The organism is Pseudoduganella sp. GW821-FHT11H04, from assembly GCF_058807935.1.
This window is the reverse complement of record NZ_JBXARE010000016.1, coordinates 1-53,677: the sequence shown is the minus strand read 5'-3', so window position 1 is coordinate 53,677 and position 53,677 is coordinate 1. Positions and strand designations below refer to the sequence as shown.

The following is a 53,677-nucleotide window of genomic DNA, read 5'->3' as shown; positions in this document are numbered from 1 at the left end:
GCTTTATGGGGCCGGTGGAAGCGCTGGAGGACGCCTTTGACGACCTGGCCGCGCACCAGCAGTGCGTGATGGCCGGCATGGAAGGCGCCGTGGCCGAAGCCCTGAAACGCATTTCGCCGGAAGCGATCGAAGCCCGCCATCGCAGCAGCCCGCTGGCCGCGGTGCTGCCGATGATGCGCAAAGCTGCGCTGTGGGACCGCTACTGCGACAAGCACGCGGCCCTGGCCAAGGCATCCGCTACCGACTTCCACGCCAACCTTGGCGACGCCTTCCTGGCTGCGTACGAGCGCAAACTGGATCAAATGGAGTAAGGAGTAGCCATGGCCGATATGCCCCAGCGCATTGCGCTCAATGTCGCGGAGGTTTCCTCCGTCGGCGGACGTGCATCGAACCAGGATGCCATTGGCCGCGCCGAGCGCGGCGAACTGGCATGCTTCGTCATCTCTGACGGCGCAGGCGGCCATGAAGGCGGCGAAGTCGCGGCGCAAACGGTGGTGCAATCGGTATTAAGCAATTTCGGCGAGCGTCCGGCCTTCAGCGCCGACGCCACGCCCGCCATGGTGGCTGAAGCGGCCATCGCCGTGGCACGCAGCAAGAAGCAGCGCCCATCGCTGCAAGGCATGAGCGCCACGGTGGCGCTGGCGCTGGTGGACCGCGCAGGCGCGCAAGCCACCTGGGCGCATATGGGCGACACCCGCATCTACCTGTTCCGCGCGGGACGCCTGCTGCAGGCCACGCGCGACCACAGCATGGTGCAGCAGATGATCGATGCCGGCCTGGCTGCCGGCGCCGATCCGCGCAGCCATCCAAAACGGAATGTGCTGTATGCTGCCATTGGAACTGAAAACGAAGTGCCTCCTTCAGTGCAACCTCCGCTGGCCCTGCGCGCCGGCGATGCAATCCTGATCTGCACCGACGGCCTGTGGGAATGGGTCGCCGAGCCGCAGATGGAATTGCTGCTGGCGAAAGCAGGCAGCGCTCAAGAATGGCTGGCGGCGATTTGCGCCCTGGCCGACGAGCGCGCGGGCCTGGTGCACAAGGCCCGTGACAACTACAGCGCGCAGGCTATCTTTATTGGTGACGCTTCATGAACAAAGCAGCTGAGTTGATCAACCTGCCTAATTGCCTGCCGGTCGGTACCCGCATCGCAGAATTCGAAATCCGCCAGGTGATCGGGGAGGGCGGCTTTGGCATCGTCTACCTCGCTTTCGACCACTCCTTGCAGCGCACCGTCGCGATCAAGGAGTACATGCCGTCGGCGCTGGCTGCGCGTTCGACCGACCATACCGTTTGCGTGCGCTCCAAGCGCCACTCGGAGGCGTTCGAGGCGGGGCTGCGCAGCTTCATCAACGAAGCGCGCTTGCTGGCGCAGTTCGACCATCCGGCGCTGGTGAAGGTCTACCGCTTCTGGGAGCAGCACGGTACCGCATACATGGTGATGCGCTATTACGAAGGCCGCACCTTGAAGTCGGTGTTGCGCGATAACCCGGAGCTGGTGAACGAGGCCTGGCTTAAGCGCTTGCTGAAACCTATCCTGAGTGCGCTCGATAAGCTGTACGCGGCGAGCATCCTGCACCGCGACGTTTCGCCCGAAAACATCATGATTCAGCCGGACGGCAAGCCGGTGCTGCTCGACTTTGGCGCCGCGCGCCAGATCGTGCAGGACATGGCGCAGTCTTTGACCGTGATCCTGAAGCCGGGTTTTGCGCCGGTCGAACAGTATGCGGATGACGAGTCCATGCGCCAGGGGCCTTGGACGGATATCTATTCGCTGTCGGCGGTAATGTACGCCGCTATTACCGGCAAGGCGCCACCCGCTGCCGTGGCGCGCATGCTGAATGATCCGATTGAGCCCTTGGCTATCACGGGACGCGAAGGCTACAGCACGCAATTCCTGGAAGCGATTGATCGCGGCATGGCTGTGCGTCCGGAGATTCGTCCGCAGACCATCGCCGAATTTGCGATCTTGCTGGGGCTGGAAGGCGTGCGCCAGTCGCGCAGTTCTTCCAAGTCAGCAGCGGCCGCAACGCCGTCCGCCGGCATTGCAGGTGTGGCTGCTCCCGCCGCTCCTGCTGCCGCTGCTGCGGTCGCGACCCCGGCTCCTGCTGCCGATAAAGCCGACACGCCTGCACCTGCCTCGGCATCCGCAGCGGCTGCCGAGGTGCGCGAAGCGCCGGCTGCATCCCAAACTCCAGCCGCTAGCGCAGGCAGGGCCGCACCGGCAGCCGCTGATCCTGCCAAGCGCTCGAGCCGCAACAAGAAAACTGCGCCTGATTCCGCTAAGCCTGCCATGCCAGCGGCAAGCGGCAAGCGCCCCTCGAATACCGTGATTGGCGCAGGCGTTGCAGTGCTGGCGCTGATGGTTGCCGGCATTGCCTGGTTCGCCGACGGCAGCCCGGTCGCACCGGCAGCAAGCCATGCGCAGAGCGCCGATGCCCAATTGGCGAGTAATGCTGCCAGCGCGGCCTCCGCTGACGCCAGCGCAGCCAGCAACGCAAGCGCTGCTGGCTCCACTGCTGTACAGCCACAAACCGTAACCTCGGCCAGCGCCGCCGCGGCCAGCACAGGCGCTGCATCGCAAGCCACAGCATCGTCCGCGCTCGCAATCGCATCCGCCTCTGCCAGCGCCGCAGCAAATGGCAAGGCGAGCACCGCCACCGGCGCGCCAGCGCAGGCCGCAGCTGCGGAACCGAGCGCACCCACTAGCGGAACCGTCTCCATCGCCGTGCAGCCGTGGGCTACAATCTACGTCGACGGCGTACAGAAGGGCATCACACCGCCCCTGAAGAAACTGACGCTGCCTTTGGGCGAACACGAAATTCGCCTGGAGAACCCCAACTTCCCAGCCTACGTCCACAAGGTTAATGTCGACGCCAGGAAGCCCGTGACCATCAAACACGACTTTGGAGCATGAAGAGAACGCTCGCCCTGATCGCAGCCACGCTAGTACTGGCCGGCTGCGAAACCTTCGACCTGCAGCAGCAAGAGCCGGCGCAAGCTCCGGCTGCGGCGTCGAAGCCAGCCGCCCCGGCACAAGCGAAGGCCGCGACGCCTGTAGCTCAGCCGGCTCCGCCCGAACTGCCGCCATCCCGCAAAGCGCTGAACGCCGGCATCGACATGTATAAAGCAGGTAATTTCAACGGCGCGATCAAACAGCTCACCACCGCACCGGAACTGTCCAAGGCCGAAACGCCGCTGCAACTGGAAGCGATCAAATACACCGCCTTCAGCTACTGCGTCACCAACCGCATCACGCTGTGCCGCCAGCAATTCGTGAAAGCATTCCAACTGGATAAGACTTTCGACCTGAGCCCAGGCGAAAAGGGGCACCCGCTCTGGACGCCGTCCTTCGAGCGAGCGCGCAAGGAAGCTGCTGCCAAGAAGAAGTAAGGATCAGTGAACGACCTGCAGCGCCGGAGTATGGCGCAGCAGGTTCATGATTTCCTCATCACGGAAGCCATTTTGTTTGAGGAAAATCCATGCGTGGATGCTGCCCGCTTCCACATTGATGCGCATGGCAATCTGGACGATGTCCTGTGAGCCGAAGTCCGTAGCCGACAGCTCTGTTCTGATTTTCATAATTTTGCCCCCGCGACAAGCTCGTTATCCCCGACGAACTCTCAAGAACATAGTCACACTTTCTCACCAAAATTACCAACGGAAAGCGAGCTGATGCGGCAAGCGCACCACGTTGTAATACACTTGTCACAATCTTTTCATAGGCTGGCATCATGATTTGGACAATGATGAATACCTGGTACGCGCAACGCATCATGCAGCGTTCGCGGCACGGCAAGGCGCTCAAGGAATTGCCGCCTACCCTGTACGATTACTGGAAAAGCAGCGCCCGCAACGAATATCACGGCATCCCGGTGGATGCCGTTTTTTTTGCGCGCGCCACGATAGGCCTGCTCGACTTCTTCGAATGCGCCGCGCAGGATAAGGCGCCATGCGCCTTGCCATCCAAGGCCGCCGACTCGGTCTGGCACGCCTGGCTGCGACTATCGCCGCTAAAACTGGAAGCCTTCTGCCGCAAGCACTTTGGCCGCGTGGTGCCGCATGTGGAAGGCGCCGCGATGGGCGGCAACCTGGATGAAGCCTTGGCGGTATGCCTGGTTCGCGCGCGAGAAGCGGAGGGCCTGAACCGAGAAGGCCCGCGCCTGCCCTCGCTCTTCTTGTTGGACAAGAAGTTAAAAATGCCGTTTGGCTTTGGGTATTCGGTGCAGCGCGGACAGCCCGGCTACAGCCAGCTCGACGCCTTCGGCCGCTTCGACCCGATGATCAGCTGCCCGCCGCAAATGGCCGCAGCAGGCCTGCTTGGTGCCGGCTTGATCACCTCCGCCCAATTCAACGAATTCGAAGAACGCGCCCGCCGGCAAGCAGCAAGCAATAGCGACGGCAGCAGCGGAAGCGGCTGCGGTTCCGGTTGCGGCAGCTCAGTAGACTGCAGCGACTCGTCGAGCTCAAGCTGCGACAGCGGAGGAAGCAGTTGCGGCAGCAGCTGTGGCAGCAGTTGCGGCGGAGGCGGCGACTAACCACAGCCGAGCCCGTGTCCCACCATGGGGTCACACCCCGACTGTGACACGGGCTCGGCTGTTACGTTGGTAGAGCTCGTGTCACACTTCGGGTGTGACCCCAAGGTGTGACACGAACTGGAGCGTGGGGATCAGGCTGGGCCGGTGGCGACGGGGCGGGTGGTGTCGGCGCACCATTCGGACCAGGAACCGGGGTAGAGGGCGGCGCCTGACATGCCGGCTACTTCGAGTGCCAGCAGGTTGTGGCAGGCGGTGACGCCGGAGCCGCATTGCATCACGGCTTTTTCGGGCGTGCCGACGATGGCGCTCAGCTCTTGCTTCAGCGTGGCGGCGTCTTTCATCCGGCCATCTGCTTGCAGGTTGTCTTTGAAGAAGCGGTTGCGTGCGCCGGGGATGTGGCCGCCCACCGGGTCGATCGTTTCATTCTCGCCGCGGAAGCGGTCGTTGGCGCGGGCGTCGATCACTTGCAGGCGCTTGCTGTCCAGGTTCTCCACCAGCTCGCCCACCGATACCGTGCGCACCAGCGATGGCTTGTCGGCGAGATTGCCGCGTGCGCGTGCAACGGTCGGCGTCACCAGCGGCAGGCTGGCGGCGCTCCATGCAGCGAGGCCGCCATCCAGTACGGCGACTGCGCCATGCCCGACCCAGCGCAGCAGCCACCACAGGCGTGCTGCGAACATGCCGCCGTGCGCGTCGTAAGCAACAACTTGCGAGTCTTCGTTGATGCCCCAGGCGCGCAGGGTTTCGATCAGCGCGGCGCGGTCCGGCAGCGGGTGGCGGCCGCGGAATACACCGTCGGCGCCTTTTTTCGGGCCTGAGAGGTCGGTGTCGATATTGGCGAATTGCGCGTTCGGGATGTGGCCTTCGGCAAAGGAGTTGCGGCCGAAGTCCGGATTCATCAGGTCGTGGCGGCAATCGAGGATGACCCATTTCGGGTCGTTCAGGCGCTGCGAAAGGGTGTTGGCGTCGATCAGGGTATTGAACATGCGTGGTCCTTATACTTCGCTGGCAATCGGGTCGGTTTCGGAAATGGCTTTGCCACGTTCCGTGCTGCGCGTATTGTAGAACGTTGCCGCTACACCGGACAGCAGGATGATCGCCATGCCCACCCAGCTTAACCAGCCGAAGCTATCGCTGAATAAAAGTACGCCCCAGAAGCTGGAGAACACAATGCCGGTGTACTGCAGGTTGGCGACCACCAGCGTTTTGCCGAGGCGGTAGGCGCGCGTCATCGCGACTTGCGCTGCGGTGGCGCACAGGCCGAGACCCAGGATCAGCAGCAAGCTGCGTGTGTTGTCCAGTGCATGCCAGTGCCAGCCGCTTTCCAGCACATGCCCGGTGGTGCCGGCCAAGAAATTGGTTACGCTGAAGAAGAACACCACGCGCGATTCCGGTTCGCCCGCCAGTCCCAGCTTGCGCACCTGCATATACGCCATGGCCGACAGCACGGAAGAACCGAGCGCCATCAGGGCAGGACCCAGCTGGTTGGAATCGAACGCCGGCTGCAGCAGGCAGGTGACGCCGACAAAGCTCATGCCGACCGCCACGATCAGCGGCCATTCGACGCGGTTTTTCTGGTGCCACCAGCCATGGCCGAACAGCCAGACAGCGATCCAGATCGGCGCCATGTAATTGAGCGTCATGGCCGTGGCCAGGGGAAGCTTGGCGATGGTGTAGTACCACATCCAAAGGGAAATCACGCCGACCGCGCCGCGCCACAAGTGGGCCAGCGGCATGGTGGTCTTGAGGGTGCCGCCTTGCAGGCGCAGCATGGTGAACAGGATCACCATGCCGATGATCCCGCGGTACATCACCATTTCGGAAACGCTGAATTCATCGGACGCCAGTTTTACGCACACCCCCATGGCGGCGAACAGGAAACTGGCAACTAGCATCCAGAGTGATTGCATCAGACTTCCAGTTTGCTCCGGTACCACTCATGGAAGTGCTGCATGCCGTCTTCCATCGGTGACTGGTAAGGGCCGGCATCGTTTTCGCCGCGTTCCATCAGGATCTTGCGGCCGGCATCCATGCGGGCGCCGATTTCATCGTCCTCGACGCAGGTTTCCATGTAGGCCGCGCGCTCTGCTTCGATGAATTCGCGCTCGAACAGCACGATTTCTTCGGGATAGTAGAACTCCACCACATTGCGGGTGCGGTTCGGCCCTTCCGGCCACAGGGTCGAAACCACCAGCACGTGCGGGTACCACTCGACCATGATGTTCGGGTAGAGGGTGAGCCAGATTGCGCCGTGCTTGGGCGGTTCGCCGTTGCGGAACTTGAGCAGCTGCTCGTGCCACTTCTGGTAGGTGTCGGAGCCGGACTTTTTCAGGCCGCGGTTCACGCCCACGGTCTGCACGCTGTAGTCCTGGCCGAATTCCCACTGCAGGTCGTCGCATGTGACAAAGCTGCCCAGGCCCGGGTGGAAGGGCTCGACGTGGTAATCCTCCAGGTAGACCTCAATAAAGGTCTTCCAGTTGTAGTCGCAGTGGTGCACTTCCACGTGGTCCAGCATATAGCCGCTGAAATCCAGGTCCTTGGTGACGGACATGGACTTGAGCTTGTCCATCACGTTGTAACCATTTTGCTCGAACAGCAGTCCATTCCAGTTTTGTAGCTGGACTTTTGGCAGGTTCAGGCATGGGGTATCCGGGAAGTGCGGTGCGCCAATCAGCTCGCCCTTCAGGTCATAGGTCCAGCGGTGCAGCGGACAGACGATGGTCTCCGCATTGCCGCGGCCATTGAACATCAGCGCCTGGCGGTGACGGCAGACGTTGGACAGCAGTTCGATACCCTGGGCGTTACGCACCAGCATGCGGCCTTCATTTTCAGCCGCCAGCGTGGCAAAGTCGCCGACGTTCGGCACCATCAGCTCGTGGCCGACGTACCTTGGGCCTTTCTTGAACAGTTCCTGCATTTCACGCTGCAGAAGCGTTTCGTCAAAATAGACGTTGACCGGAAGTTGCGCGTTCGAACGCGCCAGCTTGGCGTGGCTACCCAGATCGGACATCCAAACCCCCCTTAATTAAAACCAAACCAAGAAGAGAAAGATCCGTAAAGACCTGAATTCAGATAATAAAAACGGTATTTCGGACAGAACCGGAGATTATAGCGCGAAATAGGCTATCTTCGCTGAACTTTCTCGGGCAGGGCGCCAGGCAGCCAATGTGAAAGTAATTGCAACGATTTCGCCGTATTAGAGCCCGCTTTTTAGACCGAATACAGGAGTTTGTTCTAAAATAGCGGGCTACACTAAAGTTATACGACATGTCCAAGAAAATGAATGCGCCTGCCACCTTCGAGGAAGCGATGGCCGAACTGGCCCAATTGGTCAGCCAGATGGAAGCCGGCCAGTTGCCGCTGGAAGCTTCGGTGGCCGCCTATGCCCGCGGTTCTGAACTGGTGAAATTCTGCGCGGGCCAGCTCGACAAGGTCGAAGCCCAGGTGAAAGTGCTGGAAGGCGATATGCTCAAGCCCTTCGCTGAAGGCGAGGAGGCTGCCCAATGAGCGCATCATTCCAGGATTGGATGAAGACCATCCAGGCCGGCATGGAGCAGGACCTGTCCTCCTACCTGCCTGCCGAAGACGTTGTTCCGGCCAAGCTGCACGCCGCCATGCGCTACGCCGTGCTCGATGGCGGCAAGCGCGTGCGCCCGTTGCTGGTGCATGCCGCCGGTGCGCTGTCCGGCGCCGATGCGCAGGCCCTGAGCCGCGCCGCCGCCGCACTGGAAATGATCCACGCTTATTCGCTGGTGCATGACGACATGCCCTGCATGGACGACGACGCGCTGCGCCGTGGTAAGCCGACCGTGCACGTGGCCTATGACGAAGCAACAGCGCTGCTGGTCGGCGATGCGCTGCAGGCGCAAGCCTTCGGCGTGCTGGCCGGCGTCGATTCGGTGCCGCCGCAACGCCTGGTCGGAATGCTGCGCCTGTTGGCTGATGCCGCCGGTTCCGCCGGCATGTGCGGCGGCCAGGCGATCGATTTGGACAGCGTTGGCATCAGCCTGACGCTGGAACAGCTGGAGCGCATGCACCAGCTGAAAACCGGTGCGTTGCTGCGCGCCTCCGTCGTGCTGGGCGCGATGGCGGGTAAAGATTTGACGGAAGCCGAGCTGGCGGCGCTGCACGATTATTCGCGCGCCATCGGCCTGGCTTTCCAGGTGGTCGACGATGTGCTCGACGCCACGGCCGATTCGGCCACGCTGGGCAAGACGGCAGGCAAGGATGCGGCGGACAACAAACCGACCTACGTATCCATCCTGGGCCTGCAACCGTCGATCGCCCTGGCGGAAAAATTGCGGCAGGATGCGCACGCCGCGCTGGCGCCCTTCGGAGAACAAGCTCTGCGCCTGCGTGAACTCGCGGACCTGATCGTGCAGAGGAAAGCTTAAAAATGAAACTGCTTGACACCATTAATAACCCTGCGGATCTGCGCAAGCTGGGCCGCCACCAGCTGACGCCACTGGCCGAGGAACTGCGTACATTCCTGCTCGATTCCGTATCGAAGACCGGCGGCCACCTGTCGTCCAACCTCGGCACGGTGGAACTGACCGTCGCGCTGCACTATGTGTTCAACACGCCGCAAGACCGCATCGTGTGGGACGTGGGCCACCAGACCTACTCGCACAAGATCCTGACCGGCCGCCGCGACCAGTTCCACACGCTGCGCCAGCTGAACGGCATTTCCGGCTTCCCGCGCCGCGTCGAATCGGAGTACGACACCTTTGGCACCGCCCACTCTTCGACCTCGATTTCTGCTGCGCTGGGCATGGCCATGGGCGCCAAGATCAAGGGCGAGCACCGCCACGCGATCGCCGTGATCGGCGACGGTTCCATGACCGCCGGCATGGCGTTCGAGGCGCTGAATAATGCCGGCGTGGAGAAGGACTGCAACCTGCTGGTGATCCTGAACGACAACGATATGTCGATCTCGCCGCCGGTCGGTGCTTTGAACCGCTACCTGGCGCGCCTGATGTCGGGCCAGTTCTACGCTGCCTCCAAGGATATCGCCAAGTCCGTGCTGCCAGGCCCGCTGCTGGAAGTTGCCCGCCGCCTGGAAGAACACGCCAAAGGCATGGTGGTTCCTGCGACGATGTTTGAAGAACTGGGCTTTAACTACATCGGCCCGATTGATGGCCACGACCTTGATTCGCTGATCCCGACGCTGGAGAACATCAAGCAGCTGAAAGGCCCGCAGTTCCTGCACGTGGTGACCAAGAAGGGCCAGGGCTACAAGCTGGCCGAGGCCGAGCCTATCCTGTACCACGGCACCGGCAAGTTCAATCCGGCCGAAGGCATCAAGCCGGCACTGGCGCCGGCCAAGAAAACCTACACCGAGGTGTTCGGCGACTGGCTGTGCGACATGGCCAAGGCCGACAAGCGCCTGGTCGGCGTGACGCCAGCCATGCGCGAAGGCTCGGGCATGGTGCGCTTCGATAAAGAATACCCGGACCGCTACTTCGACGTCGGCATCGCCGAGCAGCACGCGGTGACGTTCGGCGCTGGCCTGGCCTGCGAAGGACTGAAGCCTGTGGTGGCTATCTATTCGACCTTCCTGCAGCGTGGCTACGATCAACTGATTCACGACGTGGCGCTGCAAGACCTGGACGTGACCTTTGCGCTGGACCGCGCAGGCCTGGTGGGCGCCGACGGCGCAACCCACGCCGGCAACTACGACCTGGCTTACCTGCGCTGCATCCCGAACATGGTGGTGATGGCGCCGTCCGACGAAAACGAATGCCGCCAGATGCTGACCACGGCCTATCACTACCCAGGCCCGGCAGCGGTGCGCTATCCGCGCGGCGCCGGCATTGGTGCGGCGCTCGAGCAGGAACTGACTTCGCTGCCGCTCGGTAAAGGTGAAATCCGCCGCAAAGGCCAGAAGATCGCCATCCTGGCCTTCGGCTCGATGGTGGCGCCTTCGCTGGCCGCTGCCGAACTGCTGAACGCCACCGTGGCCAATATGCGCTACGTGAAGCCGCTGGACGTGGAACTGGTCAAGCAGCTGGCTGCTGACCACGACTACCTGGTGACGGTGGAAGAGGGCTGCATCATGGGCGGCGCCGGCGCAGCCGTGGCGGAAGCCCTGGCTGCCGAGGGCATCACCAAGCCAATCCAGATGCTTGGCCTGCCGGATAAATTCGTCGACCACGGCGACCCGGCCAAGCTGCTGGCGCTGGTGGGCCTGGATGCTACCGGCATCGCCGCCTCGATCAAGGCTCGCTTCGGCGACGAACCACGCCTGGTGGTCAATAACGGCTGATTCGGGGCCACTTAGGAAAGACGGCGCATTCGGCGCCGTTTTTTTTGCTTGCGTGTTGCAAGTGTTGCAAAATTTCTTCGTTACCAACAATTAGCTTGATGCAAAGAAACTACTTCGTTATTGTAGCTCCGGCAAATGATTGTCATTTGTTTAATGTTGCTATCAATTAAGGAGGAAGTGAATGTTCAAGAAAATCGGTCTGTTCATCTTCGCAGTAGGCCTGTCCGCTGGTGCCTTTGCTACGACCCGTGATTATGCATCGTGCATGGAAGCTTGCGATATCGCCATGGACAACTGCCTGGACAACGGCGGCTACTGGGCAAGCTGCCGCGCCGACCTGTTCGCCTGCCGTAAACGCTGCTCCTAAGCGTTGCCCCGTAACCGTCACCCAACTCGCTGGAAGGCACGATGATCAAGCATTTGAAAACCTTGGGCGGCTATGCCCTGATCCTGGCTGCCGGACTGGCCGTCGGCGTGGCGGTTGCAAAAGCGCCTGCCTTGTTCAAGAAAGAGTATGTGCAGGGCGATTACACCGCCTATCTCACGGAGCATAAGGCCAAGGTGGTGTTGTACGGCACCGAGACTTGTCCTTACTGCGCCAAAGCGCGCGCCTACTTCAAGGAGAATGGCATTGCCTATGCCGACCTCGATGTCGGCAAGCCTGGCCAGGTGCGCGACGAATTCGTGAAGCTGGGCGGCGGCGGCGTGCCCATGCTTCTGATCGGCGACCGCCGCATCGAGGGCTTCAAGCCGTCCTCGATTAACGACGCGTTGAAAGCGGACGCCGAAAAGGTAGCGGCCCGCAACTGATCCAGGGGCGGTGCATGGTGGTATGCTGGATGCCTTATCTTCCCGGGGAGGTAGCCGTGAAAGCTGCAGCATTTGCCGCAATCCTGCTCACCGTGAGCGGCGCCTGTTTTGGCCAGGTGCCGCCGGCTTCGATCAAGCTGCCGACAATGGAGGATGCTCCGGCGCCTGCTCCTGCGCAGGCGAAGGCCAAGGCCCGCACTTCGGCGGGGCGCCAGAAACATGCCGCCGGCGCGCTGCCGGCCAATATGCCGTATATCGTGATGTACGCTACCGCCACCTGCCCATATTGCGCCCAAGCGCGCACCTACATGGCGGGGCGCGGCATTCCCTACGAAGAACGTAACGCCGACGGCTCGCGTGAGTTCCGCCAGCACGGCGGTCGCGGCGTCCCCCTGTTCGTCGTCGGCTCCGAAGTGGTGCAGGGCTTCAGCCCCGCGGCCCTGGATGCAGCGATCTGGCGCGCCGCGCCTTAACCTTAGCCTTAAGGCAGGCGCGCCAGGCGCAGCGTCGGCGCTTCCTTGTCGGTTGCGTCCAACGTAATCGCGTAGCGGCCTGCGGTTTCCACTTTCAGGTGCAGGCGCTTGCCTCGCTTTGCCAATGGCGTGGCGCCGCCTTCGGTCAGTTGCTGGCCGGCCTGTGCAGCGCCAAGGCTGATCGCGGCCAGGCCGCGCGTGCCGGCATTAAGGAAGTGCAAGCCTTTGCCCAATTCCAGTTCGGTCGTATAAATGCCTTCCCCGGCCTTTTGCAAAGGGACGCGCGCTGTCTTGTTGTTCAAGGTGCCGATCAGGAACAAGTTTTGCAGCCACGGATCTGCCTTCTCTTCGGGCGTTAGTTCCGGTGCGTAGTGCAGCACAATGCGCGCATCGTTCGACCATTCTGGTTCTGCAATTGGCGTTTCGAAGCTGAAGTCGCGCACTTCGATTGGGCCGCGCCGTTCGCCATCGATGATTTCCGCGCCGTCGAGCGCACGCAGGCTGGCGAAGGGGAACTTCATCTTTTCTTTGTGTACGGTGACGTTGCACCAATTCGGCGTCAAAGTCAGGGTATTGATGAAGAGGTTCATCATCAGGCCCATTTCTTTCTTGGCGATAGCGACCATCACCTGGCACTCCAGGCGCAAGTCTCCAAGGCGACGCACGTTATCCGGCAGGCCCGGCGTGCGGATTTCGGGACGGCCATTCAGTACGCCTTTCCTGCGGTTCAGGATCAAGTCTGCATCGTCATCGATTGCGGATTGCACGCGCGGCATGGTGAAGGTGCCATCCGTCGCCACCGGCACGGGAATCGGGTCGCCGTTGCTGACAATGCGCAGGTAGAGCGCATCGCCCGCCGGCAGTTCCGCACCGCCGCGCGCCGCCAGGCGGAAACGCAATTCCGGCACCGCTGGCGCCAGCGCATGATGCTCCTGGAACGCATCAAGCCCCGCCACCACGGCGCGATAAGAGCGCATATCGGGATTCTTCACGCCCTGTACTTCGACGCTCGGCGTCGCGTCCTGGGCTACCGCACCACCGGCCGCAAACGCCAGCGCGATGGCAAAAACACATTGTTGAATTTTTCGCATCTGCCAAGTCTAGCAGAGCGGCGATTCAGAGTGGACCGCGGAATAAGGCGAGGCGCAGTTTGCGTTTGACCTGTTTAAGCACCAATCGCGTTTGGAGGAAATCCACGCCGTCGCCTGCGACTTCGCTTTCTTCCTCGAGAGGCGCGCCCCTGGCGGCCATTGCCCTCAGCGTGCGGGCGGCCAGCGCCAGGTCGAAGGCAATTTCCGGCTGTTGCGTGCGCAGGCTATCGAGCACCTTTGCGGCGGCGGTGTAGGCGTTCTGTTGCGCAGTGGCGGAAAATTCCAGCGTAAGCGAATAGTATTCGCATCCACCATGCTCCAGGCGCAGCACCTCGCCCGAGGGCAGGCGCAGGGTTTCGAGCGCCGTGGTCGGCGCTTGAGCGGTGAAGGTATGGATGCCGGGAGCGGCTTTCGGGAACATCGGCGTTGGTTCGCTGCGCACGCAGCCATCCTGCGCCGCAGCATGAGCCGCAATCATGATGCTCGCTGCGAAGACAATCATTTTCCTCATATCTTGTAGATGCTCCTGGCGTCGCCTAGATTGGTATAAATAGTTTATGTTAAACGGAGCCGGGAAATGCGCTGCTTATCGCTCCTTCTGCTGCTTGCGGCGCAAGCGGCCGCGCAAGTGCCGGATTCCGGTCGCTGGCAGGAGCTTCGCTTTCCGGTCGAGGAAGTAGGGCAGCTCTCCGAAGATCATTATATCGAGCAGACCGTGACGTTGGCTGCTGCCGGTCAACTTGACCGCGATCGCGCGCTGCTCGGCCGCGCACAACGGATTGCCGATGGCTTGATCAGTGTCGCCACCGCGCTCAAGCCTGAGGCGGCGGATTGGAAATGGGAAGTCCATGTCACCGGCGACGCTTCAGTGGAGGCGGAAAGCCAGGCTGGCGGCAAGCTGTTGGTCGGCAGCCTGTTTGTCGACCGTCTTGGCCTGGATGATGGCGAACTGGCTGTTTTGCTGGCCCATGAAATAGCCCACATCGTCGCCGAACATGAACGCGAGACCTTGTCGGAGGCGCTGCTGGACAGCCGCCGTGACTTGCCGCTGGATGTGGTCAGCGAACGGCTAGCCTCCGACATCCCGTTGCAATTGCGGCTGTCGAAATTATCGGCAATCCAGGAGCGCGAGGCCGACCAATTGGGAATGCTCATCGCCTTCCGCGCAGGCTGGCCGTGTTCCGCCATGCTGCGCTTCTACAGCAAACTCGCCGCCGACTCCACCGCCCCCGCCATCCTCACCAGCCACCCCAGTGGCATGACCCGCCTCAGCCTGGCCAAGGGCATGTCCCGGCTACTTGGCGATTAGGGCAGCTGCCCTTGCCATCTCTGCGTACCCAGCATCGCCTGGATGCAGGTGGTCGCCAGAGTCGAAGTCCGGGTTCAGGCGTGACGGATGCTCGGGGTCGCGCAACTGGCGGTCGAAATCGATGACCGTATCGAATTCTCCGCTATTCCGAATCCATTCGTTCAACTCGCGGCGTACTTCGTCCTTAAGCCGCGAGAAATGGCCGGAATAAGGTGTGCCCTGCAATGCACCTTCGAATGGAAGCAGGGTGCCGCCCACGATCCGGACCTGTCGTGCATGAGCGGCAGCAATCAGCTTGCGGAAGCCAGCGATCATCGCTTGGGTGCTTGCCGGCTGCTCGTTCGGAGCAAATGCGCTGCCGGGCCAACCAATATCGTTAATGCCAAGCAGGACGATGACGGTGTCCACGCCGGGCTGAGACAGGACATCCCGCTCGAAGCGCGCCACGGCGTTTTCGCCCATGCCATCGCTCAATAAGCGCGCACCGGAGATGCCGGCATTGACGATGGCGACGTCCTTCAGTTGTTCGGCGAGTTGGTCCGGCCAGCGGCGATTGCGATCCGGCGTGGAACCGTTGCCATCGCTGATCGAATCGCCAAGGACGACAACGGTGCGGCGATCCTGGCTGTCCACCTGTACCGCGGTCAGGAATGCTCGCCCAGTCAGTTCCTGTGCGCCCGGCAGGCTGGAAGCTGCCACGTGGTTACCAGATAAAACGAAGGTGGTTTGCTGCGCGCCCCAGTGAAAGGTCGTCACCGGAGTGCGCCCTGGAAGCCAAGTCGATATGGACAGCCGCTGGCGCGCCGCCACTGGTATCACGGCTGCATCGCTGGTGACCGATTCCCCTGGCGCCATCGTGACGCCGCGCTGACCGGAAAATGTCAGGGACACGCTGCTGCCATCTTGAAGCGAAGTTGCGACGCGCAAGGGCTCGTCCAGCGTCATGGCGACGCGCGCTTCGCCAATCACTAACGGTGTGCTGCCATAGCGGTTCGAATAACTCACGCGAATCCGCTGGCCTCCGACGCTGGTGCGAACGACTTCCCGGACGGTCTGGCTGTCGAATGCGGCCGGCATCATGGTCGGCAGGACAAATTCGGCGCCCCAGCTGGGCATTGGTGCTGCATACCATGTCGTGCGCCATTGTGTAGCCTGTGCGGCGCCTGCAGCCAGAGCGGCCACGAACAACAAGAACATACGTTTCATGAGGATTCTCCAAATTGGTTCCGGTTTGGAGATCGTGATTCATTCTTAAGTGGACTGGAAGATTGGAAAATGGAATATAGTTAAGTCCAAAATGGAATAAATATGGACACTTTACGTTCCCTCCAATGCTTCGTGCGTGCTGTCGAACTGGGTACCTTTTCGGCTGTCGCCCGAGAGCAAAGCACCACCCAATCCAATATCAGCAAGATTGTCGCCGCGCTGGAAGATGAACTTGGCGTGCGACTGCTCGAACGAAGCACATCGAGCTTGTCTCCTACCATGCCGGGCCGTCGTTTTTACGAGCGCGCCCGCGGCGTGCTGGAGGAATACGCCGACGCCGTGGCAGATGCGCGAGGAAAGACCGCTGCAGCAACCGGCCTGCTTCGCATCAACGCTCCAGTCGCCTTGGGCCAGTTTTGCCTGAATGGATTTGTGCAGGACTTCCTGCGGCAATACGCCGGCATCGAAGTGGAGCTTATTCTCAACGACCGCATCGTCGATTTGGTGGAAGAGGGAGTAGACATTGCGGTGCGGCTGGGACCTGAGCTGCCGCCGAATGTCATTGCGCGGCGCGCCGGTGCTTCGCCGCGCTTGCTGGTTGCAGCGCCCAGCTACCTGAAGTCTCGCGGCACACCGCAGACGCCCGAGGACTTGGCATCCCACGAGTACATCCGGTTTGCCTGGGCGAATGCCGGCAACGAAATTGAACTGTCGGATGGTGAAAAAGGCGTGACGATTGCCACGAATGGCCGCTACCGCATCAACAACGCGTTGGCCATCCGCGATGCGCTGGTCGCGGGTGGCGGCATTGGATTATGTCCGGAATGGCTCGTACAGGACCTGCTGGCCCAGCGCAAGCTACGCCGGGTTTTGCGCCATTGGCAAGGACAGGAGCAGGAACTGAACCTGATCTATCCCAGCCGCCGCTATCTGCCGCACCGGGTGCGGCTCATGCTGGATTACCTGCAGCAGCGGTTCGCCGCGCAGGGCGGGTTTTAGCCGCGCTTGCGGTCGTGGTGCCAGAGTACGTCGCTGCCGCCGGCGAAGCGGTTCAGGACGCGGGCCAGGACGAACAGCAGGTCGGACAAGCGGTTCACGTACTGGCGCGGGAAGTCGTGGATGGTTTCCACTTTGCCCAGGGTGACGATGGCGCGCTCGGCACGGCGGCACACGGTGCGGCATACGTGGGAGACCGAAGCGGCGCGGGAGCCGGCCGGCAGGATGAATTCCGTCAGCGCAGGCAGGGTGGCGTTGTACTTGGCCAGCAGCGCGTCCAGGCGCTCGACGTGTTCTTCCTTGATCATCTGATAACCGGGAATGCACAGCTCTCCGCCCAGGTCGAACAGGTCGTGCTGGATCGAGACCAGCTCTTCGCGCAGGTCGTCCGGCAGAGGTTCGGCCAGCAGTACGCCCAGGTTGGAGTTGAGCTCATCGACTTCGCCGATGGCCTGGATGCGCACATTGTCCTTGTCCACGCGCGAGCCGTCGCCCAGGCCGGTGGTGCCTTTGTCGCCCGTGCGGGTGGCGATTTTCGAGAGTCGATTACCCATTGCAGCCTCTATTTGTCAATAACGGTGGCAGGATACGACAAATTACCATTGGTTGGGAGGGGAATTCGCTGCCATATCTGTATTTAAACTTACAATGGTTTAATGAATAACAGCGAAGCCTTCGTGGCCGCCCTGCGCGCGGCCTTGCCGCTTTCCAGCGTGCTGTCCGAAACGGAAGATACCCGTCCCTATGAGTGCGACGGCTTGTCGGCCTATCGCCAGCTTCCGATGGCCGTGGCCTTGCCGGCCGACGAGGCGCAGGTGCTGGCGGTTCTGAAGGTTTGCAGGGAGTTCAACGTGCCTGTCGTGCCGCGCGGCGCAGGCACCGGCCTGTCCGGCGGCGCCATGCCGATCGAGAACGGGGTGGTCCTCTCCACCGCGCGCATGAACCAGGTGGTGCGCATGGATGCCTATTCGCGCACCGCCGTCGTGCAGCCGGGCGTGCGCAACCTGGCGATTTCCGAAGAGGCCGAGCAGCATGGCCTGTACTACGCGCCCGACCCCTCATCGCAGATCGCCTGCACCATCGGCGGCAACGTGGCGGAAAACTCGGGCGGCGTGCATTGCCTGAAATACGGACTGACGGTGCACAACGTGCTGCGCGTGCGCATGGCGACCATCGAGGGCGACGTGGTGGAGCTGGGAAGCGAGGCGCTTGATGCGCCGGGGCTGGATTTGCTGGCAGCCTTCATCGGTTCCGAGGGCATGCTGGGCATCGTCACCGAGGTGACCGTGAAGCTGGTGCCCAAGCCTGCAACGGCGCGCGTGATCATGGCGTCTTTCAATGAGATCGGCGCCGCTTGCAGCGCAGTGGCTGCCGTGATCGCGGCCGGTATCATCCCGGCCGGAATGGAAATGATGGACCGCACCTCCTCGCGCATGGTGGAGCCCTTCGTGCACGCCGGCTACGATACCGACGCGGCAGCCATCCTGCTATGCGAAGCCGATGGAACGGCCGACGAGGTGGAGGAGGAAATCGCTCGCATGACGGCGGTGTTGCAGGCGGCCGGCGCCAGTGCCGTGCAGGTATCGGGCAGTGAAGCGGAGCGGCTGAAGTTCTGGTCGGGCCGCAAGAATGCCTTCCCGGCGGCGGGCCGCATTTCTCCGGACTACTACTGCATGGATGGCACCATCCCGCGCAAGCAGCTGGCGCGCGTGCTGCTCGGCATCGAGCAGATGGAAGCCAGGTATGGCCTGCGTTGCGCCAATGTCTTCCACGCCGGCGACGGCAACCTGCATCCGCTGATCCTGTTCGACGCCAACCAGCCGGACGAGCTGCATCGCGCGGAAGCCTTCGGCGCCGAGATCCTGGCACTGTGCGTGGAAGTGGGCGGCACCATCACCGGCGAGCATGGCGTGGGCATCGAGAAAATCGATTCAATGTGCGCGCAGTTCAGCGATGCTGAGCTGGCTGCCTTCTTTGCGGTGAAGCATGCATTCGATCCCTTAGCGCTGCTGAATCCGAACAAGGCCATTCCAACCTTGAACCGCTGTGCGGAATTCGGCAAGATGCATGTGCGTGCGGGCCGTCTGCCGTTCGCCGGATTGCCGAGGTTCTGAGATGAATGCGATCCTCGAACAATTCCGCGCCCGCATCCAGGCTGCCGGCGCCGACGGCACGCGCTTGCTGCTGCGCGGCGGCGGCACCAAGGATTGGTACGGCCAGAACGTCGTCGGCGACGTCTTTGACACGCGCGCTTATGCGGGCGTGGTTGAATACGAGACGAGCGAGCTGGTGGTGACGGCGCGTTGCGGCACGCCGCTGGCGGAGATCGAGGCCTTACTGGCGCAGAACGGGCAGATGCTGGCGTTCGAGCCGCCGCGCTTCGGCGCCGGGTCGACGATTGGCGGCGTAGTGGCCAGCGGGCTGTCCGGGCCGCGCCGTGCTTCGTCGGGAGGCTTGCGTGATTTCGTGCTGGGCGCGCAGCTGATGGATGGCCGCGGCGAGCTGCTTTCCTTCGGCGGTCAGGTGATGAAGAATGTGGCCGGTTACGACGTATCGCGGTTGCTGGCTGGCTCCCTTGGGACCTTGGGGCTGATCACGCAGGTGTCGCTGAAGGTGCTGCCGGTTCCATTTTGTGAGGCAAGCACTTGCTTCGAACTGGACGAGATTTCTGCGTTGCGGCGCATGAACGAATGGGCGGGCCAGCCGTTGCCGGTGTCGGCGACATGCTGGCATAAGGGCTTGCTGACGGTGCGGCTGTCGGGAGCGCAGGCCGCGGTCAAGGCGGCCTTGTCGCGCATGGGCGGCGAGTCGGTGTCTGATGGCGATGCTTTCTGGATCGCCTTGCGCGACCAGCAGGCTGACTTCTTCTCCGGTGCAGAGGCTGGCGCGGCCGAACTGTGGCGGCTTTCTGTGCCAAGCGCCGCCAGCGCGCTGGTGATGCGCGGCGAGCAGTTGATCGAGTGGGGCGGGGCGCAGCGCTGGTTGCGCGTGGATAGCGGCGTGGCGGAAGATATCCGGCGTGTAGCGGCGGCGGCCGGCGGCCACGCCACGCGCTACCGGGTGGAGAGCGAGGACCTTGGCGCAGGCGTCGGCGCCTTCCATCCATTGGCGCCGGCCATCGCGCGTATCCATGAACGGCTCAAGGCCGCCTTCGACCCGGAAGGCATTTTCAACTGCGGCCGCATGTACTGATATGCAAACGAACTTGGCAGATTTCATCAAGGGCACGCCTGAGGGCGACGAGGCGGAAGCGATCCTGCGCGCTTGCGTGCATTGTGGTTTTTGCACGGCGACGTGTCCGACCTACCAGTTGCTGGGCGATGAGCTGGATGGGCCGCGCGGGCGTATCTACCTGATCAAGCAGGTGCTGGAAGGCGCGCCGGTGACGGCCAGCACGCAGTTGCACCTGGACCGCTGCCTGACTTGCCGTAATTGCGAAAGCACTTGTCCGTCGGGCGTCAAATATGGCCGCCTGGCCGATATCGGCCGCAAGGTGGTGGAGCAGCGCGTGCCGCGCAAGCTTCCCGATCGCATCAAGCGCTATGTGCTGAAGGAGGCATTACCGCGCCGATGGCTGTTCGAGTCGGCGCTGCGTGCGGGCCAGTTGCTCAAGCCCCTTCTTAGCAAGCCTTTGCAGGACAAGCTGCCGCCACGCCCGGCACCGGCCATGTGGCCGACGCGCGAGCATGCGCGCAAGATGCTGGTGCTGGATGGCTGCGTGCAACCTGGCCTCGCGCCCAATATCAATTCAGCCACCGCGCGCGTGCTCGATGCACTTGGCGTGCAGCTCGTTGCCGCGCCGGGTGCTGGCTGCTGCGGCGCGCTGCGCTTCCACTTGAACGCCCAGGATGCTGCCCTGGATGACATGCGTCGCAATATCGATGCATGGTGGCCGTATGTGGAAACGGCGGAAGCCATCGTGATGACCGCTTCCGGCTGCGGCGTTACGGTCAAGGAGTACGGCCATCTGCTGGCGCACGACAGCGCCTATGCAGCCAAGGCGGCGCGCATATCGGACATGACGCGCGACTTGAGCGAAATACTGCCGGCGTTCGAGGCCGAGCTGGCGCCGCTCGTGCGCGCACGCGAGGGCGCACCGGTGGCATGGCATCCGCCTTGCACCCTGCAGCATGGTCAGCAAATCCGTGGCAAAGTCGAAGGACTGCTGCGCGCGCTGGGCGTGGAAGTAAAGATGTGCCGCGATGCGCACTTGTGCTGCGGTTCGGCGGGCACTTATTCGTTGCTGCAGCCGGAACTATCGCAGCAACTGCGCGACCGCAAGCTCGCCAACCTGGCCGATACCGGCGCCGGGCGCATCGTATCGGCCAATATCGGCTGCATCGGCCACCTGCAATCGGGTACGGCAACACCGGTCGAACACTGGATCGAGCTGGTCGACCGCGCCCTAAGAGACTAAGGGCTCAGCGCTCCGCCCACTTGTCCATAATCTGCGTCACCTCGGGCAGCATGTCGAGGAACAGGTCCACCAGCCGCGCCTCGAAATGGAGGCCGCGCTGGTCGCGCATCCACGCACACGCATCCTCCAGCTTCCAGGCCGCTTTGTAGGGCCGGACAGAAGTCAGCGCATCGAATACATCGGCCACTGCGACAATGCGCCCCGCAAGCGGGATGTCCTCGCCGGCCAGGCGGTTGGGATAGCCGCTGCCGTCCCACTTTTCATGGTGCGACAGAGCCACGTCGTGCGCCATCGCCAGCATGCCGCCTTCGTGCTGGCCGATGATATGCGCCCCGATGCCGGGATGGTTTTGCATGATCAGGTATTCCTCCGGAGTCAGGCGCCCCGGCTTTTGCAGGATATTGTCGGGGATGCCGATCTTGCCGATATCATGCATCGGCGCCGCAATGAACAAATCCTCCGCTTCCTGCTCGTCGAAACCGGCCGCAATGCCAAGCAGGCGCGCGTAATGGCTCATGCGGATCACGTGCAGGCCGGTCTCGTTGTCCTTGTACTCGGCTGCCAGGCCAAGCCGCTGTACGATGGCCAGCCGGCTCGCGCGCAACTCCTCCATGCGGACCATCGACAGGTGCAGCTTGACGCGCGCCTTCACCACGGCCGGGCTTAAAGGCTTGCTGATGAAGTCCACCGCGCCAGCCTCGAAGCCATCCACCTCGTCCGCCGCATCGGTCAGCGCCGTCACGAAAATGACGGGGATGCCGGCGGTGGCGGGATTGGCTTTCAGCACCCGGCAGACGTCGTAGCCTGTCATCTCGGGCATCATCACGTCAAGCAGGATTAGGTCGGGCTTCTCATTGACCGCCAGCTCGATCGCGCGCGCTCCGTCCTTGGCGAACAGCAGCCGGTACTGGTCCTGCAGGACCTGGCGCAGCAACTGGAGGTTGGTCGATTCGTCATCGACGGCCAGCACCGTGGCTTGTCGGGTCATGGTTTATCCTTTTGCGAGTCCATGCATTCATCGAGTAGCGCTTGCAGGGCGGTGCTCGCAGCGGTGAAATCGAAGTCGTCCAGCGCACGCTGCAAAGTCTGCAGGCGTTCGCCGGCGACGCAGCCGTGCAAGGCTTCAGCCAGGGCAGCCATTTCCTTCTGGTCGAAGCTGCCGCGCTCCAGCGATTGCAGCATTTCGTCGCCCAGTGCGCGCACGTACTCCAGGTCCATCTCGGCAAGGTTCGCGGCCGGCGCTGCCGTGCCGGCGTCGGCGCCGGCGGCGACGGAGCGCTGGCGCGTCGCCGCGTCGTTCGCCCACACGGCAGCCAGCGCGTCCGACAGCCGCTGCACGGCCAGGTCCAGCAGCGCGGGCAATTCCGCTCGTCCGTCCGGGGCCTGCAAACTGCGTTCAAGCCGCCAAAGCGCGTCCGCCAATTGTTCCATGCCGAGGTTGGCGGCGGCGCCACGCATGCGGTGCGCCATTGTGGCGCAAGCTGCGTGCTGGCCTGCCGCCAAACAGGCCTTGAGCTCCTGCGCCGCCCCTTCGTGATCGTGGGCGTAGCGCCGCAAGGCGCGCTGATAGGCGTCTTGCTGTCCGGCCCAGCGCGCCAAACCTTGTTCGAGGTCCAGCACCATGCCGCGTACCGGCATCGGAGCCGGGGCCAGTTGCGGCGCGCCGGCCGGCATGCCCAGCACGCGCGCCAGTTCCTGTGTCAGCACCGCCACGTCCACCGGCTTGGTGGTAAAGCCGTCCATGCCCGCATCGCGCGTGGCTTCGCGGTCGCGTTCCAGCACGCTGGCGGTCATGGCGATGACGGGCGTACGTTCGCGTCCCTGCGCGGCTTCGTCGGCACGGATGCGGCGCGTGGCTTCCAGGCCATCCATACCCGGCATCTGCACATCCATCAGGATGGCGTCGAACTTCGCTTCGGAGGCCAGTTGCGCCGCAATGGCGCCGTCGCTGGCGCCGGTGACGGTGTGGCCTAGCTTGGCCAGCAGCAGCAACAGGACTTCCAGGTTTTGCGGCACGTCGTCGGCCGCGAGAATATGCATTGGCGGCAGCGGGGTAGGCGCTGCGGCGCTGCGCACCGCCTCGTCGCGCGCCGCCAGCAGCGGCAAGCGGACGTGGAAGGTACTGCCTTTACCTGGCATGCTCTCGGCCCGCAGCGTACCGCCCATCAGCTCGACGAGCTGCTTGCAGATGGTGGTTCCTAATCCCGTTCCGCCGAAGCGCCGGTTCATCGAAGCATCCGCCTGGACGAAGGGTTCGAAGATTGCCTGCATGCGGTCCGGCGCAATGCCGATGCCGGTGTCTGTGATGGCGAAATGCACCATGCGGCGTTCGCCTTCGCGCTCAAGGCTGGCCGACAGCGACACCTCGCCCTGGCTGGTGAATTTGATGGCGTTGTCCATCAGGTTGGTCAGCACCTGCCGCACGCGCAACTCGTCGCCGTGGATCCAGTTCGGCAGGGCAGGATCGTAGTGCAGGGACATCGTCAAGCCTTTGGCCTTGGCTGCGTTGCCCATGGTGGACGACAATTCGTCCGACAGCGCAAGCAGGCTGAAATCGTGCAGCTCCAGCTCCACCGCCCCCTTATCCAGCTTGGCCGTGTCGAGGATGGCGTTCAGGAGGCGCAGCAGGGCGCGGCCGGCATTGCGCACCGTATCGAGGTGGCGCCGCTGCACCGCCGTCAGCTCGCCGTGCAGCAGCACGTCGGTGAAGCCGAGAATGGAATTCATCGGCGTACGGATTTCGTGGCTCATATTTGCCAGGAAGGCGGCGCGTGCAGCCGCGGCCTGCTCTGCGCGCTCCTTGGCGATGCGCAGGTCCTGCTCCATCAGGCGCCGGTTGCTGATATCCAGTACCACGCCGTCCAGCAGTTCCACTTCGCCGCTCGGGCCCAGCACCACGTTGCCATTGCCCCAGAACCAATGGATGCTGCCGTCGCGGTGGATGATGCGGTATTCGAGCGTGAAGGGGCGGCGCTGTTCGACTGCCGCCAGCGCACCTTGCCGTACCGACGGCCAATCTTCCGGATGTACCAGTTCCCCGAACAGGCGTTGGGGCGGATCGCCCAGGAATTCGGCGGCCGGATAGCCGGTCATGGTCTCAATGGCGTCGCTCACGAACACCAGCGGCCAGCCGGGGGCATTGCGGCAGCGGAAGGTGATGCCGGGGATATTCGCGATCAGTGTGCGCAGCTGTTCTTCGCTGGCGCGCAGCGCCTGTTCCAGGTCGCTCACATGGTGGAACAGGATGCGGTAGCGCAGCATGCCGTTGGCCGATACCACCAAAGCCGTCAGCAGGGCCGTCGTCATCGTCACTGCCAGCGCCAGGAAGCCTGCATTGGCAATCCCGCTGGCGGGATCGAGGGGAACGCGGCCGACAAAGCGCGCCGCAGCCATGCCGGTGTAATGCATGCCCGCGATGGCGCAGCCCATGATCACGCCCGCTATCAGCACGCTGCCGCCGTCGCTCAGTCGGCCGCGCAGGCCCTGCAGGCCAAAGCGCACCCAGAGCGCCAGGGTTGCCAGCGCCACCGCCACCACGATGGAGAGCGCAAACATCCACGGGTCGTAGCGCAGTTGCAGCGCCGAACGCAGGGCGGCCATGCCGGTGTAGTGCATGGCGCCGATGCCGGCGCCGACCAGTACGCCGCCCACCAGCAGGTTGCGCAAGTCGATCCGCTTGCGGCTAAGCAGGGAGAGGGCGACAGTGGAAGCGCCGATACTGGGCAGCATCGACAAGAGTGTGATGACGGGATCATAGGAAACCGGCGTGCACAGGTTAAACGCCAGCATGCCGATGAAGTGCATGGCCCATACGCCGCTGCCCAGGGCCAGGCTGCCGGTCACCAGGGTGGCGAAGCGCAGCGCGGGCCTGCCGGCGCGCGCGGCCTGGCCGGCCATTTGCAGGCCCATGGCGGAGGAAAAGCTGGCTACCAGCACGGACAGCATCACCAGCCAGGGATCATAAATCCCGTAGGTGAGTAGCGCCGGGTCCGCGGGCGGTGAAAATAGCTGGATCAAATACAGCTTGACCTCGCCCATGGCGGCGCTCTCCTTATTGCGCTATCAGTTTCCTGATGTCGTCCACCAGCTCGGCCGGCTTGGTGGTCGTGGCGTAGCGGTCGTGGATGGTGCCGTCCTTACGCACCAGGAATTTGGTGAAGTTCCACTTGATGCTTTCCGTGCCCAGGATGCCCGGCGCATTCTTTTTCAGGTGCTGGTACAGCGGGTGGGCGTTGTCGCCATTGACGTCGATCTTGGCGAAGACCGGAAAGGTCACACCATAGTTCTTTTCGCAGAATGCCCCGATCTCCTCCGCATTGCCGGGCTCCTGCTGGCCGAACTGGTTGCAGGGGAAGCCCAGTACCTCGAACGGCTGGCCGGCGAACTCCTTGTGCAATTCCTCCAGCCCCTGGTACTGCGGCGTGAAGCCGCACTTGCTGGCGGTGTTCACGATCAGCAGCACCTTGCCCTTGTATTGCGACAGGTCGACCGGCTGGCCGGACAGGCTGTCGGCGCTGAAATCGTAAACAGTCGTCATCAGATGATCCCCAGGTGCTCGGTACCGGCGGCCAGGTCGCGGTTCTTCGCTTCCTTCGATTCCAGCTTGATGGCCAGGCGCAGGTCGTTGACCGAGTCCGCATTGCGCAGCGCATCTTCATACGTGATGGCGCCCGCTTCGTACAGGTCGAACAGCGCCTGGTCGAAGGTCTGCATGCCCAGTTCGCGCGAGCGCTTCATCAGCTCCTTGATCTCGTGCACATGACCCTTGAAGATCAGGTCCGCGATCAGCGGGGAGTTGAGCATGATTTCCACCGCCACGGCGCGGCCCTTGGCATCTTTTTTCGGGATCAGGCGCTGCGAGATCATGCCCTTCAGGTTCAGCGACAAGTCCATCAGCAGCTGCTGGCGGCGCTCTTCCGGGAAGAAGTTGATGATACGGTCCAGCGCCTGGTTGGAGCTGTTGGCGTGCAGGGTGGCCAGGCACAGGTGGCCGGTTTCGGCGAAGGCGATCGCGTGGTCCATGGTCTGACGGTCGCGGATCTCACCGATCTGGATCACGTCCGGCGCCTGGCGCAGGGTGTTCTTCAGCGCGATTTCCCAGTCCTCGGTATCGACGCCCACTTCGCGCTGCGTGATGATGCAGTTGCGGTGCGGGTGCACGAATTCGACCGGGTCTTCAATGGTGATGATGTGGCCGTGGCTGTTTTCGTTGCGGTGGCCGACCATGGCCGCCAGCGTGGTCGACTTACCGGAACCGGTCGCGCCGACCATGATCACCAGGCCGCGCTTGGACATCACCACGTCCTTCAGGATCGGAGGCAGGCCCATTTCGTCGAACTCGGGGATCGAGCTGTTGATGGTACGCAGCACCATGCCCACGCAGCTCATTTGCACGAAGGCCGAGACGCGGAAACGTCCCAGGTCCCCCGGACTGATCGCGAAGTTGGCTTCCTTGGTCTGCTCGAAGGAAGCGGTCTGCTTGTCGTTCATGATCGAGCGGGCCAGGTCGGACGTGTGGGCCGGCGTCAGCGCCTGGGCCGAGACGGGCGTCATCTTGCCGTCGATCTTGATGGCCGGCGGGAAGCCGGCGGTGATGAACAAGTCCGAACCTTTTTTGCTGACCATCAGGCGCAGCAGGTCGAACATGAATTTTGATGCCTGGTCGCGTTCCATGTTTTATCAGCCTGGGAAGTTGTCTGGGATCTTGGCGGCGGCGCGTGCTGCGGCCGACGAGATCATGTTGCGGCGGATCAGGTCCGTCAGGTTCTGGTCCAGCGTCTGCATGCCGACGTTGTTACCAGTCTGGATCGCGGAATACATCTGCGCGATCTTCGCTTCGCGGATCAGGTTACGGATAGCCGGGGTGCCGACCATGATCTCGTGAGCGGCGACGCGGCCGGAACCGTCCTTGGTCTTCAGCAGGGTCTGGGAAATAACGGCCTGCAGCGACTCGGACAGCATGGCGCGCACCATTTCTTTTTCTTCGGCCGGGAACACGTCGATGATACGGTCGATGGTTTTCGCGGCCGAGGAGGTGTGCAGGGTGCCGAACACCAGGTGACCGGTTTCCGCGGCCGACAGCGCCAGGCGGATGGTTTCCAGGTCTCGCAATTCGCCCACCAGGATCGCGTCCGGGTCTTCGCGCAGCGCCGAACGCAGCGCGTTGTTGAAGGACAGCGTATGCGGACCCACTTCGCGCTGGTTGATCAGGCACTTCTTCGATTCGTGCACGAATTCGATCGGGTCCTCGATCGTCAGGATGTGGCCGTACTCGTTTTCATTGAGGTGGTTGATCATCGCCGCCAGTGTGGTCGATTTACCGGAGCCGGTCGGACCGGTCACCAGCACCAGGCCGCGCGGCTTCATGGCGAAATCGGCGAAGATCTTTGGCGCATTCAATTCTTCCAGCGACAGGATCTTGGAAGGAATGGTACGCAGCACGGCTGCTGCGCCGCGCTCCTGGTTGTAGGCGTTGACGCGGAAACGCGCCAGGCCCGGAATGGCGAACGAGAAGTCGCATTCCAGCATCTCTTCATATGCCTTACGCTGGCCGTCGTTCATGATGTCATAAATCATGCCGTGCACGTCTTTGTGCTCAAGCGGCGGCAGGTTGATGCGGCGCACGTCGCCGTGCACGCGGATCATCGGCGGCAAACCTGCAGACAGGTGCAAGTCGGATGCCTTGTTCTTGACGGAGAATGCGAGAAGTTCGGAAATGTCCATTTATAATCCCTGTGCTTTTTCAATAGCCAAAAAAGCTTGGCCCTGTCTCATTCGATTATGTCCACAATAGCCCAGAACTTGCAAGTTGTTACTGAAGCAATTAACGTTGCCGCGCACGAAGCGCAGCGTGCGCCCAACGATGTCCTGCTGCTGGCCGTTTCCAAGACCTTTCCGGCGCAGGCAGTGTACGAGGCCGTGCTGGCGGGCCAGCGCGCTTTCGGCGAAAACTATGTGCAGGAAGGCGTGGACAAAGTCCAGCAACTGGCGAAGATGCGCGGCTGCACGCCGCTCGAGTGGCATTTTATCGGACCAATCCAGAGCAATAAGACGCGTCTTATAGCGGAAAACTTCGATTGGGTGCACACGATTGAACGCGAGAAGATTGCCCAGCGTTTGAGCGAACAGCGGCCTGAAGGCCTGCATCCCATGCAGGTGTGCATCCAGGTCAATACCAGCGGGGAGGCCAGCAAAAGTGGCGTGCTGCCCGCCGACGCGGCAGCGCTGGCCCGTACCGTGGCCGCGCTGCCGCGCCTTGTCTTGCGCGGCTTGATGGCCATCCCCGAGCCGGAAGACGATTTCGACAAGCAGCGCGCGGCCTTCCGCGTGCTGCGTGAACTCTACGAACAATTGCGCGCCGAAGGCATTGCGCTCGATACCCTGTCGATGGGCATGTCGGCCGATATGCGGGCTGCCATCCATGAAGGCGCGACCATTGTGCGCGTCGGCACGGCCATCTTCGGCGCGCGCGATTACAACAAAGGATAAGAGATGAAGATTGCATTCATTGGCGGCGGCAATATGGCTGCTGCACTGATCGCCGGCCTGGCCGGCAAGCTGACCCCGGGCGCCAATATCCACGTGGTGGACCCGAACCCGGCCTCGCTGGACAAGCTGCGCCAGGAATACGGCGTGACCGTGGCTGCTGCCGCGGGCGAGGCGGTGGGCGCGGCCGAGGTGCTGGTGCTGGCGGTCAAGCCGCAGGTAATGCATGAAGTGACGCAGCTGCTGCTGCCGCTGTTGCAGGCGGCGCAGGCTGCGGGCCGTTCGCCGCTGGTGCTGTCGATTGCGGCCGGCATCCGTGCCGAAGACTTGTCGCGCTGGCTGGGCGGCTACCAGGCGATTGTGCGCACCATGCCGAATACGCCGGCCTTGATCGGCATGGGTGTAACGGGCATGGTGGCATCGTCGGGCGTCAGCGCTTCGCAGCGCGACGCGGCCGACCAGATCCTGCGTGCCGTGGGCACGACCGTGTGGCTGGACGACGAGTCCAAGATCGACGCGGTGACGGCGGTTTCAGGCAGCGGCCCGGCCTATGTCTTCTATTTCATCGAAGCGATGCAGCAGGCGGCCGAGGAGTTGGGTCTGACACCGGAGCAGGGTAAGCAGCTGGCCATGGCGACCTTCACCGGGGCGGCGCAACTGGCGGTGCAGTCGCCGGACCCGGTGCCGGTGCTGCGCGAGAAAGTGACCTCGAAAGGCGGCACCACCTACGCCGCGTTGACCAGCATGGAAGCCAGCGGCGTCAAAGCCGCGATCGTCACCGCCGTGAAAGCCGCCGCAGCACGCGGCAAGGAACTCGGCGAGCAGCTCGGCGCTGCCGGCTAAGCGGCCGCCGGCTCCAGCGCCGCGAGCGCAGCGGCGAGTTCGATTTCGAGCTCGTCGACCAGCGGAGCGAGGCTAGCCAGCTGGCTGGCTTCTGCCAGCGCTTCAATGCGCCCGCACAGGGCGTGCAGGTCGGCCGCCCCAAACAGGCCGGCGCCGCCAAGGAGGGTATGGGCGCTCAGGCTGACCGCCGCGGCGTCGCCGCCGACCATGCCTTGCTTGAGAGAGGACAGCAGGCGCGGCGCCTCGCGCAGGAAGGCCGCACGCACTGCCGCGCTTGGACCGGAGCGCCGTGCCGGTTCGCGGCCCTGGCCAAACAAGGCATCCAGCGCCGCCAGGGAAGGCGCTGCACAGGACTGCATCAAGTCGATCTGCCGCCCGATTTCCGCATGCAGGCTCGCTTCATCGATAGGCTTGGGCAGGAAACCATCGGCGCCTGCCGCCATGAAGCGCGCCCGCTCGTCGTCCGCAGCATTGGCAGTCAGCGCAATCACCGGCACGGCGGGATTGCGCACCCCATTAACGCCGGCGCGTAGCTGGCGCAAGGCGGCAATACCATCCATGCGCGGCATGCGGCTATCCATGATGACCATATCGAAGTCATGCTTCGCCAGGCATTCCAGCGCGGCGAGGCCGTCTTCGGCGATGGTGACGGTATGTCCCATATTGCCTAGCAGCTCGCGCAGGATGATCTGGTTGGTGCTGCCATCCTCGGCGCACAAGATCGACAGGCTGGCGGTATGTGGCACCCGATCACTTGCGGTGCTGGCCAGCGCCGGCTGGCCCGCCTGCAAGGGCAAGTAGACGCGGAACACGCTGCCACGGCCAGGCGCGCTATGGACGTCGATCGCACCGCCCATGGTGTCGACAATGTTCTTGCAGATCGCCAGCCCCAGGCCCGCGCCGCCATATTTGCGTGATGTCGCCGCACTGGCCTGCTCGAAGCGGTGGAACAGGCGGGCCATTTCCGAGTTGTCGATGCCGATGCCGGTGTCGCGGACCGCAAGTTCGATGCCGCCGCTCGCCGACACGGAAGCGGACAACCGCACCTCGCCATGCTCGGTGAATTTGACTCCGTTGCCCACCAGGTTCATGGCCACCTGGCGCAAACGCACCGGATCTCCCTGCCACCATTGCGGCAAGCCCGGCGCCAGGTCGGCCACCAGGGAAATGCCCTTGGTCTCAGCGCGGTCCGCCAGCAGTGCCACCACGTCGTTCAGCAGGGCAGGTAAATCGAAGTCGATTGTCTCGAACGGCATCTTGCCCGCTTCAAGGCGCGAGAAATCGAGAATGTCGTTAATGATATGCAGCAGCACTTCCGCATTACCGAGGCTGATGCGCAGCTTGTTGCGCGTATCGGCCGACAAGCTGGCATCTTTTTTCGCCAGCCGCAGCATGCCGATCACGCCGCCCAGCGGAGTGCGCACCTCGTGGCTGATCATCGCCAGGAATTCGCTCTTTTGTTCGTTGGATTCTTCCGCCGCCTTTTGCGCGGCCACCGACTCGCGCAGCGCCACCTCGCGCGCTTGCAGGGTGCCGATCTGCGACTCCAGCTTTTGCAGCAGGTAGGCGCAGGACACGACCAGCAGCGAAGCCACCAACATGAAATTGGTGGCAAGGATGGTCCAGTGCAGGAGCGGGGTAACAGTATCGGTCGGCGTGCCCTGCGGGATCTTGCCGAAATAGCCGCACAGGAAGAGGGTAGCGCTGCAAGCGATAATGGACACCACGCCCGACCGCCGCCCCATCAGCAGGGCGCTCAGCACGGGCACGGCCAGCAGGTAAATTTGCGACATGGTGCCGATGGCAAACAACAGCGCTACAGCGAGGATGTAGAGGACGCCAAGGAAAGCCGCGGCACGATAGCGGTAGGCCAGACCGTGGCGAAAATGCAGCACCGTAACCGTGCCGAGCGCCAGGGCGTCGGCCGCCACCAGCGCCCACAACTGGTTCTTTACGCTGATATATACGCTGGGGAAGACGACCAGCAAGCCCAGGTAGCAGGCTACTGCGCACATCCCGTTCAGCAGGCTGAGACGCCAGGCGCCGAGCGATTCCGCATTGGCGCCCGACGCAACGTCCCGCTGCGACAGGGCGGCACGCAGCGCACTGAGAGAAGCGGTATTGTTGTCAGACATGCAATCGAAGTTAAGCGGCGAAACGCCGATTCTATCACCGTGCAAATCAGGCAATACGTCCGCAAGTTGCGCCGTGGCGGGCGCGCGACGCACTTAATCGCCCGACAAGTATTTGGCGTAGATGGCCTGGAAACGCCCACTGTCTTTCAGGTTTTTCAAGCCGGCATTGAAGTCGTCGCGGATCGCGCTGTCGCGGAAAACCGGACGGTAATCCATCGGGTTCAGCTTGACGAAGGGATGTTCCTCCACAGTCCGTGGCCTGAACGATTTGTTCAGTTTGAGCTGCAGGGTGAAATACTTGAAGATGTTGCGGTCGCTCAGCACGACGTCGTAGCGGCCGCGGTCCAGGGTCAGCACCTGCAACGCCTGGTCGTTCTGTTCGAAATAATGCCCTGCCTTGCGCACCGGATCGAGCCACTCGGGATATCGCTTGGCGGCGCCGGCGAAGGAGATGACGGTCAGGCCTTTCAAGTCTTCCGGCCGGCTGATCGTCAGGTGGCGCTCTTTCAATGTGATGAAGACATTGTCGTAAATGACGGCCGGGTTGCCGTAGTACGCCCCCCAGGCCGCCATATCTTCGCCCAGGTCGGTCATGGCCGCATCCACTTCGCCCGCTTTAAAAGCAACGGGAATCCGGGCAAACGAGTAATAGTGGGGCTTGAGCATATGGCCGCGGAAGGCCAAGGCCTCGCGCATCACGTCAAGTTCAATCCCTGAGTCGGTTTCGGGAAAGCAAAAAGGCGGAATCTTTTCGCCGAACGCCATGGACACCTCGGCCGCCTGCGCAGCCTGGGCACACAATGCCAGCGTGAGTGCAAATTTGAGATGCGCAAACCAGGACATGGAGCGCCCCCAGCGGAGAAGCCGATAATGTCTTTGTACCCCTGGCGGCGTGACAAAGCAATGCCGGTCTGTGGCACTGTCCTGTCCGTGCGACAGCGCACTGCGGCTCCGGACTGGCAGCTGCAGTGGTGACGCAGTGGTGGAAGGTCCGCTAGCGGCGCGCGATGAGCAGACCGACAATCACGCCGATGGCGGCGCCAGTGGCGACCGACTTCCACGGATTGTCATGCACATAGTGGTCGGTCGCCTGGGCTGCCATTTTGCCGCGGGCGATCATACTGTCTTCCAGCTTCAGCAAATCGCGCTTGGCGGTGCGCAGCGTGTCTTCAAACTTGGCCTTGACCATGCCCAGGTCGTCGGAATTTGCGGAGGCTGCATTGCGCAGCCAGGTTTCAGCGTCCTGCACCGCCTGTTTCAGGTCGGTCATCAGCTTTTCGCGGGCTTCCGCGCTTTCGTGCTGGCTATGGCTCTTGCCGTTCGCTACACCGCCGCCGTTTGGTTTGGCCGTAGTTTGTGTCGTCTGGTCCATGATCGCCTCGTCTCAGTGAACAGCACAGGGGTACATCCAGTATAGGTCAGCGCAACGCGTAGTCGAGCGCAATGCCTGCGAAGACAGCGGCGCCGAGGTAATTATTGTGGCGGAACGCGGCAAAGCAGGGCGCACGCTCGCGGCCGCGGATCAGGAAGTAGTGGTAAACGGCGCAGCCGGCTGCTACCGCCATGCCGGCCAGGAAGGGCAGGCCCAGGGCGAAGTAATGACCAACCACCAGCAGGATTGCGAGATGCACGCCGTAGCAGAACATAATGGCGGCCACGTCGAAACGGCCAAAGGTGATGGCGGAAGTTTTGATGCCGATTTTCAGGTCGTCGTCGCGGTCGACCATGGCGTACTCGGTGTCGTAGGCCACGGCCCAGAACACATTCCCCGCCAGCAGCAGCCAGGCCACTGGCGGCACCGTGCCTTGCACGGCAGCGAAGGCCATCGGCATGCCGAAACCAAAGGCGATGCCCAGGTAGGCTTGCGGGATGGCGAAGAAGCGCTTGAAGTAAGGGTAGGTGCCGGCAATGATGAGCGCGGCCACGCTCAATTGCTTGACCAGGGTGTTCAGCGGCTGGATCAGCAGGAAGGCGACCAACGACAGCCCGGCGGCGATGGCCAGCGCTTCCTTGCCGCTGACGCGGCCACTGGTGATGGGGCGCTCGGCGGTGCGCTTGACGTGCTTGTCGAAGTCCTGGTCGGCGTAATCGTTGACGGCGCAGCCGGCCGAACGCATCAGGAAGGTGCCCAGCGAGAAAATGATGAGCAGCTTCCAGTCCGGCACGCCGCCGGACGCCAGCCATAGGGCGACCAAGGTCGGCCACAGCAGCAATACGGTACCGATCGGCTTATCGAGCCGGACCAGGCGGAAATAGAGTTGGAGTTTGCTCAGGGGAGGGGTTGTCGCTTGCATCCCCGCATTTTACTCTGCGTGGCCGTTGAGCATGTGGACGCCCGGCAACTGGCAGTCGGCCACGGCGGCGACAATGGCGTCGATTGCCGCCTTGCGCGTAAAGCTCTTGCGCCAGACGATGACCACGCGGCGGTTCGGCTCCGGGTTCTCGAAATAGCGGAATGCCAACATGCCATCGCGGCCTTCCATATCCGGCACCGAGGCGCGCGGCAGCACGGTCAGGCCAATGCCGCTGGCCACCATGTGGCGGATGGTCTCGAGGGAGGAGCCTTCAAATGTGCGCTGCATGCCGTTGCCGGGCGAAGAGAAGCGCGCCATTTCCGGGCACACTTCCAGCACCTGGTCGCGGAAGCAGTGGCCATTGCCCAGCAAGAGCATGGTTTCGGTCTTCAGGTTCTCGGCAGGGATGGCGCTGCGGCTGGACCAGGGGTGGCTTTTCGGCATCGCCACCACGAAAGGTTCGTCGTACAGCGGCTGCACCGACATGCCGTGTTCCGGCAGGGGCAGGGCCATGATGGCGGCATCCAGCTCGCCCTGGCGCAGCATTTCCAACAGCTTGACGGTGAAATTCTCCTGCAGCACCAGCGGCATCTGCGGGGTGGTTTCGATCATGCGCTTGACCAGGGGCGGCAGCAGGTAAGGGCCGATGGTATAGATGACACCCAGCCGCAGGGACCCGGCCAGCGGGTCCTTGTTCTGCTTTGCCAGCTCCTTGATCGCTGCTGTCTGTTCCAGCACCCGCTCGGCCTGGGCCACGATCTGGGCGCCCAGCGGGGTAACAGAGATTTCCGCCCCGCCGCGCTCAAACAGGACGACGCCGAGTTCGTCTTCCAGTTTCTTAATTGCAACGGAAAGGGTGGGTTGGGCAACAAAACACGCCTCGGCGGCATGGCCGAAGTGTTTCGCTCTGGCAACTGCTACGATATATTTGAGCTCGGTCAGTGTCATGAACCCATTTGAACACAGGTGAATGCCTTGTTGCAATGCCATGAATGGGGGATGGCTCTGGCTATAATGACCAGCAATCACACATAACGAGGCAAATATGTCTTCCACACTAGGCCACGAAGAAGCCCAGTCATATATCCATAAACTGCTGACCGCCATGCACCAGGTCGGCGGCTCCGACCTGTTCATTTCGGCCGATTTCCCTCCGAGTATCAAGTCGCAAGGCTCGATGCGCGCCCTGAGCCAGCAGCGCCTCACCCCGGACGTGACCCGGGCCTTGGCCTACGCCATCATGAACGAGAAGCAGCGCCGCGAGTTCGAAACTGAGCTGGAATGCAATTTCGCGATCTCTCTGCCAAATGTGTGCCGTTTCCGCGTCAATGTCTTCGTACAGCAGCAGGCCATCGGCATGGTGTGCCGTACGATCGCCTCTGAAATCCCGAATTTCCAGAAGCTGGATTTGCCGGAAGTGCTGAAAGAAGTTGTGATGACCAAGCGCGGCCTGGTGCTGGTGGTGGGCGGTACCGGTTCAGGTAAATCGACCTCGCTGGCGGCCATGATCGACTACCGCAACCAGAATTCCGCCGGCCATATCATTACGGTGGAAGACCCGGTCGAGTATGTCCACAAGAACAAGAACTGCCTGATCACCCATCGTGAAGTGGGCGTGGATACCCTGTCCTGGCACCATGCGCTGAAAAACACCCTGCGCCAGGCGCCGGACGTGATTCTGATCGGCGAGATCCGCGATACCGAGACCATGGAGCACGCGATTGCGTTCGCAGAGACCGGCCACCTGTGCCTGGGCACCCTGCACGCGAACAACGCGAACCAGACCATGGACCGTATCATCAACTTCTTCCCGGAAGAGCGCCGCAACCAGCTGTTGATGGACTTGTCGTCCAACCTGCGCGCCATCGTGTCGCAACGCCTGATCCGCACCGAAGACGGCAAGGGCCGCAAGGCGGCCATCGAGATCCTGTTGAACACCCCGACCATCGCCGAGATGATCTTCAAGGGTAACTTCCACTCGATCAAGGAGATCATGGCCAAGTCGCGCGAACTGGGCATGTGCACCTTCGACCAGGCCCTGTTCGATCTTTATAATAAGGGCCATATCGGCTATGAAGAGGCGCTTCGCAACGCCGACTCCACCAACGGCCTGCGCCTGCAGATCAAACTGCACGGCAATCGCCCACCGCCGGATGCCGCGGCTCCTACAGCGGCGGCTGCGCCGAAATCGTCGGGCGGCCTGAGTATGCAGATCGAAGAAGAAGAGGAAGACGAAGAAGAATGATCGAGTTTGAGAAAAAGATGTGCACGCGCGAGGAACTTGCTGCGCGCGTAGCGGCCCTGTCAAAGCCTGTGGTGATGACCAATGGCGTGTTCGACATCCTGCACCGCGGCCACGTGACCTATCTGGCGCAAGCGCGTTCCCTGGGCGCCTCGCTCGTGGTGGCGGCCAATACCGACGCCTCGGTCAAGCGACTTGGCAAGGGCGACGACCGCCCGCTGAATAATTGCGACGACCGCATGGCGTTGCTGGCGGCGCTGGAATCGGTCAGCCTGGTGGTGCCTTTCGACGAGGATACCGCGCTGGAAGCGGTGCTGCAGGCGAAGCCTGAGATCTACGCCAAAGGAGGCGACTACGATATGACCGCCATCCCGGAAGGGCAGGCGGTGCTGGCTTACGGCGGCAAGGCGGTGGCCATCGACTTCGAGCACGACCGCTCGACCACCAAACTGCTGGCCAAGGTGCGCATGTTTGGACAATAGGAGGCTGTCATGGCTTTTGGTGTGCTGCTGACCGACGAGGGCGTCGCTGAACTGGGCGCCACGCTGAAGGACTATCTTTCCGACGGACCGGCGGGCAAATTCCTGCCCTGCAAAGAGGCCAGTCCCGATCGCAGCTTCTTCCACCTGGTCTCCGAAGCGCGCAATGCGGACGGCGCGATGGTCGAGGTGGAGCTGTACATCCCCAACCGCTACATCAAGCTGGTGATGTCGGGACTGGAGCGCAAGCACATCGGCTTCCTTTGAAGCGCGCCTGGCTCAAATTCCAGAGTGAAATAGGCTTTGACACTGGAGACCATAAGAATAAGTATTCATGTCTAGATTTTTGAAGAGATTTTGGAGTGAAGGGCGCGGCGACGAGTTCGACGCCTGGGGCGCCTCCTGGTGGTTCCTGGAAGTGGATGAAAGCGGAAACGTCGTCCGGCAAGCGGAACTTTACAAAATAGGTAGGCTGATGCGTTATAGCGCCGCGCTTGTGGAAGACGAATTTACACTCGCCGAAACCTCAATGGATAAATCGTTTTGGGGGTTCGTCGAGATCTCGAAGGACGAGTTTGAGTCAATCTGGAATCGGCCGTAGCACCCCAAATCTGTTGGGCTCCCCCGCGGGAGCCGAATATGCCGCGCCGCGTAAACCTAGGCTAACAAATCTTCCAGCGTTGTCGCGTCGCAGAAGCGCTTGCTCCAGCGCACGACATCGTCCGCTCCACCATTTCTTAATTCAGTAAGAAGATGTTCCGGGATTGGACCGAAGCGCAGCTCGATCAGCTCGAGTAACGCCAATCTTCGCCCTTCCTCCCGGCCTTTCTCGATGCCTTGTTCAATGCCTTGTTCGATGCCTTGTTCGTGGCCGGTTCTCATGCCCCTTCGAACGCCCAGAGTGGTACCGCGCTCCAAACCCCGGCGAATCGCATCATGTTTGATTCTTTGTGAAAGCGTCAACATATGTACCTCCTCAATTTTCCCAAGTTCCCGCCTGTACTGAAGGTCCTGTTCTTCAGGTAGATGCATCAATCTGTCGAGCAACTCAAGAAGGTGCGAAACGCGTTCTTTTTCGCAGCTGCTTCCGAACAGGATTTCTGTCAGTTTGCATTTGGCATGCAAACGCGCCAAAGGTTCCCCTTTTGTTCGCATTGTTTTCAGATGAGCAGCGACAAACCATGCAAATGGGTTCCAGGAAGCCAGTAGTCCCGGCAATGCCGGCTCCAGGTCAAGCAACTTTACAACGCCAAAACGTAGATGCAGTTCGCACTCTACGAAGTTATAGCCGAATTCGCAGGGCCGCCAATTAAGGCATTGATCACCCAAGATAGCCAAGCTGATCACTGGTTGACGATACTTGGCAAAAAGCAAGGTGTGGTAGACGAACATGCGCTCGGTGAAGCGATCGTCGCGCTGGCATTGGACTTCGATGTGCAGGCAGACTTGCCTTCCGTCGAGGGTTTGACAGTGCACCACGCGGTCAGCATGGCATGCGTTGCTTGGCGCGGAGCTCCCATTTGCTGGCTGATGTAGTTCGGTGTCGAGGCTGGTAATTGGACATGCGAACTCCAGCCCGGCAGCAATGGCAGGGAAGCAAAGCAGCAAGAACTCCTCAAGCATGCAGTCCAGCGCGCACTTCCAGGCGCCGTCGAGCTGATCGGAGACATGGTTTTGGGAGTAGGATATGCACCTTTGAGTACACAAAGGCGTCGTAGTTCCCCGCTACGTCGGCACGGCTTTTGATCTGGATCAAAGGACGTGTCAAGTTCCTAGTGCTGAAGGATGGTGATCTTGCCGTCCGCCTCCAGGAAAGCATATTTCATCTTTTCCTTCGGGCAGTCTGCTTCGCGCAGCGCCTGTTCGAGGTCGCTCTCGGGGACGTGGTTGTGACGCAGCGCGTCGCGGAAGATCTTTCCGTCGCGCCCAAGAAGCACGGCGGTGCCTTCCACCAGGTCGGCGGCCCGCTTGCTGCGGGAAGTGACAAAGGCGACCGCCGCGTTCAAAGCCACCAGCGTCACGACGACAATCAAGCCGCCGGCCACCGAGTTGTCTCCGCCTGTCAAACCAGGCGAAACCGATTCACTCAGCAGCATCACAACCAGCAGGTCGAATGGCGTAAATTGTCCGATGGTGCGCTTGCCGCTCAGCCGCATCATGACCAGCAGCACGCAGTAGACCGCAGCGCCGCGCACGATGCATTCCCACCACGGGAGGTCGAGGTTGAACATCGTCAGCTCCTTTCAAGCCGGTTATACGACATTCCCGGCTGGCCCGGCCACACGCTTCCGTTCGTTAACCCGGCGTTGCCACGCCCAAGCGCTTTACTGTACTATTCGGCCTGGGTGCGCGCGTCCCGCCAGGGAAGCGCGTTAAACGGGAAACCGGTGAAACTGCAAATTGCAGCCATTCCGGTGCAGCCCCCGCTGCTGTAAGCCTGACGACTCCGGCAACGCGCCACTGCGGTAATACGCGGGAAGGCGCTGGAGAAGGATGAAGGCGAGCCAGAATACCGGCCCACATTTAACCAGCACTATTCTCCGGGGTGAAGGGAAGCCGCTGTCGACTGGCTTTCCGCGTTTTGCATCCCGGCTCCCGTCGACCGTCCTTTAATTCCCCCGTGATGGTGTCCCTATAGACCATTCGACGGGAGGTATCGAATGCACATCATGGAAGGCTTCCTGCCGCCGGCGCACGCCATCGGCTGGGCCGCCGCATCTGCACCATTCCTGGCCTGGGGCCTGCGCAGCATGAGGCGCGGCCTGCAAGCGCACCCTGAGCGGCGCATGCTGTTGGGCGTTGCCGCAGCATTTGCTTTCCTTCTGTCTGCGCTGAAGCTGCCTTCCGTGACCGGAAGCTGCTCGCACCCGACAGGCGTCGGCCTCGGTGCGCTCCTGTTCGGGCCCGCCGCGATGGTGCCGGTCGGTTTCGTGGTGCTGCTGTTCCAGGCGCTGCTGCTGGCCCACGGCGGCTTGACCACCCTAGGCGCAAATGTATTCTCGATGGCCATCGTCGGCCCCTTCGTCTCGTATGGCGTGTTCCGCGCTGTGGCCGCGATGGGCTTGTCGCGCACCGTGGCAGTCTTCCTGGCTGCCTGCCTTGGCGACCTGGCGACCTACGTCACCACCTCCGCGCAACTGGCCTGGGCCTTTCCTGATCCAATCGGCGGTTTTGGCGCTTCGTTCGCCAAGTTCGCCGGCATCTTCGCGCTCACGCAGCTGCCAATCGCCATCAGCGAAGGCCTCCTGACCGTGCTGGTAGTGAATGCTATGGCCCGCTTCAACGCGCATGAACTTCGCCTGCTGCCAGTCATGGCGATGGCCAAGGAGAAAACAGCATGAAGGCGCGCACCGCATTGATCTGGCTCGCCATCGTCATGTTGACGGTGCTGCCGCTGTGGTTCGCCGCCGTGCCATCTGCAGAGCCGGGTGGCACGGCGCCTGAAGCTTTCAGCGGCGCGGACGCGCGCGCCCAGCAAGCCATCACCACCATCGCGCCGAATTACAAGCCATGGTTCGCACCCCTGTTTGAACCGCCAAGCGGCGAAATCGCCTCCTTGCTGTTTGCTTTGCAAGCGGCCCTGGGTGCAGGCGTGATCGGTTTCTGGCTCGGTACGTCGGTGGCGCGCGAGGTTGCGCAAAAGTCTTCCCCTCAGGACGAACGTGCGGATTGACGCGGCAGCCTATGCCTGCCGCTGGCAGGGTGTCGCGCCATCCGCCAAGGCTCTGTTCGCGCTGGCGGGGATCGCGGCTGCCTGGCTCGCCTGCAGCCCGGTCGCGCTCGGCACGCTCACCTTGCTGTCTGTGCTTGCCACATTGGCTGGTGCGCGCGTGCCGCTGCGGACCTATTTTGCCGTGGCGCTGGCGCCACTCGGCTTCCTGTCGCTCTCCTGCCTGACGATGATGGTCACTCCCGTCGCGGACGGCGGCTGGCAATGGACACCGGCGCTGCTGCCCGCAGTGGCGGGCATTGCACTCCGTTCGCTGGCCGTACTGGCGGCGGTACTCGGCCTGGTCCTCACCACGCCGATGCCGGATTTGCTGCTTTTGCTGCGCCGCCTGCGCATGCCGGAACTGCTGCTGGACATGATGGCGCTGTGTTACCGCATGGTCTTCGTGCTGCGCCAAGCCTGGGAGGAGGGAAGCACCGCGCAGTCCGCGCGCCTGGGCCATAGCGGCTGGCGCCAAAGCTGGCGTTCGACAGGCCTGCTTGCGGGTCAAATGGCTGTGCAAGTCTGGCAGCGAGCTTCGGCATTGCAGATGGCGGCCGATGCGCGTGCCTGGCAGGGCAGCCTGCGTTTCCTCCCAGCGTCCTTCCCTCATGCGAGACGCCAGGTCACCCTGGCGCTGCTGGCGGGCGCAATGATGCTGGTCCTGGCCGCATGGGACCGCGCATGGGCATGACGGCAATGATGGAACTGGATGCGGTGACGCATACTTTCGCCGATGGCAGCGCAGGCCTGAGCGGCTGTTCGCTGGCGCTGGCAGGCGGTCGCCGTCACGCGCTGCTTGGCGCTAACGGCGCCGGCAAGACAACGCTGCTGCAGCATTTGAACGGCCTGCTGCGCCCGAGCGCCGGGCAACTGCGCTGGCGCGGGCACTCCTATGACTACGGCCGCGCGGGCTTGTCCGACCTGCGGCGCCGCGTCGGCCTTGTATTCCAGAACCCCGACCGCCAGTTGTTTTCGGCCCTGGTCGAGGAGGACGTGTCATTCGGCCCGCTTAATCTCGGCCTCAATGAAGCCACGGTGCGTGCGCGCGTCGCCGCGGCGCTTGATGCCGTTGGCCTGGCAGGCTTCGGTCGTCGCCCGGTGCACCAGCTCAGTTTCGGACAAAAAAAGCGCGTCTGCATCGCCGGCGTGCTGGCCATGGAACCCGAAGTGCTGCTGCTGGACGAGCCGATGGCGGGCCTCGACGCGCCGATGCAGGCGGAACTTGAGGTCTTGCTGGACCGCCTGGCTGCACGTGGCGTAACGATTGTGCTGTCCACCCACGACATCGACTTCGCCTGGCGTTGGGCCGACGACATTCACATGATGTCGGCAGGGCGCTGCATCGCCTCCGCCCCGGCGGCGCAACTGCCTTTGCAGCTGGACGCCTTGCGCGCCGCTGGCCAGCGTCCGCCGCTAGCCCTGGCGATGCACGCCGAACTGGTGGCGCGCGAGGTCCTTCCCGCCGGCGCAGCCCCGCGCAGCATGGATGCATTGCTGGCCGTGCTGCGCGCACAGCCAGTCACCGAACCTTCAGGAGAAATTCAATTATGACTACCGGCACCAAAGGCAAGGTATGGTTCGTCGGCGCCGGTCCCGGCGATCCCGAACTGATTACCGTCAAAGGCCAGAAGCTGCTGTCGCAAGCTGGCGCCGTGCTGTTCGCCGGTTCGCTGGTCGACCGCGCCGCCACACTGTATGCGCCGCCCGGCTGCGAGATCCGCGATTCGAAAGACATGACGCTCGAAGAAATGGTGGCGTGGCTGATCGAACAGACGCGCAAGCACGCCACCGTGGTCCGCCTGCAGACCGGCGACCCCGGTCTGTACGGCGCGCTGATTGAAATGGCGCAGCCGCTGGTCGCCGAAGGCATCGAATGGGCCGTGGTGCCCGGCGTGTCGTCGGCAATGGCCTCGATGGCGGCGGCGGGCGAGTCGATGACACTGCCCGAGGTGACGCAAACCGTGATCCTCACCCGCGTCGAGGGCCGCACCCCTATGCCGGAAGGAGAAGACCTGGCTAGCCTGGCGGCGCATCGGACCACGCTGTGCATCTTCCTGTCGATCACTCTGATGTACAAGGTTGAAGCGGCGCTGCGCGCGGCCGGCTGGCCGGAAGACGCGCCGATACTGGTAGTGCATAAGGCTAGCTGGCCCGGCGAGGAGAAGATCCTGCGCGGCACGCTGGCCGACATCAAGCAGCGTTGCCGCGAGGCTGGTGTCGCCAGCCAGGCGATGATCGTCGCTAGCCCAACCCTGGGCGCACTGCACTGGGAAAACCTGGTGCGCTCCAAATTGTACGACCCTACTTTCACCCACCGTTTCAGAAAGGCCAGCGCATGAACCAACCGATCATGATGCCAGCAATTAAATCCGCGAGCGATACCATCCTCGTTGTCGGCCATGGCTCCCGCGAGGACTCGGGCAACCAGGAAATCCGCGACTTCGTGGACATGTGGCGCGCGCGCCGTCCGGACTGGCGTATCGAGCTGTGTTTCATTGAATTCGCGCCGCCGGAGTTGAACGCGAGCCTGCTGCAAGTGGGCGCCAACTCGCGCCGTGTGCTGGTGGTGCCGCTGATCCTGAATGCGGCCGGCCACGTCAAGATGGAGATCCCGGAAGCGATCGAACAAGCGCGCATTGCCCGCCCGCAGACGGAGTTCCTATTGGCGCCGCACCTGACTGCTTGCGATCCTATCCTGGCCATCCTCAAGCGTCGCCTGCGCAAAGCGATGGGGGCGCTCGATATGCCTGACCCGACTACCACTGGTGTGGTGGTGCTGGGGCGCGGCTCCTCGGACCGTGGCGCCAATGGCGAAATGGCGAAGATGGCGCGCTGGCTGCTGGAGGAGGGCGACCATGAGCTGGTTGAATTGGCCTTTACGGGCATTACCTGGCCGCGCCTGGAGAAGGTTGTGCAGCGCCAGGTGCTGCTGGGCATGCGTCAGGTTGTCGTGCTGTCGTATTACCTGTACACCGGCACGCTGATGCAGCGTATCCACCGCCAGGTTGAGCACCTGCGCGTGCAATACCCGCAAGTGCGTTTCGTCAGCACCGAGCATTTCGGCTTCGAGAAAGAGATCTTCGAGCTGATGGACCAGCGCGTGGAAGACCTGCGCGCTGGAGTGCCGGATAGCCGCCTTCCCTGCGATGGATGCAGCTACCGCGAGATCGCCCACGACCTGGGGCATGGCCACTCGCACGCACACACGCACGACCACGGGCAGGCGCACGCTGAGGCACACGCAAACGACCACGCCCACGATCACGACCACGCCCATGCGCACGACTGCGACCATGATCACAGCCACGATCACGGCCATCACCACGCGGCGGAGGCCAACCCGGCATGAGCACCATCAACACCGTCACAGAGCAGTTGACCCGCGCCGGTCAGGCAATTGAGCATGACAGCTTCGCCATCATCGATGCCGAAGTCGGCTCGCACACTTATTCCGACGCCCAGTGGCCCATCGTGCGCCGCATGATCCACGCCAATGCGGACTTCGACTTCAACGGACTGACGGACTTCCACCCGGCGGCAGTCAGGCAAGGCATCGCTGCCATGCTGTCCGGCGCCACGCCGGTAGTTGCCGACGTCGAAATGATCTGCTCCGGCCTGTCGCAACCGCGCTTGGCGCATTTCGGCATGAAGACCCACCAGTTCATCAGCGACGCCGACGTGATAGACGCAGCGAAGCTGGAAGACACCACGCGCGCTGTACAAGCCATGCGCAAAGCCCACCGTTTGGGCCTGCTGGACGGCGCCATCGTTGGCATCGGCAACGCACCAACCGCTCTGATCGAGCTGGTGCGCCTGATTCGCGAAGAAGGTGTGCGTCCCGCGCTGGTAGTCGGCATGCCGGTCGGTTTTGTATCCGCCGCCGAATCCAAGGACCTGATGGCTGAACTGGACGAAGTACCGTGGATCGTGATCCGTGGCCGCAAGGGTGGGTCCACCCTCGTGGTCGCAGCCTTGCACGCGCTTCTCGCGCTGGCCGAAGCAAAGCAGAAAGCAGAGCAAGAGTGAAAGAAAAGGCAGCAGCCGAACGCGGTACCCGCACCGGCTTCACAACCGGCGCCTGCTCCGCCGCCGCCGCACGCGCGGCGGTGATCGGCATGGTAAGCGGCGCAGTGCCCGGTGAGATCGAGAGCCTGCTGCCCAACGGCAGCCGGGTACGTTTTGCCGTGCAGGATGGACGCTGCGACGCGCAGTCGGCACATGCCATGGTGGTCAAATTCGCCGGCGACGACCCCGATTGCACCGATGGCGCCCACCTGACGGTCGACCTGCACCTGCTGCCCGGCCAGGCCGGCAATGTCACCTTCGTGGCCGGCGACGGCGTCGGCACCGTCACCATGCCCGGCCTGGGCCTGGAAGTAGGCGGCCCGGCCATCAACCCCGTCCCACGCCGCAACATCGCCGACAACCTGCGCGAGGCCGCGCCCGCGCTGCTGCAGGAACACGGCATCGAAGTCACCATCAGCGTGCCGGACGGCCAAGTCATGGCCAAGAAAACCACGAATGCGCGCCTCGGCATCCTGGGCGGCATCAGCATTCTCGGCACCACCGGCATCGTCAAACCGTATTCCACCGCCGCCTGGCGCGCCAGCGTGGTGCAGGGCGTGCAGGTTGCGGCAACCACCGGCCACGAAGTCGTGGCGCTGACTACCGGCGGCCGCACCGAAACCTTCGCCATCGCCACCATGCGCACCGAGCGCCCGGAACTGCCGTCCGCCTGCTTTGTGCAGATGGGCGACTTCCTGCGCTATGCATTGGACGAAGCAGCGTCGCAGCGTATCGGCCTCGTCGTGCTGGCTGTCATGGTCGGCAAGCTGACCAAGATCGCACAGGGTGAAACCATCACCCACGCCAACCGCAGCGAAGTCGATACGGACCTGGTGGCGGAAATCGCCCGCCGCATTGGCGCCGCGCCAGAAGACTGCGCCGCCATCGCCGCTGCGGAGACGGCACGCTTTGGCGCAGAACTGATGGTTGAACGCGGTCTGGGCGATGCCTTCCACCACGCGCTGGCGCAAGCGGCCATCGACACCCTCACCGCACCCGAGCGCTATGGCCGTGCCTTCCAACTGCGCGTGCTGGTCTGCGATTTCAGCGGCAACCAGGTCGCCGACGTCTGGTCTGCGCCGGCCCTGCCGCAGGAACGCGCCGCCGACGCAAGGCGCATCGGCATCGACCACATCCTCGACATCGAACTCGAACCAAGTCCCGAATAAAAATATGGATACCAGTGTCATTGACCCTAACCCTTGCCGCGTGATCGGCGTGCTGGACGACGGCGCGGCAAGCCTGAACGCTACGGCGCTGGCCTTGCTGCGCAGTGCCGACGTGGTAATCGGCGGCGCGCGCACCCTGGCGCTGTTGAAACATGAATTCAAATCCGGCGCCATCTGCCGCGACCTGACAGGCCAACTGAAGCAAGTGCCGGAATGGGTGCGCGCAGCGCGCGCCGACAACCTGTGCTGCGTAGTGCTGGCGACCGGCGACCCGCTGTGCCACGGCATCGCTCCGTACCTGGCACAGCACCTGTGCGTGCAGGCGCTGGACATCCTGCCTAACCTGTCCACGCTGCAGCTGGCCTGCGCGCGCATCGGCTTGGCATGGCAGGACGCCCGCATCGTCTCGGTGCATGCGCGCGACGCCGGCGAATGGTCGCGCGGCGCCACGCCCGGCCACGGCCTGTATGCGCTGGCGCAGGCCTTGCGCCAGCATTCGCGCCTGCTGGTACTGACCAGTCCTGACAATAGCCCTGATCGTATCGCACGCCTCCTGCTGGCCGAGGGCCTGGGCGACGCCTTCCACATGGCGGTCGCAGAAAACTTGTTGCAGCCGGAGGAACGCGTGCTCGCCGAACTCAGTCCGCATGAAGCGGCGGGAATGCGCTTTGCCGCCCTGAACGTGGTCCTGCTGTGGCGCGTCACGCCAATGGCAAACCGCGTGCGATTTGGCCTGGCGGACGCCGAATTCGAGCAGCGGCAGCCGGAGAAAGGCCTGATCACCAAGCAGGAAGTGCGCGCTGTCAGCCTGGCGCGCCTTCAACTGCGGGCGGACAGCGTGGTGTGGGACATCGGAGCGGGTTCCGGTTCCGTGGGCCTGGAAGCGGCGCGCCTGTGCCCGCAGGGCCACGTCTTCGCCATTGAAAAGAACGAGGAAGACTGCGCCATCGCAGGCCGCAACCATGCCGCTTTCGGCCTTTCCAACTACAGCCTGTACCACGCCAAGGCGCCTGAAGGCCTGGACGCATGGCCCGACCCGGACGCTGTCTTCATCGGCGGCTCTGGCGGCGAGCTGGGCGGCCTGATCACAGGCATCCTGCGCCGCCTGCGCGCAAACGGCACCCTGGTGATGAACTTCGTCACACTGGAAAACCTCGCCACCGCCACGGCCGCACTGCAGGCGCTCGAAGGCGATGGCGTGAGCTGGGACGTGCTGCAACTGCAAGCCGCGCGCAGCAAGCCGATCCTGCACATGCACCGCATGGCAGCCGAAAATCCGGTCTGGATCGTTTGCGCCCGCCGCGTGGGAGGCCCGGCATGACGGGAACCTTGTGGGGCATTTCGCTCGGCCCCGGCGATCCGGGCCTGATCACGCGCGCCGCCTGGGACGCGCTGCAGCGGCGCGACGCCATCTGGGTCTACCCCGCCCGCAGCGGCAAGACGCCGAGCTACGCATTCGATATCGTGCATCGCGCCGGCCTTGAACCGCCGGAACAGCATCAGTTGCTGCTCTTCCCCATGACGCACGACGGCGAAAAGCTGGGGCGCGCCTGGCTAAAGGCCGCGGAAACTGTGTTGCCATGGCTGCGCGCAGGCCGCGACGTGCTGTTCCTGGTTGAAGGCGACGCCAGCACCTACGCCACCTTCGGCCACCTGGCGCGCACAGTGCGCGCCCTGGACGACCGCGTGCCGGTGCAAATCATTGCCGGCGTCAACTCCTTCACCGCCGCTTGCGCCGACGTGCCGGTGCCGTTTGCAGAGCAGGACGACACGGTGGCAATCGTGCCGGCTGCCTACGGCGTGAGCGCCGTCGACCGCCTGCTGCCGGACTTCGACACACTGGTGCTGATGAAGGTGAAGCCCCTGCTCGATGAACTGATCGACTGGCTGGAGCGCAAGGACTTGCTGGCCGGCGCCCACTTCATCGAACGCGTTGGCGCTCCGGACGAGCGCCGCTTCAGCGCCGGTGAAATCCTGGCTCTGCGCGGCACCAAGGTCAGCTACCTCTCGCTGCTGATCGTCAAGCACCAGAACCGCATTCGCGGCGAACGAATCAAGGGCTGCCTGAAAAAAGAAGGCCCGCAACCAACCTCCCTGGAGACTGCATGAGCAGCGTAACCCTTACCGAAACCATCGCCCCGCGCCTCTGCCTGGTGGCAATCACCAAGCACGGCGCAGCGCAGGCTGCGCGCCTGGCCATCGACTTGCCAGGCGCCGACATCTGCACATCCGCCAAGTTCGCAGCGCAGTTCGCCGACCTGCCGAATAAAGTACGTGCCTACGACGGCGCCCTGCGCGACGAAATCGGCCCGCTGTTCGAAGGATACGACCAGATCATTTTCTTCGTATCCCTTGGTGCCGTGGTCCGTCTGATCGCTCCGCACCTGCGCAGCAAGGATGAGGACCCGGGTGTGATCGTGGTCGATGACGCCGGCCAGTTCGTGATTCCGGTCCTGTCCGGCCACGTCGGCGGCGCCAACGAATGGAGCGAGCGGGTGGCCGATCTGATCGGCGCGGCGCCCGTGCTGACCACCGCATCGGACGTTGGCCGCACCATCCCGGTCGACATCCTGGGCCGCCACCTCGGCTGGCGCGTGGAAGCACCGAAGATCAACATCACTCGCGTATCGGCCCACGTAGTCAACGGCGAGCCGATCGCCTTCGTGCAGGAAGCGGGCAGCCCTGACTGGTGGACGCGTCCGACCCCGCTGCCGGAAAACATCCACTGCTTCACGCGCTTCGACGAAGTGCTGCAGGAGCGCTATGCTGCCGTGCTGTGGGTGACGCACGCCGAAGTGCCGGACGAGCGCTGGACCTCGCTGCATGAACGCCTGGTGGTGTACCGCCCGCCGCTGGAAAGCGCGGCATGACTGAATTCACCGTCGGCCTGGGCTGCGACCGCGGCGCGGCGCTGCAAACCGTGCGCGATGCAGTTGCCAGCGCACTGGCCGAAGCGGGCGCGCAGCCAGCCCAGGTCGTGGCAGTGGCCAGCATCACGCTCAAAAGCGACGAAGCGGCGCTGCTGGCATTCGCGCAGGAGCATGGCTGGCCGCTGCATTTTTACGCGCCAGAGGAACTGGCAGCGGTGCCGGTGCCGAACCCCTCCGAGACCGTGCGCAAATACACCGGCACGCCCTCGGTGAGCGAAGCCGCCGCGCTGCTGGCGGCAGGACCAGAAACCCCGATGACCGCCTTGGTAGTCGAAAAATTCAAACTGAGGGGCGTGGATAACCGCAACGTCACCGTCTCGATCGCAAGGAAAATCAAATGAATACTGAAGTTACTGCAAGCGCCGGCAAGATCATGCTGGTGGGAATTGGCCCTGGCAGCGTAGACCATATGACGCAGCGTGCACGCGACGCCATCGCCGAAGCTGACGTGGTGATCGGTTACGTCACCTACATTAAACTGGTAGCCGACCTTATCGAAGGCAAGGAAATCATCCGCAAGTCCATGACCGAGGAATTGGACCGCGCCGTCAGCGCGCTGGAAGCGGCGCGCGCAGGCAAGAAGGTAGCGCTGATCTCCTCAGGCGACGCCGGCGTGTACGGCATGGCCGGGCCGACCTACGAGGTGCTGTTCCAGTCCGGCTGGACGCCTGACGATCCGGTACAAGTTGAAATCATTCCCGGTGCATCGGCCCTGAACAGCTGCGCCGCCCTGGTTGGCGCGCCGCTGACCCACGACTTCTGCGCGATTTCGCTGTCCGACCTGTTGACGCCATGGCCGACGATCGCGCGCCGCCTGGACGCGGTGGCGATGGCGGACTTCGTGGTGGCGCTGTACAACCCGAAAAGCGGCCGCCGCACGCGCCAGATCGTTGAGGCGCAGCGCCTGTTCCTGCGCCATCGCCGCCCGGACACCCCTGTCGCCATCGTCAAGAGCGCTTACCGCCGCCGCGAAAACATCGTCTTCACCACGCTCGACAGCATGGGCGACGCCGACATCGGCATGCTCAGCACGGTCCTGATCGGCAACAGCAACACCTTCGTGCGCAATGGCCTGATGGTCACGCCGCGTGGCTATGCCAACAAATACGATATGCAGGACGGCGGCGCCACGCGCGAAGGCGAACGTGCCGGCCGCTCGCTGTCCACCGGCCTGCTTGGCTGGCTCGACACTTTGCGCGCCGAACATGAGGAAGGCGCCAGCATCGAGGCACTGGCGGCGCAGTACCGCCTGCCGGCCGACTACATCCGCGCCACACTCGACGAACCGTGGGAAGTGGAAGCGTCCCCTGCAACCGAAGAGAGCGAAGCATGAGCAGCGAAGAGACTCCGGTAAAGCCAAAGATCGGCAGCTACAACCGCCACCTGCTGGTATGCACCGGCCCGCGCTGCACGGCCGACGGCCAGTCGCAGGCGCTGTTCGACAGCCTTGGCGACAAATTCAAGGCCGCCGGCCTGAACGAAGGCGACTTGCGTGTGAAGCGCAGCCGGGTAAGCTGCTTCGCCGCCTGCAAGGGCGGCCCGATCGTCTGCGTCCAGCCGGATGGCACCTGGTACTACAATGTCACCCCCGACAATATGGACCGGATCATCGACAAGCACCTGTGCAACGGCGAAAAGGTCGAGGAACTCGTATTCCACCAGCAGTGAGAGCAAATTGAGAAGCAGTTTTAATGCGGCAGAAATCGATGCCGTCTATCGTGCGATTGCCGAGCGGCGCGACGTAAGGCATTTCGTACCGGGTCCGGTCGATGAAGCCCTGTTAAAACGCCTGCTGGCCGCCGCGCACCAGGCGCCCAGTGTTGGCCTGATGCAGCCCTGGCGCTTCATTCGCATCCAGAGTGCGGAACTGCGCCAGCAGATCCACGTCCTGGTGGAAGAGGAGCGCCAGGCCACCGCCTCGGCGTTGGGTGAACGCAACGAAGAATTCATGCGCCTGAAAGTCGAAGGCATCCGCGATTGCGGTGAAGTGCTGGTGGCAGCCTTGATGGACCAGCGCGAAAAGCATGTCTTCGGCCGTCGCACGATTCCCGAAATGGACCTGGCATCGGTAGCCTGTGCCATCCAGAACATGTGGCTCGCTTCGCGAGCAGAGGGCCTGGGCATGGGCTGGGTCTCGCTGTTCGATCCGGACAAGCTGGCTGCCTTGCTCGGCATACCGGAAGGCGGCAAGCCGGTCGCCGTCATCTGCCTCGGCCATGTCGCAGGCTTCTATCCAAAGCCAATGCTGGAAATGGAAGGTTGGGCCACGCGCGGCAAACTGGAAGATCTTGTTGCTACGGACCGCTGGCCCTACGTATAATCCCAACCGTTTGGTGCCCCGCGTGCGTTCATGCGCGCAGTTAAACGGGAAACACATGGCCGCGCTGCTTCAGCCGGCAGGCCAGGGTGTGCTGCCCCCGCAACGGTAAGCAAGCGTCGTCGCTCGACGACAGGCCGACTCGATAAGCCACTGTGCCGCAGGCATGGGAAGGCAAGCCGGTCAGACTTGCCAGCCCGGATACCGGCCAGACAGGTGGTGCGTGCATCGGCAACGTTGCGCGCGCTGTTCGGTCGCGCTCACGGGGAGGTGGGCGGGATTACCGATTCAATCAATCAAAATGAAAAAAGCAATGATCCCCCTGATCACGGGGGCGTTGTGCGCTGCCGCGCAGGCACAAGCACAAGAGCAGGAAACATCGAACACGGTCCACGTCACGGGCCATTATCAGAACGCGGTCGGCAGTTCCGACGCATCCAGCGAAGGCACCATCACGGCCAAGCTGATTGCCAGCCGCCCCGCATTGCGGCCGGGCGAAATCCTGGAATTCGTACCTGGCATGATCGTCACCCAGCACAGCGGCGACGGCAAGGCGGCCCAGTATTTCCTGCGCGGCTTCAACCTGGACCACGGTACCGACTTCGCCACTTTCGTCGACGGCATGCCGGTCAATATGCGTACGCATGCCCACGGCCAGGGCTACACGGACCTGAACTTCCTGATTCCTGAAGTGGTCGGCAAGATCCATTACCGCAAGGGCCCTTACTACGCGGACGAAGGCGACTTTGCGTCCGCCGGTGCGGCGCACCTGGGGCTCGCGGAGAAGCTGAATGACGGCATTGCCTCGCTGACCGTGGGCGCACACGCCTATCGCCGCGGCCTGGTGGCCGATTCCGTGGGCGCTGGCAAAGGCAACCTGACCTACGCCCTTGAACTGGCGCACAACGACGGTCCGTGGCAGTTGCCTGAGGCCTTCCATAAGGCGAACGGATTGCTGCGCTACAGCTCGGGCGCCGGCGACGACCGTTTCAGCGTCACGGCAATGGGCTACAAGTCGGGTTGGCATGCGACCAGCCAGATTCCCCTGCGCGCCGTGCAGGATGGGCGGGTGGATAGATTCGGTGCGGTCGACCCGAACGACGGGGGGCGCACTTCGCGCTACAGCCTCTCGAGCGAATGGCGCAAGCGCGGCGACGGCACTTTGACGGAGGCGCATGCCTATATCGTGCGCGCCGAACTGGCGCTGTACAACAACGTTACCTACCTGCTCGACGATCCTGTCGATGGTGACCAGGTGCTGCAGACGGAGCGCCGTGTCATGAAGGGCTTCGACGTGACCCATACCTGGTTTGGGGAACTGGCCGGGCGGCCGATGGAAAACGCGGTCGGCCTGCAGGGACGTTTCGACCGTATCGCTCCGCTGGGCCTGTTCGCCACCACGGAGCAGCGAGTACTGCACCCGATCGCGGAATCGCGTGTTTCGGAATCGAGCCTGGGCGCTTGGTTCCAGAATACGGTGCAGTGGGCTCCATGGGTGCGCTCCATCGCCGGTGCGCGCTTTGACCGCTACCGCTTCAATGTGAATACATCCATCGCGGAAAACAGCGGCATCTCGAACGACCATCTGGTTTCGCCCAAGCTGTCGCTGGTGATGGGGCCTTGGAATAAGACGGAATTCTTCTTCAATTACGGCGCAGGCTTCCACAGCAACGATTCGCGCGGTACCACGGCGCACCTGTCGCCGCGTGAGCGTGAGCCGGTCGAGCCGGTGACGCCGCTGGTGAAGACGCGCGGCGGTGAAATCGGTGCGCGCAGCGAATTGGTGCGTGGCCTGCAAAGCTCGGTGGCGCTGTGGCGCTTGCGTTCCGCATCCGAACTGGTGTTCTCGGGAGATGCCGGCGATACCGCGCCTAGCCGCGCCAGCAAGCGTTCGGGTATCGAGTGGAATAACCACTACGCGGCCACCAGCCAGCTGCTGCTGGACTTTGACCTAGCTTACTCGCGTGCACGCTATACGGAATTTGATCCAGCCGGCGACCGCGTGCCCGGCGCGGTGGAGAAGGTGGCTTCGTTTGGTTTGACCCTGAACGATATCGGGCGGTGGTCGGGCGCGTTCCAGATGCGTTATTTTGGTCCGCGGCCGCTGGTGGAGGACAACAGCGTCCGTTCTTCCAGCACGGCGATTGCCTATATGCGGGCCAGCTACCGCTTCGACCGCCGCTGGCAGTTGACGGCCGATGTATTCAACCTGTTCGACCGCAAGGCGAGCGATGTCGATTATTACTACGCTTCGCGCCTGTCGGGCGAGCCGGCGGAAGGTATCAGCGACATCCACTTCCACCCGGTCGAGCCGCGTACCTTGCGGCTGACGCTGCGCGCTGCGTTTTAAAGCTCAGGCGCCGCCGGCGTAGCCGTGCTGGCGCCAGGCCTCGAACACCACCACCGCAACGGTGTTGGAGAGATTGAGGCTGCGGTTGCCCGGCATCATGGGCACGCGGATGCGTTGCTCGGCGGGGAATGATTCGCGGAACCCCGGCGCCAGGCCGCGGGTTTCGCTGCCGAAAACGAACACATCGCCGGGCTGGAAGGCCAGTTCGGCGAAAGGGCGCGAACCGTGGGTGGTCATGGCGAACATGCGGCTCGTATCGGGCTGCACGTCGGCCAGGAAAGCTTGCCAATCCTTGTGCACCTTCATCTGTGCGTATTCGTGGTAATCCAGGCCGGCGCGGCGCATCTTGGCGTCGTCGAGCGGGAAGCCGAGCGGCTCGATCAGGTGCAGTTGGGCGCCGGTGTTGGCGCACAGGCGGATCACATTGCCCGTGTTTGGCGGGATTTCCGGGTTGACCAGCACTACATGAAACATTGCTTCTATATGGACGCCTCCCTTTTGCAAGGTGTTTCCAGCGATTCGTAGACGAGGAAAGTCGCAGTTCTATATCCGGC

59 protein-coding genes and 2 riboswitches (1 of these 61 cut by a window edge) are annotated in these 53,677 nt (G+C 62.9%); of the genes, 38 read left to right on the top strand and 21 right to left on the bottom strand.

What is annotated here, in order from left to right; translation table 11 throughout:
• The 4 genes in view from tagH to AC1RTP_RS24635 are tightly spaced (at most 9 nt apart) and all read left to right on the top strand, a layout consistent with a single transcriptional unit that may run on beyond the window.
• On the top strand, window positions 1-311 hold the 3' portion of the coding sequence (gene tagH / locus AC1RTP_RS24650) for a type VI secretion system-associated FHA domain protein TagH (RefSeq protein WP_498611283.1). It extends 292 nt beyond the left edge of the window; 311 of the gene's 603 nt are visible here — the last part of the coding sequence; its start codon lies off the left edge, out of view; its stop codon occupies window positions 309-311.
• A 9-nt stretch (window positions 312-320) separates the two neighbouring features.
• Window positions 321-1,091, top strand: coding sequence for a PP2C family protein-serine/threonine phosphatase (locus AC1RTP_RS24645; protein ID WP_498611282.1), 771 nt, complete (start codon window positions 321-323; stop codon window positions 1,089-1,091).
• Window positions 1,088-2,914: a protein kinase domain-containing protein gene (locus AC1RTP_RS24640; protein WP_498611281.1), complete on the top strand. Its 1,827-nt coding sequence runs from the start codon at window positions 1,088-1,090 to the stop codon at window positions 2,912-2,914. The genes AC1RTP_RS24645 and AC1RTP_RS24640 overlap by 4 nt, the downstream gene beginning before the upstream one ends.
• On the top strand, window positions 2,911-3,390 hold the full coding sequence (locus AC1RTP_RS24635) for a TssQ family T6SS-associated lipoprotein (protein WP_498611280.1): 480 nt from the start codon (window positions 2,911-2,913) through the stop codon (window positions 3,388-3,390). Before AC1RTP_RS24640 ends, AC1RTP_RS24635 begins: the two co-directional genes overlap by 4 nt.
• A gap of 3 nt (window positions 3,391-3,393) precedes the next feature.
• On the opposite strand, the gene AC1RTP_RS24630 is transcribed toward AC1RTP_RS24635, so the two are convergent.
• Complete coding sequence (locus tag AC1RTP_RS24630) at window positions 3,394-3,579, bottom strand: hypothetical protein (protein ID WP_498611279.1); 186 nt, start codon at window positions 3,577-3,579, stop codon at window positions 3,394-3,396.
• 164 nt (window positions 3,580-3,743) lie between these two features.
• Between AC1RTP_RS24630 and AC1RTP_RS24625 the strand changes: the two genes are divergently transcribed.
• On the top strand, window positions 3,744-4,535 hold the full coding sequence (locus AC1RTP_RS24625; RefSeq protein ID WP_498611278.1) for a UCP032817 domain-containing protein: 792 nt from the start codon (window positions 3,744-3,746) through the stop codon (window positions 4,533-4,535).
• 131 nt (window positions 4,536-4,666) lie between these two features.
• On the opposite strand, the gene AC1RTP_RS24620 is transcribed toward AC1RTP_RS24625, so the two are convergent.
• Genes AC1RTP_RS24620 through AC1RTP_RS24610 form a run of 3 tightly spaced genes read right to left on the bottom strand, consistent with a single transcriptional unit; the run spans window position 4,667 to window position 7,545 of the window.
• A complete protein-coding gene (locus AC1RTP_RS24620) occupies window positions 4,667-5,521 on the bottom strand; it encodes a sulfurtransferase (RefSeq protein WP_498611277.1) in 855 nt (284 codons plus the stop codon).
• Window positions 5,522-5,530: 9 nt separating this feature from the next.
• Window positions 5,531-6,445 (bottom strand): DMT family transporter, encoded by a 915-nt coding sequence (locus AC1RTP_RS24615; RefSeq protein ID WP_498611276.1) that lies wholly within the window; start codon window positions 6,443-6,445, stop codon window positions 5,531-5,533.
• A complete protein-coding gene (locus tag AC1RTP_RS24610) occupies window positions 6,445-7,545 on the bottom strand; it encodes an aromatic ring-hydroxylating oxygenase subunit alpha (RefSeq protein WP_498611275.1) in 1,101 nt (366 codons plus the stop codon). Before AC1RTP_RS24610 ends, AC1RTP_RS24615 begins: the two co-directional genes overlap by 1 nt.
• Before the next feature lie 257 nt (window positions 7,546-7,802).
• On the opposite strand from AC1RTP_RS24610, the gene AC1RTP_RS24605 reads away from it, so the two are divergent.
• From AC1RTP_RS24605 to AC1RTP_RS24580, 6 genes are all read left to right on the top strand, one after another.
• Complete coding sequence (locus AC1RTP_RS24605; RefSeq protein WP_057262010.1) at window positions 7,803-8,042, top strand: exodeoxyribonuclease VII small subunit; 240 nt, start codon at window positions 7,803-7,805, stop codon at window positions 8,040-8,042.
• Window positions 8,039-8,929 carry a polyprenyl synthetase family protein gene (locus AC1RTP_RS24600; RefSeq protein ID WP_498611274.1) on the top strand — a complete coding sequence of 297 codons (891 nt, stop codon included), beginning with the start codon at window positions 8,039-8,041 and terminating at the stop codon, window positions 8,927-8,929. Before AC1RTP_RS24605 ends, AC1RTP_RS24600 begins: the two co-directional genes overlap by 4 nt.
• Before the next feature lie 2 nt (window positions 8,930-8,931).
• A complete protein-coding gene (dxs, locus tag AC1RTP_RS24595) occupies window positions 8,932-10,800 on the top strand; it encodes a 1-deoxy-D-xylulose-5-phosphate synthase (RefSeq protein ID WP_498611273.1) in 1,869 nt (622 codons plus the stop codon).
• A 181-nt stretch (window positions 10,801-10,981) separates the two neighbouring features.
• Window positions 10,982-11,167 (top strand): hypothetical protein, encoded by a 186-nt coding sequence (locus AC1RTP_RS24590; protein ID WP_498611272.1) that lies wholly within the window; start codon window positions 10,982-10,984, stop codon window positions 11,165-11,167.
• 41 nt (window positions 11,168-11,208) lie between these two features.
• Window positions 11,209-11,610 (top strand): glutaredoxin family protein, encoded by a 402-nt coding sequence (locus tag AC1RTP_RS24585; protein ID WP_498611271.1) that lies wholly within the window; start codon window positions 11,209-11,211, stop codon window positions 11,608-11,610.
• A 56-nt stretch (window positions 11,611-11,666) separates the two neighbouring features.
• Window positions 11,667-12,083, top strand: coding sequence for a glutaredoxin family protein (locus AC1RTP_RS24580; RefSeq protein WP_498611270.1), 417 nt, complete (start codon window positions 11,667-11,669; stop codon window positions 12,081-12,083).
• Between the two features lie 8 nt (window positions 12,084-12,091).
• Here the strand turns inward: AC1RTP_RS24580 and AC1RTP_RS24575 are convergent, their stop codons facing one another.
• Together AC1RTP_RS24575 and AC1RTP_RS24570 are read right to left on the bottom strand one after the other, a co-directional pair.
• Window positions 12,092-13,174 carry a hypothetical protein gene (locus tag AC1RTP_RS24575; RefSeq protein ID WP_498611269.1) on the bottom strand — a complete coding sequence of 361 codons (1,083 nt, stop codon included), beginning with the start codon at window positions 13,172-13,174 and terminating at the stop codon, window positions 12,092-12,094.
• A 25-nt stretch (window positions 13,175-13,199) separates the two neighbouring features.
• On the bottom strand, window positions 13,200-13,685 hold the full coding sequence (locus tag AC1RTP_RS24570; protein WP_498611268.1) for a hypothetical protein: 486 nt from the start codon (window positions 13,683-13,685) through the stop codon (window positions 13,200-13,202).
• Between the two features lie 66 nt (window positions 13,686-13,751).
• Here AC1RTP_RS24570 and AC1RTP_RS24565 point away from each other — a divergent pair, with 66 nt between their 5' ends.
• Window positions 13,752-14,483: a M48 family metalloprotease gene (locus tag AC1RTP_RS24565; protein WP_498611267.1), complete on the top strand. Its 732-nt coding sequence runs from the start codon at window positions 13,752-13,754 to the stop codon at window positions 14,481-14,483.
• On the opposite strand, the gene AC1RTP_RS24560 is transcribed toward AC1RTP_RS24565, so the two are convergent.
• Entirely contained in the window at window positions 14,469-15,689 is a 1,221-nt protein-coding gene (locus AC1RTP_RS24560) for an SGNH/GDSL hydrolase family protein (protein WP_498611266.1), read from the bottom strand. The two genes, AC1RTP_RS24565 and AC1RTP_RS24560, sit on opposite strands and share 15 nt — an antisense overlap.
• A gap of 102 nt (window positions 15,690-15,791) precedes the next feature.
• Between AC1RTP_RS24560 and AC1RTP_RS24555 the strand changes: the two genes are divergently transcribed.
• Window positions 15,792-16,688 (top strand): LysR family transcriptional regulator, encoded by an 897-nt coding sequence (locus AC1RTP_RS24555; RefSeq protein ID WP_498611265.1) that lies wholly within the window; start codon window positions 15,792-15,794, stop codon window positions 16,686-16,688.
• Here the strand turns inward: AC1RTP_RS24555 and AC1RTP_RS24550 are convergent.
• Window positions 16,685-17,239 (bottom strand): cob(I)yrinic acid a,c-diamide adenosyltransferase, encoded by a 555-nt coding sequence (locus AC1RTP_RS24550; protein WP_498611264.1) that lies wholly within the window; start codon window positions 17,237-17,239, stop codon window positions 16,685-16,687. The genes AC1RTP_RS24555 and AC1RTP_RS24550 overlap by 4 nt on opposite strands.
• Before the next feature lie 102 nt (window positions 17,240-17,341).
• Here AC1RTP_RS24550 and AC1RTP_RS24545 point away from each other — a divergent pair, with 102 nt between their 5' ends.
• From AC1RTP_RS24545 to glcF, 3 genes are read left to right on the top strand one after another with little or no spacing between them, the layout of a single operon-like run.
• Window positions 17,342-18,799 carry an FAD-linked oxidase C-terminal domain-containing protein gene (locus AC1RTP_RS24545; RefSeq protein WP_498611263.1) on the top strand — a complete coding sequence of 486 codons (1,458 nt, stop codon included), beginning with the start codon at window positions 17,342-17,344 and terminating at the stop codon, window positions 18,797-18,799.
• A gap of 1 nt (window position 18,800) precedes the next feature.
• Window positions 18,801-19,877 carry a glycolate oxidase subunit GlcE gene (glcE, locus tag AC1RTP_RS24540; RefSeq protein ID WP_498611262.1) on the top strand — a complete coding sequence of 359 codons (1,077 nt, stop codon included), beginning with the start codon at window positions 18,801-18,803 and terminating at the stop codon, window positions 19,875-19,877.
• A 1-nt stretch (window position 19,878) separates the two neighbouring features.
• Window positions 19,879-21,102 carry a glycolate oxidase subunit GlcF gene (glcF, locus tag AC1RTP_RS24535; protein WP_498611261.1) on the top strand — a complete coding sequence of 408 codons (1,224 nt, stop codon included), beginning with the start codon at window positions 19,879-19,881 and terminating at the stop codon, window positions 21,100-21,102.
• A gap of 4 nt (window positions 21,103-21,106) precedes the next feature.
• Here glcF and AC1RTP_RS24530 read toward each other — a convergent pair whose 3' ends face one another.
• From AC1RTP_RS24530 to AC1RTP_RS24510, 5 genes are read right to left on the bottom strand one after another with little or no spacing between them, the layout of a single operon-like run.
• The gene (locus AC1RTP_RS24530; protein ID WP_498611260.1) at window positions 21,107-22,090 is read right to left on the bottom strand and encodes a response regulator; all 984 of its coding nucleotides are present in this window, start codon (window positions 22,088-22,090) and stop codon (window positions 21,107-21,109) included.
• A complete protein-coding gene (locus AC1RTP_RS24525; RefSeq protein ID WP_498611259.1) occupies window positions 22,087-25,140 on the bottom strand; it encodes an MHYT domain-containing protein in 3,054 nt (1,017 codons plus the stop codon). Before AC1RTP_RS24525 ends, AC1RTP_RS24530 begins: the two co-directional genes overlap by 4 nt.
• A gap of 13 nt (window positions 25,141-25,153) precedes the next feature.
• Window positions 25,154-25,639 carry a glutathione peroxidase gene (locus AC1RTP_RS24520; protein ID WP_498611258.1) on the bottom strand — a complete coding sequence of 162 codons (486 nt, stop codon included), beginning with the start codon at window positions 25,637-25,639 and terminating at the stop codon, window positions 25,154-25,156.
• Complete coding sequence (locus tag AC1RTP_RS24515) at window positions 25,639-26,775, bottom strand: PilT/PilU family type 4a pilus ATPase (RefSeq protein ID WP_498611257.1); 1,137 nt, start codon at window positions 26,773-26,775, stop codon at window positions 25,639-25,641. Before AC1RTP_RS24515 ends, AC1RTP_RS24520 begins: the two co-directional genes overlap by 1 nt.
• A gap of 6 nt (window positions 26,776-26,781) precedes the next feature.
• Window positions 26,782-27,825 carry a type IV pilus twitching motility protein PilT gene (locus AC1RTP_RS24510; RefSeq protein WP_498611256.1) on the bottom strand — a complete coding sequence of 348 codons (1,044 nt, stop codon included), beginning with the start codon at window positions 27,823-27,825 and terminating at the stop codon, window positions 26,782-26,784.
• A gap of 57 nt (window positions 27,826-27,882) precedes the next feature.
• Between AC1RTP_RS24510 and AC1RTP_RS24505 the strand changes: the two genes are divergently transcribed.
• On the top strand, window positions 27,883-28,590 hold the full coding sequence (locus AC1RTP_RS24505) for a YggS family pyridoxal phosphate-dependent enzyme (RefSeq protein ID WP_498611255.1): 708 nt from the start codon (window positions 27,883-27,885) through the stop codon (window positions 28,588-28,590).
• 3 nt (window positions 28,591-28,593) lie between these two features.
• On the top strand, window positions 28,594-29,430 hold the full coding sequence (proC, locus tag AC1RTP_RS24500; protein WP_498611254.1) for a pyrroline-5-carboxylate reductase: 837 nt from the start codon (window positions 28,594-28,596) through the stop codon (window positions 29,428-29,430).
• Here the strand turns inward: proC and AC1RTP_RS24495 are convergent.
• From AC1RTP_RS24495 to AC1RTP_RS24475, 5 genes are all read right to left on the bottom strand, one after another.
• A complete protein-coding gene (locus AC1RTP_RS24495) occupies window positions 29,427-31,565 on the bottom strand; it encodes an ATP-binding protein (protein ID WP_498611253.1) in 2,139 nt (712 codons plus the stop codon). The genes proC and AC1RTP_RS24495 overlap by 4 nt on opposite strands.
• Before the next feature lie 93 nt (window positions 31,566-31,658).
• On the bottom strand, window positions 31,659-32,408 hold the full coding sequence (locus AC1RTP_RS24490; RefSeq protein WP_498611252.1) for a substrate-binding periplasmic protein: 750 nt from the start codon (window positions 32,406-32,408) through the stop codon (window positions 31,659-31,661).
• Window positions 32,409-32,559: 151 nt separating this feature from the next.
• A complete protein-coding gene (locus tag AC1RTP_RS24485) occupies window positions 32,560-32,937 on the bottom strand; it encodes an ElaB/YgaM/YqjD family protein (RefSeq protein WP_498611251.1) in 378 nt (125 codons plus the stop codon).
• Between the two features lie 46 nt (window positions 32,938-32,983).
• Window positions 32,984-33,838 (bottom strand): 4-hydroxybenzoate octaprenyltransferase, encoded by an 855-nt coding sequence (ubiA, locus tag AC1RTP_RS24480; RefSeq protein WP_498611339.1) that lies wholly within the window; start codon window positions 33,836-33,838, stop codon window positions 32,984-32,986.
• A 30-nt stretch (window positions 33,839-33,868) separates the two neighbouring features.
• A complete protein-coding gene (locus AC1RTP_RS24475) occupies window positions 33,869-34,807 on the bottom strand; it encodes a hydrogen peroxide-inducible genes activator (RefSeq protein ID WP_498611250.1) in 939 nt (312 codons plus the stop codon).
• A gap of 97 nt (window positions 34,808-34,904) precedes the next feature.
• On the opposite strand from AC1RTP_RS24475, the gene AC1RTP_RS24470 reads away from it, so the two are divergent.
• From AC1RTP_RS24470 to AC1RTP_RS24455, 4 genes are all read left to right on the top strand, one after another.
• The gene (locus AC1RTP_RS24470) at window positions 34,905-36,104 is read left to right on the top strand and encodes a PilT/PilU family type 4a pilus ATPase (RefSeq protein ID WP_498611249.1); all 1,200 of its coding nucleotides are present in this window, start codon (window positions 34,905-34,907) and stop codon (window positions 36,102-36,104) included.
• Window positions 36,101-36,583 (top strand): adenylyltransferase/cytidyltransferase family protein, encoded by a 483-nt coding sequence (locus AC1RTP_RS24465; RefSeq protein ID WP_498611248.1) that lies wholly within the window; start codon window positions 36,101-36,103, stop codon window positions 36,581-36,583. The genes AC1RTP_RS24470 and AC1RTP_RS24465 overlap by 4 nt, the downstream gene beginning before the upstream one ends.
• A gap of 9 nt (window positions 36,584-36,592) precedes the next feature.
• Window positions 36,593-36,847 (top strand): hypothetical protein, encoded by a 255-nt coding sequence (locus AC1RTP_RS24460; protein ID WP_155455464.1) that lies wholly within the window; start codon window positions 36,593-36,595, stop codon window positions 36,845-36,847.
• A gap of 67 nt (window positions 36,848-36,914) precedes the next feature.
• Window positions 36,915-37,181: a hypothetical protein gene (locus tag AC1RTP_RS24455; RefSeq protein WP_498611247.1), complete on the top strand. Its 267-nt coding sequence runs from the start codon at window positions 36,915-36,917 to the stop codon at window positions 37,179-37,181.
• A 56-nt stretch (window positions 37,182-37,237) separates the two neighbouring features.
• Here AC1RTP_RS24455 and AC1RTP_RS24450 read toward each other — a convergent pair whose 3' ends face one another.
• Together AC1RTP_RS24450 and AC1RTP_RS24445 are read right to left on the bottom strand one after the other, a co-directional pair.
• Window positions 37,238-38,203, bottom strand: a complete 966-nt coding sequence (locus AC1RTP_RS24450; protein ID WP_498611246.1) for an RpnC/YadD family protein — start codon at window positions 38,201-38,203, stop codon at window positions 37,238-37,240.
• A gap of 149 nt (window positions 38,204-38,352) precedes the next feature.
• Window positions 38,353-38,811 carry a DUF421 domain-containing protein gene (locus tag AC1RTP_RS24445; protein ID WP_498611245.1) on the bottom strand — a complete coding sequence of 153 codons (459 nt, stop codon included), beginning with the start codon at window positions 38,809-38,811 and terminating at the stop codon, window positions 38,353-38,355.
• Between the two features lie 95 nt (window positions 38,812-38,906).
• Window positions 38,907-39,115: riboswitch (cobalamin riboswitch) on the top strand.
• Between the two features lie 125 nt (window positions 39,116-39,240).
• Between AC1RTP_RS24445 and AC1RTP_RS24440 the strand changes: the two genes are divergently transcribed.
• The 16 genes from AC1RTP_RS24440 to AC1RTP_RS24365 all read left to right on the top strand — a co-directional run bounded on the left by AC1RTP_RS24440 (window position 39,241) and on the right by AC1RTP_RS24365 (window position 53,123).
• Entirely contained in the window at window positions 39,241-39,921 is a 681-nt protein-coding gene (locus AC1RTP_RS24440; RefSeq protein ID WP_498611244.1) for an energy-coupling factor ABC transporter permease, read from the top strand.
• Window positions 39,918-40,253, top strand: a complete 336-nt coding sequence (locus tag AC1RTP_RS24435) for an energy-coupling factor ABC transporter substrate-binding protein (protein ID WP_498611243.1) — start codon at window positions 39,918-39,920, stop codon at window positions 40,251-40,253. Before AC1RTP_RS24440 ends, AC1RTP_RS24435 begins: the two co-directional genes overlap by 4 nt.
• A complete protein-coding gene (cbiQ, locus tag AC1RTP_RS24430; protein ID WP_498611242.1) occupies window positions 40,243-40,983 on the top strand; it encodes a cobalt ECF transporter T component CbiQ in 741 nt (246 codons plus the stop codon). Before AC1RTP_RS24435 ends, cbiQ begins: the two co-directional genes overlap by 11 nt.
• On the top strand, window positions 40,974-41,843 hold the full coding sequence (locus AC1RTP_RS24425) for an energy-coupling factor ABC transporter ATP-binding protein (protein WP_498611241.1): 870 nt from the start codon (window positions 40,974-40,976) through the stop codon (window positions 41,841-41,843). The genes cbiQ and AC1RTP_RS24425 overlap by 10 nt, the downstream gene beginning before the upstream one ends.
• Window positions 41,840-42,631, top strand: coding sequence for a precorrin-4 C(11)-methyltransferase (gene cobM, locus AC1RTP_RS24420; RefSeq protein ID WP_498611240.1), 792 nt, complete (start codon window positions 41,840-41,842; stop codon window positions 42,629-42,631). Before AC1RTP_RS24425 ends, cobM begins: the two co-directional genes overlap by 4 nt.
• Entirely contained in the window at window positions 42,628-43,641 is a 1,014-nt protein-coding gene (locus AC1RTP_RS24415; protein WP_498611239.1) for a sirohydrochlorin chelatase, read from the top strand. Before cobM ends, AC1RTP_RS24415 begins: the two co-directional genes overlap by 4 nt.
• Window positions 43,638-44,318: a precorrin-8X methylmutase gene (locus tag AC1RTP_RS24410; RefSeq protein WP_498611238.1), complete on the top strand. Its 681-nt coding sequence runs from the start codon at window positions 43,638-43,640 to the stop codon at window positions 44,316-44,318. Before AC1RTP_RS24415 ends, AC1RTP_RS24410 begins: the two co-directional genes overlap by 4 nt.
• The gene (locus AC1RTP_RS24405) at window positions 44,315-45,526 is read left to right on the top strand and encodes a cobalt-precorrin-5B (C(1))-methyltransferase (protein WP_498611237.1); all 1,212 of its coding nucleotides are present in this window, start codon (window positions 44,315-44,317) and stop codon (window positions 45,524-45,526) included. Before AC1RTP_RS24410 ends, AC1RTP_RS24405 begins: the two co-directional genes overlap by 4 nt.
• A 4-nt stretch (window positions 45,527-45,530) precedes the next feature.
• Window positions 45,531-46,847 carry a precorrin-6y C5,15-methyltransferase (decarboxylating) subunit CbiE gene (cbiE, locus tag AC1RTP_RS24400; protein WP_498611236.1) on the top strand — a complete coding sequence of 439 codons (1,317 nt, stop codon included), beginning with the start codon at window positions 45,531-45,533 and terminating at the stop codon, window positions 46,845-46,847.
• The gene (gene cobI / locus AC1RTP_RS24395) at window positions 46,844-47,635 is read left to right on the top strand and encodes a precorrin-2 C(20)-methyltransferase (RefSeq protein WP_498611235.1); all 792 of its coding nucleotides are present in this window, start codon (window positions 46,844-46,846) and stop codon (window positions 47,633-47,635) included. Before cbiE ends, cobI begins: the two co-directional genes overlap by 4 nt.
• Window positions 47,632-48,396 (top strand): cobalamin biosynthesis central domain-containing protein, encoded by a 765-nt coding sequence (locus AC1RTP_RS24390; protein ID WP_498611234.1) that lies wholly within the window; start codon window positions 47,632-47,634, stop codon window positions 48,394-48,396. The genes cobI and AC1RTP_RS24390 overlap by 4 nt, the downstream gene beginning before the upstream one ends.
• On the top strand, window positions 48,393-48,797 hold the full coding sequence (locus tag AC1RTP_RS24385) for a cobalamin biosynthesis protein (RefSeq protein ID WP_498611233.1): 405 nt from the start codon (window positions 48,393-48,395) through the stop codon (window positions 48,795-48,797). The genes AC1RTP_RS24390 and AC1RTP_RS24385 overlap by 4 nt, the downstream gene beginning before the upstream one ends.
• The gene (cobJ, locus tag AC1RTP_RS24380) at window positions 48,794-49,789 is read left to right on the top strand and encodes a precorrin-3B C(17)-methyltransferase (RefSeq protein ID WP_498611232.1); all 996 of its coding nucleotides are present in this window, start codon (window positions 48,794-48,796) and stop codon (window positions 49,787-49,789) included. Before AC1RTP_RS24385 ends, cobJ begins: the two co-directional genes overlap by 4 nt.
• Window positions 49,786-50,124 (top strand): (2Fe-2S) ferredoxin domain-containing protein, encoded by a 339-nt coding sequence (locus AC1RTP_RS24375; RefSeq protein ID WP_498611231.1) that lies wholly within the window; start codon window positions 49,786-49,788, stop codon window positions 50,122-50,124. Before cobJ ends, AC1RTP_RS24375 begins: the two co-directional genes overlap by 4 nt.
• 7 nt (window positions 50,125-50,131) lie before the next feature.
• Window positions 50,132-50,776: a 5,6-dimethylbenzimidazole synthase gene (gene bluB / locus AC1RTP_RS24370; protein WP_498611230.1), complete on the top strand. Its 645-nt coding sequence runs from the start codon at window positions 50,132-50,134 to the stop codon at window positions 50,774-50,776.
• Window positions 50,771-51,000: riboswitch (cobalamin riboswitch) on the top strand. (Overlaps the previous gene by 6 nt.)
• Before the next feature lie 86 nt (window positions 51,001-51,086).
• Entirely contained in the window at window positions 51,087-53,123 is a 2,037-nt protein-coding gene (locus AC1RTP_RS24365; protein WP_498611229.1) for a TonB-dependent receptor, read from the top strand.
• Between the two features lie 3 nt (window positions 53,124-53,126).
• Here the strand turns inward: AC1RTP_RS24365 and trmL are convergent, their stop codons facing one another.
• Complete coding sequence (trmL, locus tag AC1RTP_RS24360) at window positions 53,127-53,597, bottom strand: tRNA (uridine(34)/cytosine(34)/5-carboxymethylaminomethyluridine(34)-2'-O)-methyltransferase TrmL (protein ID WP_498611228.1); 471 nt, start codon at window positions 53,595-53,597, stop codon at window positions 53,127-53,129.
• Window positions 53,598-53,677: the final 80 nt, after the last annotated feature.

Excerpts from the sequence above, each read along its gene's own strand:
- AC1RTP_RS24635 (WP_498611280.1), top strand. The coding sequence starts at position 2,911 with ATGAAGAGAACGCTCGCCCTGATCGCAGCCACGCTAGTACTGGCCGGC.
- AC1RTP_RS24555 (WP_498611265.1), top strand. The coding sequence starts at position 15,792 with ATGGACACTTTACGTTCCCTCCAATGCTTCGTGCGTGCTGTCGAACTG.
- AC1RTP_RS24585 (WP_498611271.1), top strand. The coding sequence starts at position 11,209 with ATGATCAAGCATTTGAAAACCTTGGGCGGCTATGCCCTGATCCTGGCT.
- glcE (WP_498611262.1), top strand. The coding sequence starts at position 18,801 with ATGAATGCGATCCTCGAACAATTCCGCGCCCGCATCCAGGCTGCCGGC.
- AC1RTP_RS24545 (WP_498611263.1), top strand. The coding sequence starts at position 17,342 with ATGAATAACAGCGAAGCCTTCGTGGCCGCCCTGCGCGCGGCCTTGCCG.
- cbiE (WP_498611236.1), top strand. The coding sequence starts at position 45,531 with ATGGATACCAGTGTCATTGACCCTAACCCTTGCCGCGTGATCGGCGTG.
- AC1RTP_RS24630 (WP_498611279.1), bottom strand. The coding sequence starts at position 3,579 with ATGAAAATCAGAACAGAGCTGTCGGCTACGGACTTCGGCTCACAGGAC.
- dxs (WP_498611273.1), top strand. The coding sequence starts at position 8,932 with ATGAAACTGCTTGACACCATTAATAACCCTGCGGATCTGCGCAAGCTG.
- AC1RTP_RS24515 (WP_498611257.1), bottom strand. The coding sequence starts at position 26,775 with ATGGAACGCGACCAGGCATCAAAATTCATGTTCGACCTGCTGCGCCTG.
- AC1RTP_RS24445 (WP_498611245.1), bottom strand. The coding sequence starts at position 38,811 with ATGTTCAACCTCGACCTCCCGTGGTGGGAATGCATCGTGCGCGGCGCT.
- AC1RTP_RS24610 (WP_498611275.1), bottom strand. The coding sequence starts at position 7,545 with ATGTCCGATCTGGGTAGCCACGCCAAGCTGGCGCGTTCGAACGCGCAA.
- AC1RTP_RS24600 (WP_498611274.1), top strand. The coding sequence starts at position 8,039 with ATGAGCGCATCATTCCAGGATTGGATGAAGACCATCCAGGCCGGCATG.
- AC1RTP_RS24410 (WP_498611238.1), top strand. The coding sequence starts at position 43,638 with ATGAGCACCATCAACACCGTCACAGAGCAGTTGACCCGCGCCGGTCAG.
- AC1RTP_RS24455 (WP_498611247.1), top strand. The coding sequence starts at position 36,915 with ATGTCTAGATTTTTGAAGAGATTTTGGAGTGAAGGGCGCGGCGACGAG.
- AC1RTP_RS24565 (WP_498611267.1), top strand. The coding sequence starts at position 13,752 with ATGCGCTGCTTATCGCTCCTTCTGCTGCTTGCGGCGCAAGCGGCCGCG.
- AC1RTP_RS24450 (WP_498611246.1), bottom strand. The coding sequence starts at position 38,203 with ATGCTTGAGGAGTTCTTGCTGCTTTGCTTCCCTGCCATTGCTGCCGGG.
- AC1RTP_RS24490 (WP_498611252.1), bottom strand. The coding sequence starts at position 32,408 with ATGTCCTGGTTTGCGCATCTCAAATTTGCACTCACGCTGGCATTGTGT.
- AC1RTP_RS24440 (WP_498611244.1), top strand. The coding sequence starts at position 39,241 with ATGCACATCATGGAAGGCTTCCTGCCGCCGGCGCACGCCATCGGCTGG.
- AC1RTP_RS24570 (WP_498611268.1), bottom strand. The coding sequence starts at position 13,685 with ATGAGGAAAATGATTGTCTTCGCAGCGAGCATCATGATTGCGGCTCAT.
- AC1RTP_RS24390 (WP_498611234.1), top strand. The coding sequence starts at position 47,632 with ATGAGCAGCGTAACCCTTACCGAAACCATCGCCCCGCGCCTCTGCCTG.
- AC1RTP_RS24605 (WP_057262010.1), top strand. The coding sequence starts at position 7,803 with ATGTCCAAGAAAATGAATGCGCCTGCCACCTTCGAGGAAGCGATGGCC.
- AC1RTP_RS24495 (WP_498611253.1), bottom strand. The coding sequence starts at position 31,565 with ATGTCTGACAACAATACCGCTTCTCTCAGTGCGCTGCGTGCCGCCCTG.
- proC (WP_498611254.1), top strand. The coding sequence starts at position 28,594 with ATGAAGATTGCATTCATTGGCGGCGGCAATATGGCTGCTGCACTGATC.
- AC1RTP_RS24475 (WP_498611250.1), bottom strand. The coding sequence starts at position 34,807 with ATGACACTGACCGAGCTCAAATATATCGTAGCAGTTGCCAGAGCGAAA.
- AC1RTP_RS24435 (WP_498611243.1), top strand. The coding sequence starts at position 39,918 with ATGAAGGCGCGCACCGCATTGATCTGGCTCGCCATCGTCATGTTGACG.
- AC1RTP_RS24425 (WP_498611241.1), top strand. The coding sequence starts at position 40,974 with ATGGGCATGACGGCAATGATGGAACTGGATGCGGTGACGCATACTTTC.
- AC1RTP_RS24510 (WP_498611256.1), bottom strand. The coding sequence starts at position 27,825 with ATGGACATTTCCGAACTTCTCGCATTCTCCGTCAAGAACAAGGCATCC.
- cobM (WP_498611240.1), top strand. The coding sequence starts at position 41,840 with ATGACTACCGGCACCAAAGGCAAGGTATGGTTCGTCGGCGCCGGTCCC.
- AC1RTP_RS24575 (WP_498611269.1), bottom strand. The coding sequence starts at position 13,174 with ATGCGAAAAATTCAACAATGTGTTTTTGCCATCGCGCTGGCGTTTGCG.
- AC1RTP_RS24505 (WP_498611255.1), top strand. The coding sequence starts at position 27,883 with ATGTCCACAATAGCCCAGAACTTGCAAGTTGTTACTGAAGCAATTAAC.
- glcF (WP_498611261.1), top strand. The coding sequence starts at position 19,879 with ATGCAAACGAACTTGGCAGATTTCATCAAGGGCACGCCTGAGGGCGAC.
- AC1RTP_RS24560 (WP_498611266.1), bottom strand. The coding sequence starts at position 15,689 with ATGAAACGTATGTTCTTGTTGTTCGTGGCCGCTCTGGCTGCAGGCGCC.
- AC1RTP_RS24460 (WP_155455464.1), top strand. The coding sequence starts at position 36,593 with ATGGCTTTTGGTGTGCTGCTGACCGACGAGGGCGTCGCTGAACTGGGC.
- AC1RTP_RS24470 (WP_498611249.1), top strand. The coding sequence starts at position 34,905 with ATGTCTTCCACACTAGGCCACGAAGAAGCCCAGTCATATATCCATAAA.
- trmL (WP_498611228.1), bottom strand. The coding sequence starts at position 53,597 with ATGTTTCATGTAGTGCTGGTCAACCCGGAAATCCCGCCAAACACGGGC.
- AC1RTP_RS24525 (WP_498611259.1), bottom strand. The coding sequence starts at position 25,140 with ATGGGCGAGGTCAAGCTGTATTTGATCCAGCTATTTTCACCGCCCGCG.
- cobI (WP_498611235.1), top strand. The coding sequence starts at position 46,844 with ATGACGGGAACCTTGTGGGGCATTTCGCTCGGCCCCGGCGATCCGGGC.
- AC1RTP_RS24520 (WP_498611258.1), bottom strand. The coding sequence starts at position 25,639 with ATGACGACTGTTTACGATTTCAGCGCCGACAGCCTGTCCGGCCAGCCG.
- AC1RTP_RS24415 (WP_498611239.1), top strand. The coding sequence starts at position 42,628 with ATGAACCAACCGATCATGATGCCAGCAATTAAATCCGCGAGCGATACC.
- AC1RTP_RS24385 (WP_498611233.1), top strand. The coding sequence starts at position 48,393 with ATGACTGAATTCACCGTCGGCCTGGGCTGCGACCGCGGCGCGGCGCTG.
- AC1RTP_RS24550 (WP_498611264.1), bottom strand. The coding sequence starts at position 17,239 with ATGGGTAATCGACTCTCGAAAATCGCCACCCGCACGGGCGACAAAGGC.
- AC1RTP_RS24465 (WP_498611248.1), top strand. The coding sequence starts at position 36,101 with ATGATCGAGTTTGAGAAAAAGATGTGCACGCGCGAGGAACTTGCTGCG.
- AC1RTP_RS24590 (WP_498611272.1), top strand. The coding sequence starts at position 10,982 with ATGTTCAAGAAAATCGGTCTGTTCATCTTCGCAGTAGGCCTGTCCGCT.
- AC1RTP_RS24615 (WP_498611276.1), bottom strand. The coding sequence starts at position 6,445 with ATGCAATCACTCTGGATGCTAGTTGCCAGTTTCCTGTTCGCCGCCATG.
- AC1RTP_RS24620 (WP_498611277.1), bottom strand. The coding sequence starts at position 5,521 with ATGTTCAATACCCTGATCGACGCCAACACCCTTTCGCAGCGCCTGAAC.
- AC1RTP_RS24485 (WP_498611251.1), bottom strand. The coding sequence starts at position 32,937 with ATGGACCAGACGACACAAACTACGGCCAAACCAAACGGCGGCGGTGTA.
- AC1RTP_RS24640 (WP_498611281.1), top strand. The coding sequence starts at position 1,088 with ATGAACAAAGCAGCTGAGTTGATCAACCTGCCTAATTGCCTGCCGGTC.
- cobJ (WP_498611232.1), top strand. The coding sequence starts at position 48,794 with ATGAATACTGAAGTTACTGCAAGCGCCGGCAAGATCATGCTGGTGGGA.
- AC1RTP_RS24645 (WP_498611282.1), top strand. The coding sequence starts at position 321 with ATGGCCGATATGCCCCAGCGCATTGCGCTCAATGTCGCGGAGGTTTCC.
- AC1RTP_RS24625 (WP_498611278.1), top strand. The coding sequence starts at position 3,744 with ATGATGAATACCTGGTACGCGCAACGCATCATGCAGCGTTCGCGGCAC.
- AC1RTP_RS24365 (WP_498611229.1), top strand. The coding sequence starts at position 51,087 with ATGATCCCCCTGATCACGGGGGCGTTGTGCGCTGCCGCGCAGGCACAA.
- AC1RTP_RS24530 (WP_498611260.1), bottom strand. The coding sequence starts at position 22,090 with ATGACCCGACAAGCCACGGTGCTGGCCGTCGATGACGAATCGACCAAC.
- AC1RTP_RS24375 (WP_498611231.1), top strand. The coding sequence starts at position 49,786 with ATGAGCAGCGAAGAGACTCCGGTAAAGCCAAAGATCGGCAGCTACAAC.